This is a genomic window from Azospirillum sp. INR13 (genome assembly GCF_015390205.1).
Lineage (GTDB): Bacteria > Pseudomonadota > Alphaproteobacteria > Azospirillales > Azospirillaceae > Azospirillum.
This window is the reverse complement of sequence record NZ_VUOI01000009.1, coordinates 1-57,111: the sequence shown is the minus strand read 5'-3', so window position 1 is coordinate 57,111 and position 57,111 is coordinate 1. Positions and strand designations below refer to the sequence as shown.

The following is a 57,111-nucleotide window of genomic DNA, read 5'->3' as shown; positions in this document are numbered from 1 at the left end:
TTCCGCCTGGGAACAGGGAATGGTCGGGTTCTTGGCGGGGACCGGGGCGTTGCGGCGGAAATGATCCGCCAGATCGTCGGTCAGCGTCTGGCCGGCGGCCTTGGCGCCGCGCTTGGCCGCCCCGCCGAAGTCGCCCTCCAGCACCGCCTCCCCGCTCTCCTTCAGGCCGGCCTTGACGGAGTCGGCCGCCATCCGGCCGCCGGTGCGCAGGGTCTGGTAGGTCGCCTTGGCCTTCGCCGTGGCGCCTTCGGCCATGTCGGCCAGCGTGGACAGGATCGCCATGGCGTCAGTCCCGCTGCGACAGGGCGGCGATCATGGCGTCGACCCACTCGGTCAGCCATTCCGCCTTCCGGTCGGCGGTCATCGCCGGGTCGGCCAGCACCTCGCGCGCTGCCGGGCTGTCCTCGTCGAAGCGGTCGCCGGCCAGCGCCGCGGTGACGATGTAGCAGGCCGCCTGCCAGCGCGTGGTCAGGCCATGGCCCTCCGCCCGCGCCAGCTGGTCGCGCCCGAACGCGAGGAACCTGTCGGCCGGCACCGGATCGGCATCCGGGAACCGGTCGGCGAGGTAGCGATGCACCGCCCGGATCAGATCCTCTTCCCCCAGCCGGTCCATCTGGGCCTGCGACAGAACGAACACGGTGCACCCCGATCGATTGCGTTATCGGGGTATGATAGAGGTGCAATCATTGACAGAGAAGCGGCAACGCCGGGTTTCCATGGCTGAGTTGGCCCGGGAGAGTACAACTCCGCCGTCAGGTCCTGGAACCGGGACACGCGGTCGATTACCATGGCTCCGGCTTTGCCCGAATCGGAGATAGGGGACGTGAGAATGGGGACGGTCGGAGTCTTGCGGCCGGCATTTGCCGGATTGGCGCTGTTGCTGGCGCTGCCGATGGCGCTTGGCGGCGTGGCGGCGGCCACCGAACCGACCTCCGCCCCCACCACGACGGAGGACTTCATCCGAGCCCTGCGGCCTGACGCGCCTGCGGCAGACGGGAAGCCCGACGGGAAGCCCAGGACCCGAGGCCTTGCGCTCAGCACCGGCAGTGCCGCGGAACCGGCGGCACCCCCGCCGGCACCGGCACCCGCCCCCGCCGCTGCCCCCGCCGCTGCCGCGAAGCCGAAGGCCGCACCCAGGATCAGCTTCCAGGTGGAGTTCGCCTTCAACTCGGCGGAGCTGACGCCGAAGGCCGCCGGCATCCTCGACGAGCTGGGCCGCGCCCTGACCTCCCCGGATCTCGCCGCCTACCGCTTCCAGCTGACCGGCCACACCGATGGCGTCGGCAATCCCGACTACAACCTCGCCTTGTCGAAGCGGCGGGCCGCCTCGGTGCGCGATTACCTGACCCGGAGCTTCGGCGTGTCGTCCAACCGGCTGGTGGCGATCGGCCGCGGGTCCCAGCAGCTGCTCGACCCCGCCAACCCGGCCAGCGACGCCAACCGCCGGGTGGAAATCGTCAATCTCGGCTCCTGACCACGGGGCGCCCGACAGCGGGGTGACGGCGGCTCAGCGCCAGCCGCCGTCCCGCGTCAGCCCGGCCAGGATGTCGCGCAGGATGGCATGCGCCGCGCGGGCGGCGACCGGCATCGGCCGGCCGGCGGCATGGGCCAGGAGGATGCTGCGGTCGATCTGCGGATCGACGATGGGCAGTCCGGTCAGGCGATCCGCCACCGCGCCATAGCGCGCCACCCGCTCCGACAGCACGGTGTAGCCGCAGCCTTCCGCCACCAGCGCCTTGATCTGTTCCAGCGCGTCGATCTCCATGGCGACGGTGACGCGGGCGCGGGCCAGCAACGCTGCGTGCTCCACCTCCTCGCGCACGCCGTGCGGGCGGCCGGGCAGGATCAGCGGCAGGGCCAGCGCCTCGGCGAAGGGGATCGACTTGCGTCCGCGCAGCAGCGGGTCGTCCGCCGGCCCGACCAGATGCAGGCTTTCCCGCGCCACCAGTTCGGTTTCCAGCCCGCCCATCTCCGCGGCGCCGAACACCAGAGCCAGATCGAGCTGCCCCGACAGCACCCATTCCAGCATGTGGCCGGACAGCCCCTCCACCACCCGCAGCCGGATCTGCGGATGGGCGCGGCGCACCGCCAGCGCCAGCGGCACGGTCAGCACCGGCCCCAGCGAGGTCGGAATGCCGACCGTCGCCGGACCGGCCGGCACCGCCTCCACCGCGCGCACCTCGTCGCGCAGCCCGTCCATCGAGTCGATCAGCGCCGCCGCCCGTTGCGCCAGCCGCCGCCCGCTTTCCGTCGGCACCACGCCGCGCGCCGTGCGCAGGACCAGCTGGCAGCCGAAATCCTCCTCCATCCGCTTCAGATGCAGGCTGAGCGCCGGCTGCGCCACCCGCAGCGCCTCCGCCGCGCGGGAGATCGAGCCATGCTCGACGATGCCGAGGAAATAGCGAAGCTGCCGTATGTCCATACTGCCGGAATCCTTGCCGCCCATATCGCGGGGCTATGAAGAGGACGGCGAGGATCGCGTGTCAATATGGGAGGAATCAGTGCTTTCGGAAATTGGATGATTGATTCAGAAAATCTCTCAGTTCATTGAACTGAGAGGCGCCCCCGGAGGTTGACAACGCTGCCTCCTCCGCGGCCAAAGCAGCTAGTTCTATAAACTTGGCCAAGTCGTATAGATCGCTGCGGGCGGCGTCGCTCCCTAAAGAATCAAGGCATGCTTTTATAGCTAGTGCAAGATCTGCTCTATCGCTGTTCATACCCCTGAAGGGTCGAGACGACTCGATTTTTGCGCTGTCGTTGAGCGCTGCCTGCTGTTCTGAATACTTCTTCCTTCTGTAATCGTCCAGTTCCTCGCAGAATTCTTTCGGTTGTTTATTTTTGGCCTTGGCAAGGGAATGGAACAAATCGACCATACGCCATTTGAAATCCCCGGCATCCTGTGTGTTGGGGATAACGGCTTCATAAACCTGTTCGTTGACTTGTAGGCGATACAATCTTGCCAGAGATCCATATGGACCTGCATCCACCCAACCATTGCCTTTGAGATAGGTGACGATGTCGTCTGGAGTCAGCGACTCCGCCGTATCGAGCATCTTTGCAGTTATCATGTCGGTAGACATTCAAGAACCTCCCCGACCGGCAAAGTCGGCCCGCTCCAGCAGATCAAGGATAGCATGATGATCGAACAGGCTGTCCGGCGAAATACGAACGGCGACGCTCTTTGTTCCGACGTCCGGAGCACCTCGCATATCGACCCAATAAGCGGTACCGCGCATGACGGCGGCATCGGAGTCCACTTCGAGCCAATCATCAGGATCGTCCGGCAGATCCATCACAACCAGCAAAACCGGGCAACTCGCCGGCCGGCGTATGAGATCATAGGTGCGACGGTCCAACGGAAAGGACAAGGCACGTCCACTGTCGATTCTTGCAAGGCGGACCGTCGCCTTCAGTTGGATCAGGATCCTTGCAGTGAGAGACCCTTCAACCGGCGATATCCACAGGTCCACGCCATTGCGATCCACTTCTGGGGTGAAAACCTGACAGCCGGCACGCGCCGCAACCATGGCTACGAATGCGTGTGAAAGCCGCTCTTTGATGTCGCATGTTTTGGTTGTGACAACCGGCATGGCATAGGTTTCGAATGGATGGCGTCTATGAAAGTTCGCGCTTTCATACCAGTTGCCAATCAGGTTTTGGTGCAATTTTCGTCAGAGTGGTGCCGCAACTACCCCCCTCTTGATCGCCGCAAATCCGTTAACCATTTACCCATCAGGCACCGGGCGGTCGCGCATTTTGCGGACCGCGGAGGCGCCGTTCCGCGCCGGATGACTGGGCGGAAGACCTTGGAAACGGAGTGCCGGATGGACTTCGGTCAATTCACCGATCGTGCGCGTGGCGTCATTCAGGCCGCGCAGATCGCCGCCCTCGCCGAGCGGCATCAACAGCTTCTCCCCGAACATCTGCTGAAGGCCCTGATCGACGACGCCAGTGGCGTGGCGGCGCGTCTGGTGCGCGATACCGGCGGCGATCCCGACCTGCTGAAGTCCGCGACCGAGGACCAGCTGTCCCGCGCTCCGGTCCAGCCCGGCGCCAACGAAGGCCCGCAGCCGCTCTACATGTCGCCGGCGCTGGCCGCCGTGCTGCAGGGCGCCGTCGCCTCGGCGCGCAGCGGCGGCGACCGCTTCGTCACCGCCGAACGGCTGCTGGAGAGCCTCGCCCGCCAGAGCGGCCCGCTGCGCGCGCTGTTCCGCCGCGCCGGCGTCGATGCCGACGCTTTGGCCGCAGCCGCCGATGCCCAGCGCAAGGACCATCCCGCCGACGCGGAGACCGAAACCACCTCCGGCGAGGCGCTGGCCCGCTACACCCGCGACCTGACGGAAGAGGCGCGGCAGGGCCGGCTCGACCCGGTCATCGGCCGTGACGACGAGATCCGCCGCACCATCCAGGTCCTGGCCCGCCGCACCAAGAACAACCCTGTCCTGATCGGCGAGCCCGGCGTCGGCAAGACCGCCGTGGTCGAAGGTCTGGCCCAGCGCCTGGCCTCCGGCGACGTGCCGGAAGGGCTGAAGGACCGGCGCGTCCTGGCGCTCGACCTCACTGCCCTGCTGGCCGGCGCCAAGTTCCGCGGCGAGTTCGAGGAACGACTGAAGTCGGTTCTGAGCGAGGTGCAGGAGGCCAACGGCCGCATCATCCTGTTCATCGACGAACTGCACACCCTGATCGGCGCCGGCCGCACCGATGGGGCGATGGACGCCGCCAACATGCTGAAGCCCGCGCTGGCCAGAGGCGAGCTGCGCTGCGTCGGCGCCACCACGCCGGACGAGTACCGCAAGTACATCGAGAAGGACGCGGCGCTGGCCCGCCGCTTCCAGCCGGTGACGGTGGACGAGCCGACGGTGGACGATGCGGTGTCGATCCTGCGCGGCATCAAGGGCAAGTACGAGGTGCACCACGGCGTGCGCATCGCCGATGCGGCGGTGGTCGCGGCGGTCAGCCTGTCGGCGCGCTACATCGGCGACCGCCGGCTGCCCGACAAGGCCATCGACCTCGTGGACGAGGCGGCGAGCCGCCTGCGCATGGCCATCGACAGCAAGCCGGAGGCGCTTGACGCCGTCGACCGCCGGGTGGCCCAGTTGAAGATCGAGCGCGAAGCGCTGAAGGCAGAGCCGGACGCCGCGTCGCAGGAACGGCTGCACGTCCTCGAAGGCGAACTGGTCGAGGCGGAAGCCCGCCAGTCCTCGATGGAAGAGGAATGGCGCGCCTCGCAGTCCCGCCGCACCGAGGGCCGCCGCCTGAAGGAGGAGCTTGACCAGGCCCGCACCAGGTTGGAGCGCGCCCAGCGCGACGGCGACTGGGCCAAGGCCGGCGAGCTGGCCTATGGCGTGGTGCCCGACCTGGAGAAACGTTTGGCCGAGGCCGAATCGCGCGCCAGCACGGAGCGTGACGAGGTGACGGCCAAGGACATCGGCGCCGTCGTCACCCGCTGGACCGGCATTCCGGTCGAACGGATGCTGGAGGGCGAACGCCAGCGGCTGAAGGGCATGGAGGACAAGCTGGCCGAGCGCGTCGTCGGCCAGAAGGAGGCCGTGCGAGCGGTGTCCAAGGCGGTGCGGCGTGCCCGTGCCGGGCTGAAGGACCCCAGCCGCCCGACCGGCTCCTTCCTGTTCCTGGGCCCCACCGGCGTCGGCAAGACCGAGTTGGCCAAGGCGCTGGCCGCCTTCCTGTTCGACGACGAGACGGCGATCACCCGGCTCGACATGTCGGAGTACATGGAAAAGCACGCGGTCAGCCGCATGATCGGCTCGCCGCCGGGCTATGTCGGCTATGACGACGGCGGTTCGTTGGCCGAACGCATCCGGCGCCGGCCCTATCAGGTCGTGCTGTTGGACGAGGTGGAGAAGGCGCATCCCGACGTGCTGAACGTCCTGCTGCAGGCGCTCGACGACGGACGGCTGACCGATGGGCAAGGCCGCACCGCCGATTTCCGCCACGCCATCCTCATCATGACCTCCAACCTGGGGGCCGAGGCGCTGAGCGCCTTGGGCGACCACGAGGATATGGCCGGCGCGACGGTCGAGGTGATGGACGCGGTCCGCAAGGCCTTCCGGCCGGAGTTCCTCAACCGGTTGGACGATGTCCTGATCTTCCGCCGGCTGGGCCGGGACCAGATGTCGCGCATCGTCGACATCCAGCTCGCCCGCGTCAACGAGCGGCTGGCAGAGCGCGGCGTCACGCTGGCGGCGGACGCGGCGGCGAAGCGGCGGCTGGGCGATCTCGGCTGGGATCCGGCCTTCGGCGCCCGTCCGCTGAAGCGGGCCATCCGGGGCCTTGTCGAGGACCCCATCGCCGAGCGTCTGCTCGACGAGGAGGTAGAGGGCAAGACCACCATGACCCTGTCGGTGGTCGACGGCCGGCTGGCGCTGGACGGCGTGGTGGTCGAGGAGGACCGCGCGCACGGCTTCAAGGCGCCAGAGCGTCCGCCGCTCGGCTTTGCCCTGCCGCCGGTGGCGAGCGCCGCCACGGCGCGGGAGGCGTCGGTCCACTGACCAGCCTCCCGCAGTAACGGAGAAGGCCCCGGATGCGTCGCAACCGGGGCCTTTTTCATGGCCGGGTGACGGTCGGACGGATCAGACCAGCACGGCGCCCTTGACCTTGCCCACGCGCCTGAAATGCTGATTGTTGCTGAGATGATGGTGGAGGAAGGAGGGGTTGTAGTAACGCGCCTCCATACCGAAGACTGCCTGCATGTTCTGCAGCGGGAAGCTGCCCTGGACCGCGATGTTCGACTGCTCCATCGCCACCAGATAGCAATAAACCACATGGCCGGAGCAGAAGAAGGCCTCCCGCCCGCCGGCCATCAGCTGGTCGAGCAGGGTGTTGATGCGGTCGGTGGACTGCACGCCACCCCCGCGGCCGAGCGACTTGACGGCGCCGCCGATGGTGTAGGGCATCTGGGTGGTGCCCCCTTGGGCGAAGCCGCCGCCGACGATGCCCTGCCGCATCATGATCGCAGTCTGCGCCGCCCCTTCGCCGATGCCGGGGGTGGTGCAGCGGAAGACGTCATAGCTGTAGTTGGCGTTCTTGGTCAGCAGGTTGTTTTCCTGCAGCCCGTCACCGTCCATCTCGATGATGGTCGTGGGGGAACTCGCGATGCCGGCATGGATGAAGTCCGACTTTCCCCGGCTGAACAGCTGGCCGATCTTGATGGCGATACCGGTGGCGCCCAGGCCGTGCCGATGCTTGATCATGATGTCGCCGGCCTTCACGGCCCCGATCACCGCGTTGGAACGCGCTCGTGTCATGCCCTGTCTCCCTGTGACGAACCGTGCGCCGACATCCGCGGTCGCTTGCGGCCCTGTTCCGCAAACCCACTATACGAAATAACGAGGTGTCGGCGAAAGAAGTACCACCACTCGAACAATCCGCTTTTCATCGAACAGCGGGGATGGATGCCCGAACTATTATCGACCTTGATTACCTGATCTCCTGAAGGCGCTGTTTTCGTGAAATTTCTTCAGCCTTTAATGGCATTTGAGCCAGACGATCAACCGTGGCAGAGCGGTTCCTCCCTGCCCGGGCAGCCGGATGGCTCCTGCACGACGACCGTCCGGCGTGACCATGCGCCCCGATTCGACACCCCGGCAGCATGCGGGGTGCCATCGGGCCTGCGGGTCTGCTAAATCTCCGCCGCCGCCCCCAGCACGGGCGGCGCCGCAACAGCCTGGGGGGCAGACATGGCCGCGACGATCCCACCCTATCTGTCGACTTTCTCGCTCACCGGACAGGTGGCGCTCGTCACCGGGTCGGGCCGCGGCCTGGGGCTGGAGATCGCGCGGGCGCTGGCCGGGTCGGGTGCGCATGTGCTGCTGAACGGCCGCGACGCCGCGACGCTGGAGGCGCGTGTCGAGGAGATACGGACTGCCGGCGGGACCGCTTCGGCCCTGGCCTTCGACGTGTCGGATCGGGCGGCGGTGCGCGATGCCTTCGCCCGGATCGACCGCGACCATGGGCGGCTCGACGTGCTGGTCCAGAATGTCGGGCAGCGCAACCGCAAGCCGCTGGCCGAGTTGACCGATGACGAGATCATGGCTCTTCTCGACGTCGATCTGGCCTCCAGCCTCATCCTGGCAAGGGAGGCAGCGCGCCTGATGCTGCCGCGGGGCCGGGGCCGTCTGATCGCCATCACCTCGGTCGCCGGGCAGATCTCGCGGGCCAACGACAGCGTCTATGCCTCGGCGAAAGCCGGGCTGAACGGCATGGTGCGGGCATTGGCCGCCGAATACGGTCCGCATGGCCTGACCAGCAACGCCATCGCGCCGGGCTTTTTCGCAACCGAAACGAATGCGGCCATCGCCGCCGATCCCGAGCGCGGGGCCTATTTCGCCAACCGCACGCCGTTGCGCCGCTGGGGCCGGCCGGAGGAGATCGCCGGGGCGGCGGTATTCCTGGCGTCGGCCGCGGCGTCCTATGTCAACGGCCATGTCTTGGTCGTGGACGGCGGCGCCACCATCTTGATGTGAGCCGCCGGCCGATTGCCCCCGCCATGCTGACCATTCCGATCTCCTGCGGCGACCCCGCCGCCCTGTTCCGCCCCTGGGCCACCCAGCCCTGGGCCATGCTGCTCGACAGCGCGGCGCCCCATCCGCAGAACGGGCGCCATTCGTATATCGTTGCGGAACCGTTCCAAACGGTCGAATCCATCGGCGGACGGACGCTGGTCGATGGGGCGCCGGTGTCCGGCAGTCCCTTCGACGCACTGGAACGGGCGCTGGCAGCATATCCCCTGCCCTCCATCGGCCCGGTTCCCTTCACCGGCGGGGCGGTGGGCTTCGTCGGTTACGAGGCCGGAACGGCTTTGGAAGGGCTGCGCTCCCGCCATGGCAATCCGGGCGGACAGCCGGACATGGCCTTCGGCCTCTACGATGTGGTCGCCGCCTTCGACCGCAAGACGCAGAGCGCCTGGGCCATCGCCGCCCGGCCGGAGGCGGAGGAGCGCGCCCGCCGCATGGCCGCGCGGCTGTCCGTTCCGGCACCGGAACAATCGGCCGGACCGGCCCCGCTGCGCTGGCGGTCGGAGCTGTCGCGTCCCGACTATCTCGACCGGGTCGGCCGGGTGCTGGAGTACATCCGCGCCGGCGACATCTATCAGGCGAACTTCACCCAGCGTTTCCTGGCCGACGTGGACGGGACGCTTGACGCCTATGCGCTGTACGAGCGTCTGCGCCGTCTCAGCCCGGCACCCTTCGCCGCCTTCCTGAACTGCGGCCCCGGCTGCGGCTGGCGGGTGCCTCGCCCGAGCGCTTCATCCGGCTGTGCGCCGACCGGACCATCGAGACGCGGCCGATCAAGGGCACCCGCCCGCGCCATGCCGATCCGGCGACCGACGCGGCGGCCGCGGCAGAGCTGTCGGCCAGCATCAAGGACCGGGCGGAAAACCTGATGATCACCGATCTGCTGCGCAACGATCTGGCGCGCGTGTCGGAGGTCGGCAGCGTCAGGGTGCCGGTGCTGTTCGGGCTTGAGAGCTTCGCCAGCGTCCATCATCTGGTATCGGTCGTCACCTCCCGGCTGCTGCCGGGGCTGGGTCCGGTCGATCTGCTGCGCGCCGCCTGCCCCGGCGGATCGATCACCGGCGCGCCGAAGATCCGCGCCATGCAGATCATCGACGAGCTGGAGGTCGCCCGCCGCGGCGCCTATTGCGGCTCGGTCGCCTGGATCGGCTTCGACGGCGCCATGGACAGCAACATCGTCATCCGCACCCTGTCGGTGACGCAGGACCACGTCATCGCCCAGGCCGGAGGCGGCATCGTCGCCGATTCCGATCCGGCGGCGGAACATGAGGAGATGCTGGTCAAGGCCCGCGCCCAGCTGCGCGCGGCAGGAGACCCGGCAGTGGAGGGAATGGCATGACCATCTGGCTGAACGGGCGGCTGATGCCGGCTGCGGAGGCGCGGATCGACCCGGCCGACCGCGGCTTCACCCTGGGCGACGGGCTGTTCGAGACGATCCGCGTCAAGGGCGGCGCACCGCGCCACCTGTCCCGCCATCTCGGCCGGCTGTCCGCCGGGACCGCTCTGCTGCGCCTGCCGCTGCCATATGAGGCCGCAGCCCTATCGAAGGCGATGGAGGCGCTGATCGAGGCGACCGGCACCGCTGACGGCGTGCTGCGCCTGACCCTGTCGCGCGGCACCGGCGCCCGCGGGGTGCTGCCGCCGCCGGACGCCCGCCCGACCGTGATGATGACGGTCGCCCCCGCCGTCCATATGACGGCGCCGGTCGCCGCCGTGATCGCCCGCAGCACCCGCCGCAACGAACACTCGCCACTGTCGCGGCTGAAGTCGCTGAACTACCTGGAGTCCATCCTGGCCCGGCAGGAGGCGGCGGAGCGCAGCGCAGACGAGGCGCTGCTGCTGAACGGCGCCGGCCGTCTGGCCGAATCCAGCATCGCCAACCTCTTCCTGTCGGTCGGCGGCCGGCTGCTGACCCCGCCGGTCGCCGACGGTGCCCTTCCCGGCATCCGCCGCGCCCTTATCCTGGAGCGCCACGGCGCGGTGGAGTCGCCGCTCATCCCCGACGATTTCGCCCGCGCCGACGAGGCGATCCTGACCAACAGCCTGGGCCTGCGCCCGCTGCTGTCGGTGGACGGCACGCCGGTCGGCAACGGCTCCGCCGGTCCGGTCCTCGCCCGGCTGCTGGCCGACCCGGACCTCTAAGCAAGCAAGGGACTGTCATGATCGAAACGGTGAGCTATCCCGAACTGACCGCCATCGGCTTGATGGTCGAGGCGACGCGGGAGGATCTGCCGGCGGCGGTATCGGCGGCTTGGGAGCGCCTGTTCACCGCCGACAGCGGCGCGACCTCCTTCGCGGCGGTGTCGCTGCCGGAGGAGAACGGGATGCAGCGCGAACTGGTGGGATTCCTTGCCGCCACGGCCACGGAGATCCCGCCGGGCATGGTCCGCGTCGATCTCGATGCCGGCCGCTATCTGCGGCTCATCCATGACGGCCCGGTCTCCGCCATCCCGGACGGCTTCGCCCGGCTGCACGCCCACGCCGCGGCGAACGGCATGAAGGTGAGCGGCATCGCGCTCGATTTCGGCCATCGCCCCGGCATGCCCGACGGGCGCCACGAACTGCATCTGGCGCTGACACCGCAACTGCCGGCGCTGGGATGACGTAGGATCCCCTCTCCCCCCGGGGAGAGGGTTAGGGTGAGGGGGACGCGCGGCGGGACTTTCGCAAAATTCCTGAAATGCATCCCCCTCACCCCGCCCCTCTCCCCAGGGGGGAGAAGGGGAAGCACCTCACCAACACCCTCCCCGCTTACTTCAAAAACGGCAGGTTCAGCCCCTGCTCCTTGGCGCAGTCGATGGCGATGTCATAGCCGGCGTCGGCATGGCGCATCACGCCGGTGGCCGGATCGTTCCACAGCACGCGCTCCAGCCGCTTGGCCGCGGCGTCGCTGCCGTCGCAGACGATGACCATGCCCGAATGCTGCGAGAAGCCCATGCCGACGCCGCCGCCATGGTGCAGGCTGACCCAGGTCGCCCCGCTGGCGGTGTTCAGCAGCGCGTTCAGCAGCGGCCAGTCCGACACGGCATCGGTGCCGTCCTTCATCGCCTCGGTCTCGCGGTTCGGGCTGGCGACGGAACCGCTGTCGAGATGGTCGCGGCGATGACGATGGGGGCCTTCAACTCGCCCGACTTCACCATCTCGTTGAAGGCGAGGCCCAGGCGGTGGCGCTGCCCCAGCCCGACCCAGCAGATGCGCGCCGGCAGGCCTGGAACTGGATGCGCTTGGCCGCCATGTCGAGCCAGTTGTGCAGGTGCGGATCGTCGGGGATCAGCTCCTTCACCTTGGCGTCGGTCTTGCGGATGTCCTCCGGGTCGCCGGACAGGGCGGCCCAGCGGAAGGGGCCAACGCCGCGGCAGAACAGCGGGCGGATATAGGCGGGGACGAAGCCGGGGAAGTCGAAGGCGTTCTCCAGCCCCTCCTCCTTCGCCATCTGGCGGATGTTGTTGCCGTAATCGACGGTCGGGATGCCCATGGCGTGGAAGGCCAGCATCGCCTCGACCTGCACCCGCATCGACTTGCGCGCGGCGGCGGCCACCGCGGCCGGCTGGCTCTCGCGGGCGCTCTCCCATTCCTCCAGCGTCCAGCCCTGCGGCAGATAGCCGTTCACCGGATCATGGGCGGAGGTCTGGTCGGTGACGATGTGCGGCCGGGCCTTGATGTCGGTGCCGGCGCGGCGAGCCAGTTCCGGGAACACGTCTGCCGCGTTGCCGAGCAGGCCGACCGAGATCGCCTCGCCCTTCGCACACGCCTCGTCGATCCAGGCCAGCGCCTCGTCGAGGTCGGCGGTGTGGCGGTCGAGATAGCCGGTGCGGATGCGCATCTCGATGCTGCTGGGGCGGCATTCGACCGCCAGCATGCAGGCCCCGGCCATGGTCGCGGCCAGCGGCTGCGCCCCGCCCATTCCGCCGAGGCCGCCGGTCAGTATCCACTTGCCCTTCAGGTCGCCGTTGTAGTGCTGGCGCCCGGCCTCGACGAAGGTCTCGTAGGTGCCCTGCACGATGCCCTGGCTGCCGATGTAGATCCAGCTGCCGGCGGTCATCTGGCCGTACATCGCCAGACCCTTGCGGTCCAGCTCGTTGAAATGCTCCCAGGTCGCCCAGCGCGGCACGAGGTTGGAGTTGGCGATCAGCACGCGCGGCGCGTCGGCATGGGTGCGGAAGACGCCGACCGGCTTGCCCGACTGGACCAGCAGGGTCTCGTCGTCGTTCAGCGTCTTCAGCGCCGAGACGATGCGGTCGAAGCTCTCCCAGTCGCGGGCGGCGCGGCCGATACCGCCATAGACGACCAGCTCCTGCGGCCGTTCGGCGACGTCGGGGTCGAGGTTGTTCATCAGCATGCGCATCGGCGCCTCGGCGAGCCAGCTCTTGCAGCTCAGTTCGGGGCCGTGCGGGGCACGGATGACGCGCTGGTTGTCGAGGCGGGATGACATCTGGTGATGGCTCCTGGTGGCAGGGAGGTGCGTTTCTAGGGTCGGTTCTTGCTAATGGGGCGGCAGTTGGAAGCGCGCGCCCAGCCGGTAGCGGCTGCCGGGATGGACCAGCATCGCCACCGTCACCACCCGTCCGCCAACCCAGGTGCGGCGGGTCACGCGCAGGCAGGGTTCGGTGACGGGGATGTCCAGCAGCCGGGCGATCTCCGGCGTCGGCGACACCGCTTCGATGACATGCTCGACCTGCGGCGAGGATTCCAGCCGGATCAGGTATTCGCCCGGAGTCTGGCGGGTGAAGTCCTGGTCGAGATAGTCGGGGGCCACCGCCGGGTTGACCCAGCGTTCCTCCAGCTGGACCGGCACGTCGCTCTCGCTGTGGATGACGACGGAATGGAACAGCTTCGCGCCCACCGGCAGGTTGAAGCGGCGGGCCAGCCCGGCATCGGCGGTAACCGCGAGCAATTGCTCCACCCGGCAGGAATGGACGTTGCCGCGCTCGGCGATCTCGTCGGCGATGCTGCGCAGCTCCACCACGTCGGTGCTGGGCGGCCGTTCGGCGACGAAGGTGCCCAGCCCCTGCACGCGGGTCAGCAGCCCCTCGTCGGTCAGGTCGCGCAGCGCGCGGTGGACCGTCATGCGGCTGACCGAGAATTCCTCCAGCAGCTTGTGCTCCGAGGGGATCTGGAAGCCTTCCGGCCAGTCGCCGGAGCTGATCCGGCGGCGGATGGCCTCCTTGATCTGGGCATAGCGCGGCTGGGCGGTGGAGATGACGTCGCTCATGCGGCCTCCACACGCGGCTTGCGGACCACCCCGCCATTGACCACCGCCATGCAGGGGTTGAGGCCGATGGCGTAGGCCAGCTCCGCCGGATGCTCGATGCGCCAGACCGCCAGATCGGCGCGCTTGCCCGGCGCGATCACGCCGCGGTCGTCCAGCCCCAGCGCCTTCGCCGCATGGCGGGTGATGCCGGCCAGCGCCTCCGCCGGGGTCAGGCGGAAGAAGGTGCAGCCCATCGACAGCATCAGCAGCAGCGAGGTGACCGGCGAGGTGCCGGGATTGTTGTCGGTGGACAGCGCCATCGGCACGCCATGGCGGCGCAGCAGGTCGATGGGCGGCAGCCTGGTCTCGCGCAAGGCATAGAAGGCGCCGGGCAGCAGAACCGCCACCGTGCCGGCCTTGGCCATGGCGACGACGCCCTCCTCGTCCAGATGCTCGATATGGTCGGCCGACAGCCCGCCGAACTCCGCCACCAGCCGGGCGCCGCCGAGGTTGCTCAGCTGTTCGGCATGCAGCTTGACCGGCAGGCCGAGCCGCTTCGCCGCCTCGAACACCCGGCGGGTCTGGGCAACCGAGAAGCCGATGCCCTCGCAGAAGGCATCCACCGCGTCGGCCAGCCCGGCTTCGGCGATGGCCGGCAGCGTCTCGGCGCAGATGCGGTCGATGTAACCGTCCGGGTCGGTCTTGAACTCCGGCGGCAGGGCATGGGCGCCGAGATAGGTGGTGCGGACCTCCACCGGCCGGACCTGGGCCAGCCGGCGGGCGACGCAGAGCATGCGCGTCTCGGTTTCGGTGTCGAGCCCGTAGCCGGACTTGACCTCCACCGTCGTGACGCCTTCGGCCAGCAGGCTGTCCAGCCGCGGCAGGGTGGCGGCCAGAAGCTGGTCCTCGCTGGCGGCGCGGGTGGCGGTGACGGTGGACAGGATGCCGCCGCCGGCCCGCGCGATCTCCTCATAGGTCGCGCCGTTCAGCCGCATCTCGAACTCGCGGGCGCGGTTGCCGCCATAAGCGAGATGGGTGTGACAGTCGATCAGTCCGGGGGTCATCCAGCCGCCCTGCCCCGAATGGACCTGGCTCGCCAGCGCGTCGGGCGCATCGGTCAGGTCGGCGCGGCGTCCGACGAAGGCGATGCGGCCATCCTTGATGCCGACCGCCGCATCGGCGATGGCGCCGTAGCCGTCCCCGTCGCTCATCGTCGCGACGGACAGGTCGATCCACAGGGAATCCCACGGCGCGCTGGTCGGCATCGGTTCGGCTCCTTCCTACAAGTTCGTGCAGCAACCCTCTTGGCAGCAGGTTGCCTATACTTGTATAGTGTTGTCTATAATAGCGAGGGCGCCCTCATGAGCAACCTGTTTTTTGCCTCGGCGCTGCTGCCGGACGGCTGGGCGGAGAATGTGCTGGTCACGACGGACGAGCGCGGCCGGATCGTCTCGGCCACGCCCAATGCCGCCTGCCCGGCCGATGCGGAGCGCTTCGCCGGGGCGGCGGTCGCCGGCATCGCCAACCTGCATTCCCACGCCCACCAGCGCGCCATCGCCGGCATGGGCGAGTCCTCCGGCGAGGGCTCCGACAGTTTCTGGAGCTGGCGCGAGGTGATGTACCGCGCGCTCGACCGCATGGGGCCGGAGGATTTCGAGGCGGTCGCCGCCCAGCTTTATGTGGAGACGCTGAAGGCCGGCTTCACCGCCGTCGCCGAATTCCATTACCTGCACCATGACCGCGACGGGCGCGCCTACGCCGACCCGGCGGAGATGAGCCACCGCGCCGTCGCCGCCGCGCGGACCGCCGGGCTGCCGATCACGCTGCTGCCGGTGCTCTACAACGCTTCGGGCTTCGGCGGCACGCCGCCGACCGCCGGACAGCGCCGCTTCATCCATGACGGGGCAGGGTTCGCCCGGCTGACCGCGGCCCTGCGCGATGCCTATGGCAAGGTCGACGACGTGCGCCTCGGCATCGCCCCGCATTCGCTGCGCGCAGTGCCGGACGGGTTGCTGACGGAGACCGTCGCCGCCCACCCGCAAGGCCCGATCCACATCCACATCGCCGAGCAGCGCCGGGAAGTCGAGGACTGCCTCGCCCATCATGGCCGCCGCCCGGTCGAGCATCTGCTGGAAACCCAGCCGGTCGACGCCCGATGGTGCCTGATCCACGCCACCCACATGACGGACGCGGAGGTGACGGGCGTCGCCGCCAGCGCTGCCGTCGCCGGCCTCTGCCCGACAACCGAGGCCAATCTCGGCGACGGCTTCTTCGCCACCGACTCCTACATGAGCCAGGGCGGGCGCTGGGGCATCGGCTCCGACAGCCACATCTCCGTCAGCCCGGTGGAGGAGCTGCGCTGGCTGGAATACGGCGCGCGGCTGACCAGCGGCCGGCGCACCGTGCTGGCCGGCGGCCCCCGCCGCTCCACCGCGCGCCGGCTGGTGGAGGACGCCCAGGCCGGCGGCGCGCAGGCGACAGGCTTCCAGGCCGGGCGCATCGCCGCCGGTCTCCGCGCCGATCTCGTCGTGCTCGACACCGACCACCCGCTGCTGGCGGCACGCACCGGCGACGCGCTGCTGGATGGCTGGATCTTCGCCGGCAACGCCCCCCTCGTGCGCGACGTGGTGATCGCCGGACGCGCAATCGTCCGCGACCGCCGCCACCCGCAGGAGGAGGAGATCGCCGACCGCTTCAAAAAGACACTTGGGAGACTTCTGGGATGAGCGAGACCATCACCCTGGTTCCGGGCGCGCTGTCGCTCGACACGCTGCGCAGCGTCTACCGCGGCCGTCCGGCCCTGACGCTCGACCCGGCGGCCTATCCGCGGATGGAGCGCTCCCGCGCCCTGATCGACAAGATCGCCGGCGGCGACGAGGCGGTCTATGGCGTCAACACCGGCTTCGGCAAGCTGGCCCACACCCACATCGCCGCCTCGGATCTGGAAACGCTCCAGCGCAACCTGATCCTGTCGCACGCCACCGGCGTCGGCGCCCCGCTGGCCGATGGTGTCGTGCGGCTGATCCTGGTCATCAAGGCGGTCAGCCTCGCGGTCGGCGCCTCGGGCGTCCGTCCGGCGCTGGTCGATGCGCTGCTGAAGCTCTACGAGGCCGACGTGCTGCCGGTGGTGCCGGGCAAGGGCTCCGTCGGCGCTTCGGGCGATCTGGCGCCGCTGGCCCATCTGTGCGGCGTGCTGCTCGGCATCGGCCATGTCCGGGTGAAGGGCGAGACGCTGCCGGCGGAAGAGGGGCTGCGCATCGCCGGTCTGCCGGTCTTCGACCTGAAGGCCAAGGAAGGGCTGGCGCTGATCAACGGCACACAGGTGTCGACCGGCCTCGCGCTCGCCGGGCTGTTCGAGATCGAACGCACCTTCAAGGCGGCGCTGGTCGCCGGCTCCCTGTCGGTCGAGGCCGTCATGGGCAGCCACCGTCCCTTCGACGCCCGCATCAGCGCGCTGCGCGGCCAGCCCGGCCAGATCGCCGTCGCCGCCGCCTTCCGCGAGGTGCTGGCCGGCAGCGAGTTGAACGCCAGCCACCAGGGCCCCGATTGCCACCGGGTGCAGGATCCCTACAGCCTGCGCTGCCAGCCGCAGGTGATGGGCGCGGTGCTGGACCAGATGCGGCAGGCGGCGCGCACGCTGGTGATCGAGGCGAACGGCGTCACCGACAACCCGCTGGTTCTGGTCGACACCGACGAGGTGCTGTCCGGCGGCAACTTCCATGCGGAGCCGGTGGCGATGGCCGCCGACCAGCTCGCCATCGCCGCGTCGGAGATCGGCGCGCTGGCCGAGCGCCGCATCGCCATGCTGATCGACACCACCATCAGCGGCCTGCCGCCCTTCCTGGTCGCCGAGCCCGGCCTGAATTCCGGCTTCATGATCGCCCATGTCACCGCCGCGGCCCTGGCGTCGGAGAACAAGTCCCTCGCCCACCCCGCCAGCGTCGACAGCCTGCCGACCTCCGCCAACCAGGAGGACCATGTCAGCATGGCGACCTTCGCGGCGCGGCGGCTGGGCGACATATCCTGCAATGTCGCCGACATCGTCGGCATAGAGCTTTTGGCCGCGATTCAGGGCCTGGAGTTCCATCGCCCGCTGAAGACCACCGACCGGCTGGAGCAGGCCATCGCCGCCATCCGCGCCGAGGTGCCGCGTTACGAGGTCGACCGCTATTTCGCCCCGGATCTGGCGGCCATCGGCACCCTGGTGCGCAACGGCGCGCTCGACCATCTGATGCCGGTATCCCTGGAGACCGCACAATGACCGACACCATCTTCGATCTGGTTCAAGGCGACGGCCCGCTGGTCGTCAGCATGCCCCATTGCGGCACCGCCCTCTCCCCCGGTCTGGCCGACCGCCTGACGGACGAGGCGCTGACCCTGCGCGACACCGACTGGCACATCCCGCGCCTGTACGGATTCGCGACCGGCCTGGGCGCAACGATGCTAAGCGCCCGCTATTCCCGTTACGTGGTCGATCTCAACCGCTCCTCCACTGGGGAGAGCCTCTATCCCGGACAGGCGACCACCGGCCTGTGCCCGGAGGTGATGTTCGACGGCACGCCGCTCTACCGCGACGGACAGGCACCCGACGCGGCGGAGGTGGCGCAGCGGGTGGAGACCCACTGGCGCCCCTACCACGATGCGCTGGCGGCGGAGCTGGCGCGGGTGAAGGCGCGCCACGGCTTCGCCCTGCTGTACGACGCCCATTCGATCCGCAGCCATGTGCCGCGCCTGTTCGACGGACGGCTGCCCGACCTGAACCTCGGCACCGCCCGCGGCGCCAGCATCGACCCGCAGTTGGCCGCCCGCGTCGTCGCGGCGATGGAGAGTGCCGCAGCGGCGGAAGGGATGACCTGCGTCACCAACGGCCGCTTCGTCGGAGGCCATATCACCCGCGCCTACGGTCAGCCGGCGAACGGCGTCCACGCCATCCAGATGGAACTGGCGCAGGACCGCTACATGGACGAGGAGGCGCCGCCCTTCGCCTACCGTCCCGACCGGGCGGAGCGGCTGCAGCGGGTGCTGACGGCGCTGCTCGACGCCTTCAACAGCTGGCGGCCGGTGCAAGGCTGATAGGAAGCGGGGGCACGGAACCGCCCCCGCACGCCCCGCGTTCTCCTGCGGCACCAATATTGCGGCGCGGAATGCAGGGGACCGGTGTTGAGCGACATCATCGAACAGAGCGGCATCGAGAATCCGGGTGGCGGCATCGGCTATGGCGGGCGCGCCGCCCCCACTATCCTTCAGCCCGCCTTGACCGCGGTCGATACTCTGGATGCGCAGGTCCACGACATCGTCACCTGCGATCCCGGCCCGGTCAGTCAGGCCCTGGCAACCGCGGGCCATTACGCCATAAAACGCCATGTGCTGATCCCCGGCTTCGCCATCGCCGGCATCGTCGGGCTGCTGACCGGACAGGCCGACCTGCGCCGCGTCGGCAGCGTCGGTGTTGCCGGGCTTGTGGCGACCGCCACTGCCAGCCGCTCGATCAAGCGTTACGTCAAGCGCCGCCGTCCCGACGAATGCGCTCCGCGGCGTAAGCCCGGCTGGCGGATCAGCGCGCGCTCGCTGCCGTCGGGCCATGCCGCGAGCGCCTTCGCCGCGGCGACCGCCCTGGCCGCGGTCAGCCGGTCGCCGGCACAAAGCCTGGTGATCTACGGAACCGCGGCGGCCCTCGCCGGTGGACGGGTGGTCCGGCACCGCCATTGGGTGTCGGACGTAATGGCCGGCGCTCTGCTGGGCACCGCCATCACGCTGCTGGCGCGGCGGCTCCTGCCGCGCTGACCCGCTATTTCTTCGGCAGCGGCAGGGACGGCTGTTCGGACTTGGAAGGGTCGGACAGGCGCTTGGCGCGCTTGTTGCGCACCTCCGCCGCCTCGCCGGCCTTCAGCGGCACGAAGCCGTCCGGACGCATGGCGTTGCCGACGATCTGCTTCAGCAGGTCGATGTTGGTGATCTGCACCCGGCGGCCGCGGCGGACCTGATCCAGGAACTTCTGCGACGGCGTCAGCACATAGTCGATGGCGTCGATGCGCTTGCCGACCTTGGTGTATTCCTTGTCGGCGACGTCGAGGATCCCCTCGTCCACCAGCGCGTCGACGGCCGACGTCACCACGCGCAGCGTGTCGCGGCGGCGCGACCACTCGTTCATGCCGCTGTTCTTGATGATCTCGTCGGCGCTGATCGACACCGGTTTCGCATCGTCGTCGGCGGTGTCGTACTCGATGGACAGGCGATTGTAGAGCCAGCGCGACACCGGCGACTTCAGCTTCATCAGCCAGGCGTAGGAGACCGGCTTGAACTCCAGGTCGCGGATGGCGGCGGAGACCAGCGGGTTGAATTCCAGATAGGTCTCCTCGACCCCGCCATCCTCATCGACCAGATCGGGACGGGAGCGGATGGCCAGCACCGGGAATGCGGTGGATTCCAGCAAATTCTGCCCGCGGCTCTTCTTCCCCGGCTCCGCACTGCCGCCGGTGGAGATGATGATGCGCGACCGCGCCAGGATGGTCAGGGATTCGCGGATGTCCTGGATCGACAGGGTATGGTTGACCGCCCGCAGTTCCCGCTGGATCTCGTACAGGCTGAAACGCATCTGCACCTTGTCGCGGTTCTCGCCGGTCAACGACAGGCGCGAGCGGTCCATGGCGAGGCGGCGCACCACCTGCTCCACCACCTGCTCGCGCTCCGAGGGGAAGATCTCGACTTCCACCAGATCCGGGCCGCTGCCGGGGGCGCGGTCTTCCTTCTTCGCGGTGCTCAGACGGTCGATACGGGCGGGTTGGACGGTCAGGCGATAGTTGCGGCCGCGGAACGCGAACTCGCGCCGTACCGACTTGATGAAACTGTCCTTGGTGACCAGCTCGCCCTTGTCCTTCGCCACCTTTTCCTTGTCGTTGTCGCGGGAGACGAACACGAACCGGGGCGCCAGATCGTAGAGCGCGATCAGATGCGATTGCGAACGGTCTTCCAGCTCGAACAGGATGAGCTGCGCGGCGCTGGTCGGGGCCATCTTGGTCATGAAAGTCTCCGAAGGTCGGGAGTAACCATGGCGCGCGGAGCCCCCCGGCGCAACAGAACCGAAGGAAATTACCGCCTCCGGGATGGAGCAACAGCCCGCACACATGGCGCGACAGCCCGCGGTGCTGGAGCAACGGCCCGCGACCATGGAGCCATAGCCCGCGATTGCCGCCTTTGTCCCGGCTTCCCTGGGCGCAGAACCGCGACTCCCTGAAGAATCGGAGAGAATCGGCCGCGGCACGGCAGGGGAGAACCGCGGGCTACCGCTCCATGACCGGCGAACACACCCTCGGCGCGGCCTCCGAACCACCCCAATCGCTGCCGAACATCCGGGCGGGCGGGGAAACGCGGGCTATGGCTCCAGGCACAGCCGGGAAGAAGCCGGAAATCGCCCCGAAGACAGACGGGATCCGGCCCGGCAATCGCGGGCAAGGGCTCCATATCCGCGGCCTGAAGCGCCAGGATTCCGATTCGGCGGGACATCGCGGGCTATGGCTTCATGGTCGCGGGCAGGGGCTTCAAGGTCGCGGGCAATCGCTGACCATCCGCGGGCTGCTGCTCTATGGAGTGCGAGCCCGCGATTCGACTCTGCCGCGGACCGCTTCGAATCCTCCCTGCCAAATCACGACATCCACCCGCCACCGCAGCCTGTCCGGCCGCCGGCACGGAGGAGTATCGCCACAGATGACCGACCATAGCGCAAACCCCAACCGCTGGGGCCGGATTCCGGCCTGGTGGCTGGATCACCCCGATCTCGATGCCGATGGCCTCGCCGTGCTGGCAGCCCTCAGCACCTATGCCGACGACATGGGCGTCTGCTGGCCCTCGCAAGCGACGCTGGCGGGAAAGCTGAAACGCAGCCGGCCGACCGTCAACCGCATCCTGGGTCGCCTGGAGGCGCTCGGGCTTGTGGCCATCGAACACCGCCGGTCGGCCAGCGGCGGCCGTCTCAGCTGCCGCTACTGGCTGGCGCTCACCGTCACGGGCGGCGCCGGGGAGGGTGCAGGGGTGGACAGCCCCGCTGACTCGCCAACGGACTCCCCCTGTCCAGCAGCGAGTCACGAACAGCCTGAACCTGAACAGATTCCGGACACGCTCCACCGGCGGGCGGGCGAACGGCAGGCAATCGGTGGGGAGCCGGCCGCTGCGCAACCTGCTGCCGGACAGGTTGGCGAAGACTGGACTCCATCCGCGGCCGATCGCCAATGGGCAGCGACGCGCTTTCCCGCCGTCGATCTCGACCGCCATGCCGAACGCTTCGTCCAGCAGTGCCGTGCCCATGGCTACCGCTACCGCGACGTGGCCGCCGCGTGGCGTTCCTGGTTGCTGCAGGACATGGCGCGTATGGCGCAACAGCCCGCGGAACCCTCCCGCACTCCGACCGGCCAATCCAAAGCCAACCGTCCTGCCACACGTCCGGCCGCGGACGCCGAACAGCGCCTGTCGGCCTGGGCCAGCGTCGCCGCCCGGCTGAACGGCCAGCCCGGAGCCACCACCACCACCGCCGCCAACCCCTGGGGAGTGGGCGCATGAGCAACCTTCACCCGTTCCCGGCCTCGCCGGCACCGTCACCCGGCCTGCCGCTTCCCTTCGACCCGGCCATGGCGCCGGCCCTGCGCAGCCGGATGCTGCGCGAGGCTCTGCCCGACCCCTTGCGGCAACTGCTCGACCGCGGGCAGATCGGCCGCCACAGCCGTTTCACCGAAGACGGCTTCGCCGACGTGGTGGAGGATTGGACGCCACCGGCCGGAGTGACGCCACGTCACGCCGCTCTTGCCCGGCGAGCCCTTGGGGAGATCGACGACGGCATCCTCGCGCCTGCGTCGGCCAACCATCTGCTGGGCAGGGTGCTGGCACTGCTGAGCCATTTCCCGGCGAAGGCGACGACGCCGGAGGTGGAGCAATTGCTCGCGATGGACTGGGCGGACGATTTGGGAGAGTTCCCGGCCTGGGCGATCGATCAGGCGGCCAAGGTCTGGCGCCGCACCCGCAAATGGCGGCCCAGCATCGCCGAAATCCGCGCCCTGTGCGAGGAGGCCTGTGCCGCCGAACGCGCCTTGGCCGAGCGTCTGCGGGCCATCGCCATCGCCGGTGAGCGAAGCGCCGAAGCCGGCGGCGATGCGAAAAATGCGGCAATGCGTCCCGTGCTGGCCTCGGCCATCCGCCGCCTGCGATGACAATCGGAGTTCAGTCTTATCTGATGCCCGTCTGTGGCAGTTGTGACACCCTGCACCGGCGGTGCGGACCTAAGACATGTCTTAGATTTGCGTCACGTCCGCGCTTTGCTAAAAGGGGTCCACAGCCGATGGCGAAAAGGGACATGAGATGACCAACGACACGGGGCACGGACCGGTGAAGCGCTTGCTGGTCAATGGCCCGAAGGGCGGGATCGGCAAGACGACGCTCAGCCGCAACATCGCGGTGGCGGCGGCGCTCGACGGCTGCACGGTCGCGACGCTCGATCTCGACCCCCAGCGCAGCCTGACCAAATGGTTCGCCAAGCGTCCGGACGGCATGGCGTCCATCACCCATTTCGAAGCGGGCATGACGCCGGGCGACATCCGCGCCGCCCTGGACGGTATCGGCGGCTACGACCTGCTGGTGATCGACACCCCGCCGTCGATCGAGGACCATCCGGAAGAGTTCAAGCTGCTGGCCCTGTCCTCCGACCTGATCGTGGTGCCGACCGGGCAGAGCGACGACGACCTGGACTCCGTCCGGCCCTGGATGCGCTTCGTCCGCCGATACGGCAAGAACGCGGCCTTCGTGATGAACCGCGTCAAGCCGCGCACCCGCGGCTTCACCGAGGCTCAGCGCAAGCTGCTGGGCGACGGCCGGATCTGTCCGGTCGAGGTGCCGGATTACGAGGACATCCAGTTCACCGCCAGCCGCGGGATCGGACTTTTGGAGCTGAAGGGCGGCAAGGGGGCCGAGCATGTGGCCGGCGTCTGGGCCTTCGTCCGTCATGAACTGGAGCTGGCGCAATGAGCGGGTTCAAGCAGGTTTCCAAGGCCCAGGCCCGGCGCCACATCGCGGTGGACGAGCGGATCGAGCGCATGGCGGAGGCGACCGTCGACCTCGTCCGTCGCGAGGAGTTCGTGCAGGAGATCTCGACCCTGTGGCGCAGCGCCCAGGAGAAGTTCCTGCTGATCGGCCGCTATCTGGTCCAGGCCCGCATGCGCCTGCCCCATGGCGAGTTCCAGGCGATGGTCGAGAACGAGTTGCCCTTCGGCTATCAGGTTGCCTACCAGCTGCGCATGGTGGCGGAGGCGGTGGACAGTGGACGCCTTCCCGGCTCCAAGCTGCCGCCCAGCTACGCCACGGTCTACCAGCTCGCCACCCTGACCAGCGAGCAGCTCCAGTTGGCGGACCAGCGCAACCTGATCCGTCCCGACGTCACCCGGCCGGAGATCGTCCGCTTCAAGCGCGACCTGCGGAGCAAAACCATCGATCACGTCAGCCGGCGCGAAGCGCTGGAGGCCGAACGCCAGCGGCTGCGCGAACGGCTGATCGCGGTGGAGGCCGAACTGGCGTCGCTGGACGACCAGGAGGACTGACGCAACGTCGTTCCGGCCGGCTGCTTCCTCTGCCCCGCCAGGCCGGAACGCTGTATTCTCCCCGCATCTTGAGTCCTGGACGACCGACTTGCGGGAGACGGCATGCCGAGCATCGATCTGAACTGCGACATGGGCGAGGGCTATGGCGCCTGGTCCATGGGTGACGACCGCGCGATGCTCGACATCGTGACATCGGCCAACATCGCCTGCGGCTTCCATGCCGGCGACCCCTCCATCATGGCCGACACCGCCCGGCTGGCCGGTGAGAAGGGCGTGCGCATCGGCGCCCATCCCGGCTTCGAGGACCGCTCCGGCTTCGGCCGCCGCGTCATTCGCGGCATCACCGCCACCGAGGTGGAGCGTTTGGTCGCGTATCAGGTCGGTGCGCTCCGGGCCTGCGCCGCCCTGTCGGGCCAGCGTGTGACCCATGTGAAGCCACACGGCGCCCTTTACAACATGGCGGCGGTGGAACCGGATCTGGCCGGCGCCATCGCCCGTGCCGTCAAGGCGGTGGACCCCACCCTGCTGTTCGTCGTTCCGCCATTGAGCGCCATGGATCGCGCCGGTCAGGACATGGGCCTGCGTATCGCCCGCGAGGCTTTTGCCGACCGCACCTATGAGGATGACGGCACGTTGACGCCGCGGACAGTTCCGGGATCGGTGATCCACGACCCGGATCTGGCCGCAGCGCGTGTGGTTCGGATGGTGCTGGATGGCGCCGTGGAAAGCCGCCACGGCACGCGCCTGCCGATCGTCGCCGATACCATCTGCGTCCACGGCGACACCCCCACCGCCGTCGCCATGGCCGCCGCAGTCCGCCGTGCCTTGGAAGATGCCGGCGTTGTGGTGAAGGCTGTAGTTTGAAGCTGGGGCTTGGCTGATCCCCGGGCCTCTCTCCCCATCCTGACTATCCCTCGGACCTCGCGCATTCCGCGAACCCCCGTATATTTCTGCGCCGCAGCAAACGAAGTCCCGGTCACAGTTTTGTCAGAATTTTAGACGAACATCTCTCAAACTGGAAAGGATACACAGGGCCGCATCGACGAAATGGACAGTCGACCCCCGGCCAACCAGCACAGGTCTTGCCCATGCAACGACGAATTTCCATGCCAATTCTGGCGGCAGTGGCGATTTTTTCGGCCGGCGAGGCCTCTGCTGAGATTCTCTATCAAAAGGGTAGTGTTGCAGATCGGCGTCATTTCTTGCAGGTCGATGTCTCCTGGGGCGAGCTGGAGATCGGACAGGCCGATGGCGCCCGCAACCGCCTGGTGGGGACCGCGGCGATGCCGGCCACCGCGGGTGCCGGAAGCCGCACGGCCAAGCTGACCTACTACACCCCGCCGCTGCGCGGGTTCGAGCTTGGCGCCAGCTACACCCCGCTGCCGCGCGGCAACGCCGACATGCCCGACCCGCGCGAGGCGCTGCATCTGGTGGAGGCGGCGGTGCGCAAGACCCTGCAACTCGGTGGGATCAACGCCCGGCTGACCGCCGGCACCAGCCGGGCGCGGGTGCGCAGAGACAGCCGCCGCCTGCCGCGCCAGTCCTGGATCGTCGGGAGCCAGTTCACCTGGCAGAGCGTCACCCTGGACGGCGACCTGCGCCGGCAGGAGGAGGCGGACGGCGCGTCCTTCCGCAGCCTGAATGCCGGGTTGGCCTATGGCCGGGGCGACATGACGCTGTCCTTCCGGGTGCGCCGGTCGGCACCTGACGGCGCGGCAGCCAACGAGCAGTATCTGGCCGACTTGACCTATCGCATCACGCCGCGCTGGCAGGTGATCGCCGACACCAACTTCGATACCGGTCCGGAAACGATGGGCGCGGTGGTCAGGCTGGGCGCCCGGCTGCAGTTCTGATCGCTCAGGGTGCCAGCAGGCCCGCCAGCCGCTCGGCCGCCGCGTCCACCTCCACCGCCTTCGTTCCGCGGCCCAGTCCGAAGCGCAGGCTGGCATGGGCATCGGCGGGGGACAGGCCCAGCGCCAGCAGGACATGCGACGGCTCCCCCGCTCCGCTGTGGCAGGCGGAGCCGGTGGCGACCGCCAGATCCGGCAGATCCAGCAACCGGTCGGCGGCATCGATGCCGGGAACGGTCACGTTCAGGCAGCCGGCCAGCCCCTCTCCGCCCTCTGCGGCCCCGTTCCGGCGGATGTCCGGCAAGCGTTCGCGCAGCTGCCGCCACAGCCGGTCGCGCAACTCCGCGATCCGGCGGGCGTCCTCTTCCCGCCGTTCCCGCGCCAGCCGGCAGGCGACACCCAGCCCGACGCAGAGCGGCGTCGGCAGGGTTCCGGCTCGCCTGCCGCGCTGTTGCCCGCCGCCGGGGGACGGAGGTGCCGGCCGGAAAGTCTGGCGGACGACCAGCGCCCCGATCCCCATCGGACCATACAGCTTGTGTCCCGACAGGCTCAGCCCGTGCAGTCCCAGCGCCGCCATGTCGAACATGCGCGTGCTCAGCGCCTGCACCGCATCGCTGTGCATCAGCGCGCCATGGCGGGCGGCGACCGCCGACAGCTCCGCCAGCGGCTGGACCGTCCCCACCTCGTTGTTCGCGGCCATCACCGACACCAGCGCCGCTCCGGGCAGATCCGCCAATGCATGGTCCAGCCCGGCGGGATCGACCCGCCCGGTCCCGTCCACCGGCAGCACGACGACCGGATGGCCGCGCCGCCGCAGCTCTGGCAGGCAGCCGAGCACGCTGGCATGTTCCACCGCCGAGACGACGCAGCCGCCTCCCGGCGGCACTCCGCCCAGCAGGGCCAGCGCATTCGCCTCGGTGGCGCCGGAGGTGAAGACCACCTCGCCCGGCTGCGCGCCGACCAGGGCGGCGACCTCTGCCCGCGCCTGCTCGATGGCGTCGGCGGCCCGCCAGCCGGCGGCATGGGCGGCGTGCGGGTTGCCGGCGGCCTCCGGCTTCATCCAGGGCAGCATCGCCTCCAGCACCAGCGGGTCGAGCGGCGTCGAGGCCAGATGGTCGAGATAGATCATGGCGCAGTATCGCGCCATCCGCCGCGGAAGGGGAGGGCTCCCGTTACCGTGCCGGCTGCTCCGGCTGCTCCGGCCGCTCCGCCGACTGGGCCGTTCCGCTGCCGCTGACGCGCCAGATGGCGTTGCCGACATCGTCTGCGACCAGCAGCGCGCCCTTGCCGTCCAGAATGACGCCGACGGGACGGCCCTGGGCCTTGCCGTCCTTGTCGAGGAAGCCGGTCAGCACGTCCACCGGCTCGCCCGCCGGCTTGCCGTCGCGGAAGGGCACGAAGATCACCTTGTAGCCGCTGGGCGGCTCGCGGTTCCACGAGCCGTGCTGGCCGATGAACACGCCCTGCTGCAGCGATTGCGGCAGTTCGCCCTCCCGCGAGAAGGCAAGCCCCAGCGACGCGGTGTGCGGACCCAGCGCATAGTCGGGCGGGATCGCCTTGGCGACCAGATCGGGACGCTGCGGCTCCACCCGCCGATCGACATGCTGGCCGTAATAGCTGTAGGGCCAGCCGTAGAAGCCGCCGTCCTTCACCGAGGCCATGTAATCGGGGACAAGGTCGCTGCCGATCTCGTCGCGCTCGTTGACGGCGGTCCACAGGGCGCCGCCGGTCGGCTCCCAATCCAACCCGTTGGGGTTGCGCAGGCCGGAGGCGAAGATGCGGTGCGACCGCGTCTTCAGGTCGATTTCCCAGATGGCGGCGCGGCCTTCCTCCGCCTCCATCCCATTCTCGGCCACGTTGCTGTTTGAACCTGTGGTTGCATACAGCTTGGTGCCGTCGCGGCTGGCGATGATGTTCTTGGTCCAGTGATGGTTCAGCGGCCCGCCCGGCAGATCGACGATCTTCTCCGGCTGGGCCGTAATCCGGGTGTCGCCCTCCTTGTAGGGCACCTTCACCACCGCGTCGGTGTTGGCGATGTAGAGGTCGCTCCCGACCAAGGCCATGCCGAAGGGGGAGTTCAGCCCCTCCAGGAAAGGTTCGCGGACATCGGCCTTGCCGTCGCCGTCGCTGTCGCGCAGCAGGGTGATGCGGTTGGCGCTGGGCGTCTTGGCGCCTGCCTTGTCCATCACCAGCCCCATGACCCATCCCTTGATGCCCTTGCCGTCCTCCGGCTTGGGCGGGGCGTTGGTCTCCGCCACCAGCACGTCGCCGTTGGGCAGCGCCAGCATCCAGCGCGGATGGTCCAGCCCGGTGGCGAAGGCGGTGAGGCTCAACCCCTGCGCCGGCGTCGGCTGCGCCCCCTGCGGCCAGCCTATGGCGTCGGCGATGTTCACTGTCGGGATCAGCGTGGATTTCGGTTCCGGCAGGGTCGGGTTGGGGCCGGTGCCGGCCGACACCGGCAAGGTCGCATGTTCGCCGCAGCCGGCAAGCGACAGGACCGCGACCGTCGCGGAAAGCATGAGGGCAAGCCGAGAGGAGCTGTGCATGCGCCGGATTCCCGCACTTATGGGCATGGAGGGGGTACCCACGCTCAACGTCCGGGCGGGCGGGATGGTTCCGGCTTGGCTGTCAGCCCCGGTTCGCCAGACCTCGCAATTCCGTGGCCAGGGCGGCGGCCAGTTTTCCGCCGTCGCACAGCGGCCCGCCGGCCATGCGGGGGCGCAGGCTGCGGCGCAGCTCCGCCAGCCGCTGCGGGTCGGCGGCCAGGGCGACGGCGCGCTCCACGTAATCGGCCGGGTCGGCGGCGATGCAGCCCTCCACCCCCGCCACGGTCAGGAAGGCCAGAGAATGGCGGCTGGAAAAGGTCTCCCCCGGCAGGGTGACGACCGGCACGCCCATCCACAGCGTCTCCAGCGTCGTGGTGCTGCCGGAAAAGGGGAAGGGGTCGAGCGCCACGTCCACCGAGGCGCACCAGCGCATGTGGTCCAGGCTGCTGCTGGCGCCGACCATCGTCACCCGGTCGGGCTCGATGCCGGCGGCGGCCAGCCGGTCGCGCCACAGCGCCGCGGTGGCGGGGCAGGACAGCGCCTTGGTCTTCATCAGCAGGCGGGCGTCCGGCATCCGCTCCAGGATCGCCGCCCAGGCCGCCAGCACCCCGTCGTTCAGCTTGGTCAGGATGTTGAAGCTGCCGAAGGTGACCGGCCCGCCCGACAGGCTGGGCGGCGGCGTCAGCGGCAGAACATCCTCACCCCCCGGCGGGTCGTAGGCGATGAAGGCATCGGGCATGCGCAGCACCCGCTCCGCATAGAAGCTCTCCATGCCATCGGGCACATGGTGGCGGTCGGCGACCAGCGCATCCATCGCCGCCAGCCCGGTCGTCGCCATGTAACCGGACCATGCCACCTGCAGCGGCGCCGGCTTGCGCGCGAAGACGCCCGGCCGGCCGCGGGCATTGTGTCCGGCAAGGTCGATCAGCACGTCGGGCCGGTCGTGGCGGATCCGGGACGCCACCTCGGCGTCGGTCAGGCCGGCCACCGGGGTCCAGCGCGCCGCCGCCTTGCGGAAGCGCTCCGTCACGTCGTCCGCTTCCGTCTGGTTGGCATAGAGCAGCAGGCGGACGTCATGCTCCGGCAGCGCCTCCACCGTGCGGACGGCGAACAGGCCGGCGGGGTGGCGGCGGAAGTCGCCGGACAGGATGGCGACGGTCAGCGGTCCCTTTCCCGCAGCAGCCCCCGCCACAGCCCCTGAGGCCCCGCGGCCGGGCTTGACCCAGCGTCCCCGGTGTGGCGTACCGTGGACCGCATCCCAGGCCCGGTGCGCCTCCAGCACCGCCGCCGCCGTCACGCCCGGCCGGAACAGCCGGAGATAGGCGAGGTTGGAGCGCACGTCGGCCAGACCGGGATCGAGCGCCAGCGCCCGCCGGTTCCCGGCCTCCGCCGCGTCGAGCAGCCCCTGGCCCTGCCGCACCAGCGCCAGATTGGCATGCGCCTCCGCCAGCGCCGGGTCCCAGGCCAGCGCTGCGGCATAGGCGTCCGCCGCCGCGCCCAGCCGGTCGGCATGCTGGCGCACCTCCCCCAGCCGCAGCAGGGCAGCGGGCAAATCCGGCCGGGCGGCCACGGCATGGCGGGCCGCCCGGTCCGCCCCTTCGCGGTCGCCCAGCGCCAGCCGTGCCGCCGCGAGGTTGGCGAGCGCCGCCGCGTGATCGGGGCGCAGCGCCAGCGCGCGGGCCAGCGCCGCCGCGGCCTCCTGCGGTTGGCCCAGCGACAGCAGCAGCCCGCCGCGGTTGGCATGCGCCTCGACGAAGCCGGACTCGTCGGCGATCGCGGCGCGGTAGGCGGCGTCGGCATCCGCCCGGCGGCCCAGCGCCGCCAGCACGTTGCCCAGGTTGAAACGGGCGCGGGCATAACCGGGACGCCGCACCGCCGCCTGCCGGAAGGCGGTCGCCGCCTCCTCCAGCCGTCCCAGAGCCTCCAGCGCGTTGCCCAGGTTGTAGAGCGCCTGGGCGAAGTCCGGGCGCAGGCGGATCGCCTGCCGGTGGGCGGCCACCGCCTCGTCCAGCCGGCCGAGCGCCTTCAGCGCGCTGCCGAGATTGTCGTGATAATCGGCGACCCGGTGGTTGTGCTGGATGGCGCTGCGGATCAGCGGGACCGCCCGGTCCGGCTGGCCCGACTGCAGATGGACCACGCCCAGCAGATGGGAGGCGTCGGCATGGCCGGGCATGGCGTCCAGCACGGCATGGTACATCGCCGCCGCCTCTGCCAGCCGGCCGGCCTGATGATGCGCCACCGCGGCAGCCATCGCTTCCTGGATCGTCGCCATGCCGACCGTCATACCGGTTGCCGGTAACCCGCGCCAGCGGTTTCCATCCTATGCATCCTGGCGACCAATGCCCTCTCCCGCCCCGGGAGAGGGAGTGAAACGGAGTTGCTCCGGTACGCGCGGCTTTCAACACTTGACCCGGCGGGCTGGGGCGGTCAGCTTGCCGGCCGTATACAGCCCCGGCCGCTGCCCGTGAATCGACGCCCATGAACCGACTGCAACGGTACCTGTTCCGCAACCTGCTGATCGCCACCCTCTATTCGACGGCGGGCCTGACGCTGACCATCTGGCTCAGCCAGTCGCTGCGCCTGATCGAGATCGTGGTCAGCGCCGGCGCGCCGATGGGCATGTTCCTGTGGCTGCTGCTGCTGACGGTGCCGACCTTCCTCGGCATCGTCCTGCCGCTGGCGCTGGTCGGCGCCATCCTGTTCACCTACAACAAGATGGCGACCGACAGCGAGCTGGTGGTGATGCGCGCGGCCGGCGTCGGCCCGCTGTCGCTGTCGCAGCCGGCGCTCGTGCTGGCGGTCGGAGTGACGGCCGTCGTCCTCACCCTGAACGTCTGGATCACCCCCGCCGCCCACCGCGAGCTGGTGCGGATGGAATACACCGTGCGTAGCGACTATTCGCAGCTGTTCCTGCGCGAAGGCGTGTTCAACGAGGTCGGCGACCATTTCAGCGTCTTCCTGCGCGACCGCGACGCCGACGGCAACCTGCACAAGGTGCTGATCCACGACGGGCGCCAGCCGGACAAGCCGGTCACGATCATGGGCGACCGCGCGGTGATGCAGACCGGGCCGGAGGGCACGCGCTTCGTCGTCTATGACGGCAACCGGCAGGAGCTGGACCGCAAGACCAGCCGGCTGTCGCAGCTGTTCTTCGACCGCTACGCCGTGGACCTGAAGGCGGTGGCGCCGCAGGCGGCGGAACGCTGGCCCGACGCCCGCGAACGCAGCACGGCGGAACTGATGGCGGGCGACGTGCCGGCGCAGGACGACCGCATGCGCCGCGGCCTGATCGCGGAGCTGCACCACCGCTTCTCCTCGCCGCTGCTGGCCCTGACCTATGCCCTGGTGGCGCTGTCGGCACTGCTGTCGGGCGAGTTCAACCGGCGCGGCCAGTCCTCCCGCGTGACCATCGCCGTGCTGCTGGTGATGGGATTGCAGGCGGGGGCGCTGGGCCTGACCAGCCTCGCCGGCAAGGCGACCGTCTTCGTGCCGCTGATGTACGCCATGCCGCTGGTCATGCTGCTGCCGGCGCTGTGGGTGATGTCGCGCGGGCTGATGCTGCGGCCGGGGCGCCGGCATTCCGCCGGGGACGCCCCCCGGGATGCTGGCGGGGATGCTGCCGGCCGCGCATCATGAGCCGCATCCTCTTCATCACCTCCAACCGACTGGGCGACGCCGTGCTGTCCACCGGGTTGCTCGACCACTTGACGCACGCCTATCCGGACGCGCGGCTGACCATTGCCTGCGGGCCGCTGCCGGCGCCGCTGTTCCGCTCCGTGCCGGGGCTGGAGCGGCTGATTCCGCTGGCGAAACGCTCCTACGCCCGGCATTGGCTGCGGCTGTGGCTGGACTGCGTCGGCACCCGTTGGGACCTCGTCGTCGATCTGCGCAACTCGGCGGTCGGGCGGCTGGTGCCGGCCCGCCGTCGGGTCTTCCACGCCAAGCCGCCCCGCCCGATGCACAAGGTGGAGGAGAACGCAGCCCTGCTCGGCCTGTCGCCGCCGCCGGCCCCGCGCCTGTGGATCGACGATGCTGCGCGGCGGCAGGCCGATGCCCTGATCCCCGCCGGGACCGGGCCGTTCCTGGCGATCGGGCCGACCGCCAATTGGCTGGGCAAGGAATGGCCGGCCGACCGCTTCGCCCGGCTGGCCCTGCGGCTGACGGGCCAGGGGATGGGGCAGGGGGGCGTGCTGCAGGGCGCGCGGGTGGCCGTGCTCGCCGCCGGGCCGGAGCGCGAGCGGGCGCGGCCCGTGCTCGACGCGCTGGGCGACCGCGCCATCGACCTGACCGGCCGCACCGACCCGATGGCGGCGGCGGCCTGCCTGGAGCGGGCGGCGCTCTATGTCGGCAACGACAGCGGGCTGATGCACATCGCGGCGGCGGCCGGCGTGCCGACGGTGGGACTCTTCGGTCCCGGTTATCCCGCCATCTACGGCCCGTGGGGGCCGCGCGGGCGGGTGGTGGTCAGCGAGGTTCCCCAGGCCGATCTGCTGGCCCGCGTCGCCGCCGATCCCAATGCCCGCGGCCTGATGGACGGCATCGCCGAGGACCGGGTGGCGGAGGTTGCCGCCACGCTCCTGGCGGAAACGCATAGGACTTGTGACCAGTTTGCGGCAACGCCCGCCGGAGCGGCCGAAGTACCCCCGTTGCGTTGACAAAGCCGGCCGGATAACCGACACTTCGACGACTATGCAAAGGGGCAGCTGCGCCCCACCGGATGGGTTTTCCCCCGAGGGTTTGGAATGAAGCCGACTCCCACCTACGCCAACAAGCCGACCTCGGACAATCCGCGCGACGTCGAGGCTTGGGCCCTGGCGGAAGCGGCGCGCCGCATCATCGCCGCGAGCCATGCCAAGGACGAAAAGGCCTACCGCGAGGCTCTTCAACTGAATCAGCGCCTGTGGACCATCTTCCAGGCGGCGATCACCGAAGAGGATTGCGGCCATCCGCCGGAGGTCCGGACGAACATCGCGGCCTTGTCGCTGCTGGTCGACCGCGAAACCACCAACCGCCTGATCGACCTGGACTTCGGCAAGATCGACACGCTGGTCAACATCAACCGCAACGTCGCCAGCGGCCTGACCGCCCAGGGCCAGTTCATCGCCGCCCAGCAGGCGACCCAGCCGCATCCGGGCACGCCTCAGGCCGCCGCTCCGCAGGCTCCGGCTCCGGCTCCGGGCCCGCCGCCCGCCGGCATGCGTCCCGCCGTGCCGCCGCGCCCGGTGGCCACGCCCGACGCCGCCCCGGTCAACCGCGAGTCCCTGCGCATCTCGATCTGATCGGCATCCGATCGACTAGGAAAAGGCCGGCGCTCCGATGGGGCGCCGGCCTTTTTGTTGTCGTTCTGTCCGCGTTCATGAAAGTTCAGAACTCTCCTCGGCCGTCATCCCCGCGGAGGCGGGGATCCAGGCTTTTCCTTAGTAACCGCAATGGGTTAGCTGGATTCCCGCCTTCGCGGGAATGACGGCCAAAAAACTGGAGGCCGGGGAAATCGTCGCCAGATGCTGGCCTCACTCCGCCGGAACCTCGCGTTCCAGCTCTTCCAGCCAGATGCGGGCGTTGCCATCGGACGGCGCGCGCCAGTCGCCCCGGGGGGAGAGGGAGCCGCCGGCCGTCACCTTCGGCCCGTTCGGCATGGCCGAGCGCTTGAACTGGCTGAAGCCGAAGAAGCGGCGCAGGAACACGCGCAGCCAGTCGCGGATCTCGGCCGGGCTGTAGGCGCGGCGCTTCTCCAGCGGATAGCCTTCCGGCCAGTCGCCCTTTTCGACCTCGGCCCAGGCGTGGCGGGCCAGGAAGGCGATCTTCGACGGGCGGAAGCCGTAGCGCAGCACGTAGAACAGGTTGAAGTCCTGCAGGTCGTACGGCCCGACCACGGATTCGGAGCTCTGCAGCGCCTTGTCCGACCCGGCCGGCACCAACTCCGGCGAGATTTCCGTCTTCAGGATGGCGTCGAGCGTCTCCGACACCTCCTGCTGGAACTGGCCGGTGCGGCCGACCCAGCGGATCAGGTGCTGGATCAGCGTCTTCGGCACGCCGGCATTGACGTTGTAGTGGGACATCTGGTCGCCGACGCCGTAGGTGCACCAGCCCAGCGCCAGCTCCGACAGGTCGCCGGTGCCCAGCACGATGCCGTTGTGGTGGTTGGCGAGCCGGAACAGGTAATCGGTGCGCAGGCCGGCCTGCACATTCTCGAAGGTCACGTCATACACCGCCTCGCCGCGGGCGAAGGGGTGGTCCATGTCCTTGAGCATCTGGTTGGCGGCCGGCCGGATGTCCAGCTCCTGCGCCGTCACCCCCAGGGCCGTCATCAGCCGCCAGGCGTTGGACTTGGTGCCCTCGCTGGTGCCGAAGCCGGGCATGGTGTAGGCGAGGATGCCGCTGCGGGGCAGCTCCAGCCGGTCCATGGCGCGGGCGGCGACGATCAGGGCGTGGGTGCTGTCCAGCCCGCCCGACACGCCGATCACCAGCTTGCCGATGCCCGTGGCGCGCAGCCGCTGCACCAGCCCGGCGACCTGGATGTTGTAGGCCTCGTAGCAGTCCTGCTCCAGCCGTTCGGTGCTGGCCGGGACGAAGGGCAGGCGCGGCACCACGCGCAGCAGCCCGACATCCTCCTCCGGCGCGTCCAGCCGGAAGGCGACGGTGCGGAATCCGCCGCTGGCAGCCCCGTGCAGGCGCCGGTTGTCGTCGAAGGTGCCCTGGCGCAGCCGTTCCTGCCGCAGCAGGTCGAGATCGACGTCGGCCACCGCCATCTGGGCGCCGTCGGGGAAGCGGTCGGTCTCCGCCAGCTTCTCGCCGTTCTCGAAGATCGAGGTCTGGCCGTCCCAGGCGAGGTCGGTGGTCGATTCCCCCGTCCCGGCCGACGAATAGAGATAGGCGGCCAAACAGCGCGCCGACTGCGATTTCGCCAGAAGCCGCCGGGTGTCGGACTTTCCGATGGTGATGTTGCTGGCCGACAGGTTGGCCAGCACGGTGGCGCCGGCAAGCGAGGCCATGGTGCTGGGCGGTGCCGGAACCCACAGGTCCTCGCAGATCTCGGCATGCACGACCAGCCCCGGCTGATCCTCCGCCGAGAACAGCAGGTCGGGGCCGAAAGGGGCGGTCAGGTCGCCGATGCGGATCGTCCCGCCATCGGTGCCGGTGCCCGAGGCGAACTGCCGCCGTTCGTAGAATTCCCGGTAGTTCGGCAGATGCTGCTTCGGCACGACGCCCAGCAGCTCGCCGCGGTGGATCGCCACCGCCGTGTTGTAGAGCCGCCCGTCATACAGCAGCGGCGCGCCGACCAGCAGCAGCGGCATCAGCCCGGCCGAGGCCTGCACCAGATCCAGGATCGCCTGTTCCACCGCGTCGATCAGCGGGTCCTGCATCAGCAGATCGTCGATGGCGTAGCCGGACAGCGCCAGTTCCGGGAACAGCGCCACCGCCACCGACTTGTCGTGGCAGGCGCGCGCCGCCTCCAGGACCGCTGCGGCGTTGGCCGCCGGGTCCGCCGGGGTGCAGCGTGTCGTGCAGGCGGCCACCCGCGCGAAGCCGTGCCGATAGATCGAGGTGAAGCTCATGACCCGTCCCTGCTGCCATGCCTGTCCCTGACGCACCACGATACGGCGCCGGGCCATGAAACATAGCAGGAATTTCCCCCGCGTCAGGTCCCCGAGTCAGTCCTGACGGAACCCGGTGAAGCGCGTGAAGGCTTCCGCCGGCTCGCGTTCCGTCGGGAAATTGTTTTCCGGTGCCGACCAGTCGGCGTGGCCAAGCGCCATGCCGCTGGCGATGATCTCGGTGTCGGGCAGGCCGAGATGGCGGGCGGTGATGGCGTGGCGGTAGCAGAAGGCCGCCTGCGGGCAGGTCTCCAGCCCGAAACCGCGGGCGACGATCATCACGTTCTGCATGAACATGCCGAGGTCGAGCCAGGCGCCCTTGCCCATGTCGCGGTCGATGGCGAAGAACAGCCCGACCGGCGCCCCGAAGAACAGCCAGTTGCGGCCATGCTGCCGCGCCATCCGCTCGCGGTCGCCCTTGCCGATGCCGATCGAGCCGTAGAGCGCCCAGCCCACCGCCCGCCGCCGGCCCAGATAGGGCTCCCGCCAGTTTTCCGGGTAATAGGGATATTCCGGCACCTCCGGCTCGCCCGCCTCATGGGCGGCCAGCAGCTCGGCCGACAGGGCGGCACGCGCCTCCCCGGCGATGGCATGGACCTTCCAGGGCTGGATGTTGGAGCCGCTCGGCGCCCGCGCGGCAAGGTCGAGGATGCGCAGCACCGTCTCCTGCTCCACCGGCTTGGCCAAGAAGGCGCGGACGCTGCGCCGGCCGGCGACGGCGTCCAGTACGGAGAGGGCAGGGGCGTCGCTCATCCCGCCACCTCCACCGCGATCTCCACTGCCGGCTCGTGCCGGACCGGGAAGTTGACCGAGCGGGCGATGAAGCATTTCTCCGCCGCCTCGTGATGCAGGGCCAGAGCCTTCGCGGCATCCGAACCCGGCGCCAGCGTCACCCTTGGCCGCAGCACGACGCTGCCGAACTGCCCGCCGCCGTCCGGCCCCTCCTCCATCACCCCTTCGGCCTCGTCGGCATAGGCGGTGACGACGACCCCGGCGCTGGCGCAGAGATGCAGGTACCAGAGCTGGTGGCAGGCCGACAGCGAGGCGACCAGCAGGTCCTCCGGGTTCCAGCGCGCCGGGTCGCCGCGGAAGGCCGGGTCGGAAGAGCCGGGGATCGCCGGCTTGGTCCCGGCGTCGATCCTGTGGTCGCGGCTGTAGGCCTTGTAGCCCGAGGTGCCGGTGCCGAGATTGCCGGTCCACTCCACCCGCACGGCATAGCGGTGTTCCCTGTGCGCCATCCTTCCCTCTCCTTCGCGATTTACCGCATCACCACCATCAGAAGCGCCGGCAGCGCCACGAAGGCCATGGCGGTGGAGCCCAGCACCATGCCCGCCACATCCTCCGGCGAATTGCCGTAGCGCAGAGCCCACAGATAGTTGAAGACCGCGACGGGCATGGAGCTTTGCACCAGCACCACGCCGCGCGCCGCCCCGGTCAGCCCCATCGCCCACACCACCAGCAGCCCCATGGCGAAACCGGCGGCCAGCCGGAAGGCCGACATCGACAGCGCCCGCATCGCTCCCGACAGCCGCAGCTTCGACAGCGCCACCCCCAGCGAGAACAGCATCAGCGGCACCGCGCAATTGCCCAGCAGGGTCGTCGTGTTGCCGATCCAGGCGGGCAGGGGCAGCCCGGTCAACTGGATCGCCACGGCGAGCGCCACCGCGTAGATCGTCGGCGTGCGCGCCATCTGCCACAGGTCGAAGCGTCCCGCCGCCAGCGCCGGCCCCAGCGTGAACTGCCCCACCGACATCACCGCGTAGAACAGCACGGCAAGGCTGAGCCCGGCCTCGCCGAAGGCGAAGAGGCAGAGCGGCAGCCCGAGATTTCCCGCATTGGGAAAGGCCATCGCCGGCACATAGACCCGCAGCGGCAGACGCGCCGCCAGCAGCACCGGCACCGCCGCCAGCGCGGTCAGCACCATGCAGGCGGTTGCCGCCGCCGCCATCTCCGCCATCACGTCGGCCGACAGGTGCAGCCGGGTCAGCGCCGAGAACACCAGGCAGGGCGACGACACGTTGATCGCGAAGGTGGTGATGAAGGCGCTGTCATAGGGAAGCTGCGCGCGCGTCCAGCCGTAACCCAGCGCCGCCACCACGAACACGGGGGCCAGCACGGCGAAGGCATCGGACAGAAGGGCGAGGGTGGGCATGCAACCGCTGGCTACGTGAATGGTCCGCCACGATGACGGCATTCCCCTTCCGCGTCATCCCCCCAGGCCCGAGCTTCGGCGCAAAGCTGCCGCGCGCCGGGGGCAATCGCCCAGGACTCGCCCAGGACTCCCTCTCCCACCCCTGGAGAGGGAGTCTGCCGCCACCCACCCGATTCGCTTCCCCGCCCGACGCAACGATGCGTGTCCACGGCGCCATACGCCTGTAGCCCGAATGCAACGCCATGGAATCGATCGCATTTTCGCAATGTTTATCACGAGACAGTAACGATTTGTAACGAAGCTTGAGGCATAAGGGGGCACCCACTATGGTGGGGTGGCCTCATTCCGCGGATCTGCATGACACCTTCCCCGGGCGCCAAGACCGTTGTTCGACCCCTGAACAATAAGGCGCAGCAAACCAAAAGACAGCCGAACCAGAACAGCCGCCGGTTTTCGCTGCGTTCCGTTCTGCTTTGGATTCTTTTGTTGCTGTCGGCGGGTTTGTTTCTTGCGCTCGCGGCGCTGCCCGTCGGAAGATTTGCCAGCGCCGCGATTTCGGTCGGCGTCGTGGCGGCGGCCTTCGTGCTGGGGCGCTTCGCCCGGCGCTTCTGGCATGCCCGCACGCTGACCGTGCTGCTGCTGGCCTTCGTCACCTTCCGCTATTTCTTCTGGCGGCTGACCGGCACGCTGCCGCCGGTTGACGATCTGGTGAACTTCGTTCCCGGCGTCACCCTGTTCGCGGCCGAAGCGCTGTCCTTCGTGCTGTTCCTGACCTCGCTGTTCGTCATCATCGATCCCATCGCCCGCGAACCGTCGGAGCCGACGGGCGATCCCGCCTTCTGGCCCAGCGTCGACGTCTACATCCCCTCCTACAACGAGGAGCCGGAACTGCTGGAGACGACGCTGGCCGCCGCGGTCTGCATCGACTACCCGCGCGACAAGCTGCACGTCTATCTGCTGGACGACGGCGGCACCGACCAGAAGCTGGCCCACAGCAACCCGGAGCAGGCCGCCGCCGCTTCGGCCCGGCGCGAGACGCTGACGGCGCTGTGCGAACGGCTGCAGGTCACCTACATGACCCGGCCGCGCAACGAGCATGCCAAGGCCGGCAACATCAACCACGCCTTCCAGAGGACGTCGGGCGACCTCGTGCTGATCCTGGATGCCGACCATGTGCCGACGGTGGGCATCCTCAGGGCGACGGTGGGGTTCTTCCAGCAGGACGCCGGCCTGTTCCTGGTCCAGACGCCGCATTTCTTCGTCAATCCCGACCCGGTCGAATACAACCTCGGCACCTTCGAACGGATGCCGAGCGAGAACGAGATGTTCTACTACTCGATCCAGCCGGGGCTGGACCGCTGGAACGGCTCCTTCTTCTGCGGATCCGCCGCCATCCTGCGCCGCGCGGCGCTGGAGGAGGTCGGCGGCTTCAGCGGCGACACGGTGACGGAGGATTGCGAGACCGCGCTGGAGCTGCACTCGCGCGGCTGGCGCAGCGTCTACCTGCCGCGTCCGCTGATCGCCGGGCTGCAGCCGGAAACCTTCGACAGCTTCATCGCCCAGCGCTCGCGCTGGACCCAGGGCATGATCCAGCTGTTCCTGCTGAAGAACCCGCTGTTCAAGCGCGGCCTGACCGTCGCGCAGCGGCTCTGCTACACCAGCACCATGCTGTATTGGTTCTTCTGGTTCTGGCGGCCGATCTTCCTGCTGTCGCCGCTGTGCTACGCCCTGTTCGGGCTGGAGATCTACCGCATCAACCTGCCGGACTTCGCCTGCTTCGTCATTCCGCACGTCTTCGCCGCCGCCTTCCTGTCGCAGTTCCTGCATGGGCGGATGCGCTGGCCGCTGTTCTCGGAGCTCTACGAGTATCTGCAGTCCTTCCACGTCTCCCGCGCGGCGCTGGCGACGATGATCCGGCCGCGCGACCCGGTGTTCAAGGTCACCGCCAAGGGCCAGTCGGTGGACGAGGACGGCTTCTCCCCGCTGGCCACGCCCTTCATCGTCACCACCCTGCTGCTGGCCGCCGGGCTGGCCGCCTGCGCATGGCGCTATTCCATCTTCCCGGAACACCGGGCCGCCATCGTCCCGGTGGCGGTGTGGTGCTCCCTGAGCCTGCTGCTGGCGCTGGGCGGCCTCGCCGTCGTCTACGAGCGCAAGCGGGTCCGCCGCCAGGAACGCTTCACCGTCGACCGTCCGGCCGTGCTGACTCTCGCGGATGGGACCGGCATCGACCTGACCGTCGCCGACGTGTCGGCGGGCGGCGTCGGCCTGCTGGTCGATCCGAAATGGCGGGAGGAGATTTCCCGGCCCGACCAGACTCCGGTCCTCGCCATCACCGCGACGGAGACGGAGGCGGCGACCACCACCGGCGTGCGCATCTTCCGCATCGAGATGCGCAACGGCGAACTGGCGGTCGGCGCCGGTTTCGCCCCGCGCGACCGCCAGGACATCGTGGAGATGGCCCGTTTCGTCTTCGGCAACAGCGTCGGCTGGGACGTCTTCCTCGACCGCAAGCGCGTGGCCGCCCCGACCTTCTTCGGCGGGCTTCTGTTCTTCGCCACGCGGGTGGTGCCGCGGCTGGGCCATGTCCTGCTGGCATTGCCGCGCGCCTTGCGGCGCATCCTGAGCTTCCAGGCTCCGTAACGGCCATGGCGGTAAAGCGACATCATACCGGCGCCGGCCGGTCCGGCTGGATCCTGCTGGCTCTGCTGTCCCTGTGGATCGGCTTTGCCGCGCCCGTGCTGGCGGCCGACAAGCGGGTGATCCCCCTGTCGAACCTGCGCGACGGCCAGCCGGAAGTCACCCTGCATGGCGAGACGGAGACGGTGGCCCTGCGCGCCGTCCTGCCGCCGGTGGTGGGCCTGACCTCCGTCGTGCTGGCGCTGACCTACGAGAACGGCATCGACATCCTGCCCGAAAAGGGGTCGATGTCGGTCTACATCAACGGGTCGCCGGTGGCCGACCTGCCGCTGTCGGCCTTCCGCGGGCCGGTCAACGCCTCGATCACCCTGCCGGCCAGCCTGATGCGGCCGGGCGAGAACCAGATCGTCTTCCAGACCAACGCGCAGCACCGCGCCATCTGCACGGTCCGCGGCACCTACGACCTGTGGGCGCGGGTGAACCTTGCCGCCTCGTCGCTGACGCTGGTGTCGGACGGCGGCGTTCCCCAGCCCGACCTCGCCATGATGCGGCAACTGCTGGTCGCCGCCGACAGGGCGCGCGAACCGCTGGCGATCCTCCATCCCGGCAGCGAGGTCGACGCCGACCATCTCGGCTGGGGCGCCATGGTGGCGCAGTCCTACGGCCTGCTGCTGGGCGACCAGACCCCGCAGGTGACGGCGGTGCCGGCCCAGCCGCCCTCCAGGCCCGCCGGTTCCGGCGCGTCCGGCCCGCCGTCGCTGGAAAGTCTTCCCCTGCCGGGCGGCAAGAACGTGCTGATCGGCACCCGCGACCGCATCGCCCCGCTGCTGGGCGAGGCGCGGGCCGCAGCCATCACCGGCCCATTCCTGGCGATCTATCCGCTCCCCGCTCCCGGCGGCGGGGCCTTCGTCGCCGTCGCGTCCGGCCGCACGCAGCAGGAGGTGGATCAGGCGGTGATGCGGCTGGCCGACATCTCCCGGCCGCTGCCGACCCAGACCGCCATGATCGTCACCGATGCGGCCCCGCCGGCACCGCTGCCGCACCCGCCGGTGCAGGCGGAGGGGCGCTACCGCCTGTCGGAGCTGGGCTTCCAGACCGTCCAGCACAGCGGCTACCGCTATGCCGGCCGCTTCACCCTGACGCTGCCCACCGGCTTCGCCCCGGTCAGCGACCGCTCCATCCTGTTCCACGTCAACGGCGCGTTCGAGGGCAACCTCGGTCCCGGCGCCGTGCTGAACGTCCGGGTGAACGGCAAGTCGGCGGGCGCCATCGAGGTCGACAAGCGGTCCAGCGGCGTGATCGACAACGGCGAGATGCCGCTGCCGATGGCGATGTTCCGCCCCGGCCCCAACGTGATCGAGGTCGAGGCGGAACTGCCGCCGGCCGGCGGCACCGACTGCGTCTTCGCGGTGCGGCGCCCGTCCTTCACCCTGCTCGACAGCTCCAGCATCGAAATCCCCGGCTTCGCCCGCCTCGTCACGCTGCCCAGCCTGGGCGGCTTCGCCAACACCGCCTATCCCTATGGCGGGCTTGCCGGCGGGGAGCCGGCGGCTCCCTTCGACCTCGTGGTCGTCGGGCGCGAGCCCGCCTGGTTCGGCGCGGCCTGGAGCGTGACCGCCCGGCTGGCACAGCGGGCGGGCGACCTGATGGCGGTGGTGCCCTACACCGGCTGGGACGGTGCGCCGGACGACAACGCGCTGATCGTCGGCCCGGTCGCGGCCCTGCCGCAGGCCGTCTTCGCCTCGGCCCCCCTTCCCGCCGACCGTCTCGCCGGCCTGCTGGAGGCCGGGGCACTGATCGCCCAGGCCAGCGCGCGGGGAGAGCCGATGGCGGCGGCCGACCGCCGCGCCCTGGTCGACCGGCTGCGGCTGGGCTGGTCGGGCAGCGCCGCCCGTCCGGGCGTGGCGCGGCCCGGTGCCGTGCCCTCGCCGCTGGGCTTCGCCGGCACGGCTCAGGCCGCCGATAGCGGCGCCAACAACCGCTGGCAGCGGATGGCCGGCGAGGCCAAGGACGCCTCGTCCGCCTCCGGCAGCTGGGTTCCCGACTGGGCGCGGCGCGTCATGGCCGCCGCGGCCCGCTACGTCAACCATTGGACGGTGGAGAATGCGCCGGTCGATGTCGTCGCCCTGACCGAGAATGCCGACCAGCTGCCGGAGGCGGCGCTTCTGCAATACCGGGCGCCCGGCACCGATCCGCTGACCTGGACCCTGCTGACCGCGTCGGACCCGCGGTCCATCGACCGCGCCATGCGCAGCCTGGGGGAGGCCGGGCTGTGGGACAGGCTGCGCGGCGGCGGGGCGTTGTGGAGCAGTGCGGCGCCGGCCGTCACCACGCTGGAGGCGTCGCACCCCTACCAGATCATTCTCAATCCCTTTGACATCGGCAACCTGATCCTGATCCTGGCGCGCAACCTGTCGCAGCGGATCGAGCTTCTGTTCGCCCTGCTGCTGGGGACGGCGGTGGTGCTGACGATCAGCATGCGTCTTCTGCTGAAGCATGGACATCGGGAACGGAGCGGGCCATGACCCCATCGCGGCGTGACGTGCTGATCGGGACTGCATCCCTGGGATTGGCGGCTGGTCTGTCGGCGGCATTTCCGGCCGGCGCCTTCGCCGCCCCCTTCGACGCGGCGTCATGGCGGCGCTATGCCGACCGCTTCCTGCAGCCGGACGGGCGGATCGTCGACACCGGCAACAAGGGCGTCAGCCATTCCGAAGGGCAGGGCTACGGCATGCTGCTGGCCGTGGCCGGGGGCGACCGCGCCGCCTTCGACCGGATGTGGGGCTGGACCCAGCGCACGCTGATGGTGCGCGGCGACGGGCTGGTGGCGTGGCGCTGGACGCCGGACGGCGGCGTCACCGACCGCAACAACGCGTCGGACGGCGACATGCTGATCGCCTGGGCGCTGCTGCGCGCCACCGAGCTGTGGAAGACCGAGGCCTACCGCACCGCCGCCGCCGCCATCGTCAAGGCGCTGGACTCCGGGCTGCTGGTGGAGCATGCCGGGCTGACCGTCCTGCTGCCGGGACGCGACGGCTTCCGCAAGGGCGACACGCTGGTCCTCAACCCCAGCTACTGGATCTTCCCGGCCATCCGCGCCTTCGCGGCCCTGCCCGGCGGAGAGCGCTGGGGCAAGGTGACCGATTCCGGTCTGGTCCTGCTGTCGAAGGCGCGCTTCGGCGGGTTCCAGCTGCCGCCGGACTGGATGGCGCTGGACGCCGCCGGCACGGTCACCGTCGCCGACGGATTCAAGAAGCAGTACGGCTACGACGCCGTGCGCGTGCCGCTCTATCTGGCCTGGGACGGCTACCGCGATCCCTATTATTTCCGCCCCTACGCCGATCTGGTGGCGAAGTTCGGCGGATCGACGGTCCCCGCCACCGTCTCGCTGCCGGGCGGCACCACCACGCAGGTGGCGGCCTCCGTCGGGATGCTCGCGGTCTACCGGCTGGCCTGCCGACTTGCCGGCGCCGGGGCGGGAACCGGCGATGTGGTGACGGTGCCGCCGCTGGCTGCCGACGAGGATTACTACTCCACCACCCTGTTCCATCTCTCCGCGCTGGCGGCCCAGAGCCTGGAGATCGACCCGTGACCCGTCCCGTCCTTCTTCCGACCCTTCTTCTTGCCGGGATCGCCGCGCTCGGCGGCGGGAGCGATGCCTGGGCGCAGTCGCATGGCGGCGGCCGCGCGCTCGCCCCCGGCGTGAAGGTGGAGGTGGCGCCGGCTCCCGGCAGCGGCTTCGCCCCCGCCGCCGGCAAGGTGGACGAGACGGCGCTGCGCTATTACGCCCGCATCGGCGACGGCGAAAGGCTGGAGGCGGAGATCGCCCGCCTGCGCGCCCTCGACCCGACCTGGGAGCCGCCCAAGGACCTGTTCGCGCCGCAGCCGACCACACCCGGCGTCGACGAGACCCCGTTCTGGAACCTCGTATCGGCCGGCAAGGTGGCCGAAGCGCGCGCCGCCATCGCCGAGCAGCGGCGCAAGTCGCCGTCCTGGCAGCCGTCGGACAAGCTCCTGCAGGAACTCGACCTCGCCGAAAGCGCCGGGCGCATCCGCTCGGCCAGCGACACCAAGCGCTGGCAGGAGGTGGTCGACGCCGCCGCCGCCAACCCGGAGGCGGTGGCCTGCAACCGGCTGGACAACGCCTGGCGCCTCGCCGAGGCCTATGCCGAGCTGAAGCAGACCGACCGCGCCTTCGACACCTACAGGACCATCGTCACCAGCTGTCCCAAGGCCAAGGAGCGGCGCGACACCATCTTCAAGGCGTCGCGCCATCTCAGCCCCGACCGGCTGCGCGAGCTGACGGCGCTCGGCGCCACCGCCAATCCGGCGACGGGCGAGGATTACTCCACCGTCCGCACCGCCGAGGCGGAACTGGAGACCGGCCGCCTGCTGGAAAGGCTGGGCAACGCCAAGGCCGGCGCCCTGTCGGCCGCCGACCTGTCGCGCGTCCAGGGCATCGTGCGCGACAAGCAGGACGCCGACGCTGCCATCGCGCTCGGCTGGTACTTCCAGAAGCAGAAGAACTTCGCGGAGGCGCAGAGCTGGTTCTCCCAGGCCAATGGCTGGGCGCCGTCCGACCGGGCGGCCGAAGGTCTGGTGCTGGCCTACAACGGGCTGGGCGAGAAGGCGCAGGCCCGCGCCGCCGCCGCCCCGTGGAAGGGCAAGTCGAACCGCATCGATCAGGCGCTGAAGGCGGTGGATCCGCCGCGCGGATCCGCCGGCGGCGGGCGCGGCGGCCCGCTGGGGCCGAGCGAGCTGGACCGGGCGCTGGCCCGCCAGGACTATGCCGCCTGCATCGCCGTCATCCGCGCCTCCATCGCCAGGAGCGGCCCGACAGCCGCCCTGCTGCAGCAGCGCGGCTGGTGCCTGCTGGAGCTGAAGCGCCCATCGGAGGCCGAGGCCGCCTTCGCCGAGGCGCAGGTGCTGGCCGCGCGCGAGCCGGCCAAGGGCGGCGCCTCAGCCGGTGCCGCGTCCCCGCGCACCCCATCGGCCGGCGGCCTGCCGCAGACGGCGACGGCGGCGCAGGAGAACGTCTATGGGCAGGCCATCGCCCGTCTGGCGACCGGCGACGTCGCCGGCCTGACCCGCGACCTGCCGCGCGCCAACATGACGGCGGCGCAGAAGGCGGAAATCCGCGCCTCGCTGATGGCAACGGAGGCGAACCGGGCGCTGGAGGACAAGCGCTACAACGACGTGCTGCGCCTGCTCGACGCGCGCAGGGAGCTGGAGCCGGAACCGCGCAATCTCGGCATCCTGCGCGGCTGGGCGCTCTACAACCTGATGCGCTACGACGAGGCCTATGACCAGTTCAAGGCCATCGACGACCGGCTGAGCACCGAGGAATCGCGCGAAGGCGTCACCATCACCTGGAAGACGATTTACCATGACTGGTAAGGGAGCCCCGATGCCCGAGACTCCGCCCGAGACTTCGATGTCACGCACCCTCCTGCTGGCGGCGCTGGCCGCCGCCACCCTGCTGACCTCGGGCTGCGCCGGCTGGGTGCGCGACAACCTGACCCAGGCACCGGCCCCCTGGCGCCGCATCCAGCCGGCGGCGCTGCCGGTGACGCTGCCGGACAGCCGCGACTTTCCCATCGTCGCCGCCCGCATGCGCGACACCGGCACCGTCTACAAGAGCTACATCGTGGCGCTGGGCAACCCCACGGTGCTGCCGGGCGAGAACCGGCTGACGGTGGACGTGCAGACCCTGCCCGACAGCCTGTTCGGCGCCCTGGTCCAGCCGCCGCGCGTCTTCCCGGTCCCGCTCTACACCATGGAGACGCTGACCGAGACGACGAAGCGCGAGTTCCCGGACATGCGGGTCAAGGTCGCCGACGGCGCCCGACGCAACCGCTACGGCGACTACGACTACGTCACTGCCCAGGACGGCGAGAACAGCTGCGTTCTGGCGTGGCAGCTGATCACCGACCACAAGCGCACGCTGCCGGAGCGGATCGAAGCCATCCGGCTGGACTATCGGGTCTGCGGCGTCGGCTCCAACATCCGCGCCCTGCTGGCGCCGTTCGAGGCGATGACGCTGACCCTGCCGGAAACCGTGCTGGAGGCCCACGATTTGAGCGGCGGCCTGTAGGAGAGGGTCAGGCCGCCCGTGCTTGGTCCCGCCGCAGCCGCTCCTCCAGCGCCCGCCAGCGCGGTTCAATCGCCTCCCACGCGCGCTGCTTGACCGGCCCGAAGCCGCGGATCTCCTGCGGCAGCGCGGCCAACTCCACCGCGGTGGAAAGCCGCTCCGCCGACAGCCGTTCCACGATCTCCGCCACCGTCGCCTCATAGCGGGCGACCAACGCGCGCTCCATTTTCCGCTCCGCCGTGTAGCCGAACGGGTCGAGCGCCGTGCCGCGCAGCCGCTTGCAAGCCGCCAGCCCGCGGAACACCGGCAGGATCCAGGCGCCGAGCGCCATCTTGTGCGGTTCGCCATGGCCGTTGGTGTCGCGCGACAGCAGGGGAGGGGCGAGGTGGAAGACCGGCTTCCAGTCCCCCTCGAACCGCTCCTTCAGGCTCTTGGCGAAGGACGGATCGCTGTGCAGCCGGGCCACCTCATACTCGTCCTTGTAGGCCATCAGCTTGAAGGCACTGCGCGCCACCGCTTCGGCGAGCGCGGTCGACCCCGGAGCCACGCGGGCCTCCGCCTGCCGTGCCCGCTCCACCAGCGCGCGGTAGCGCCCGGCATAGGCGCGGTCCTGATAGTCGGCCAGGAACGCCGCCCGCCGCTCCACGATGCCGGCGAGGTCGGTTGCCGGCGCCTCCTCTTCCGCTCCCAGACCCGCCAGAACCACCGGCCGGTGCGCGGCGAGGCGGCCGAAGGCGAAGGCGCGCAGGTTGGCGGCGACGCCGGTGCCGTTCAGCTCGATGGCGCGGGTCAGCGCCTCCAGTCCGACCGGCAGCAGCCCCTTCTGGAAGGCGACGCCCATCAGGAAGACGTTGGCGAGGATGCTGTCGCCGAACAGCGCGGTGACCACCCGGTTGGCGTCCACCACCTCGACCTGCTCGGCCCCCGCCGCCCGGCGCAGGCTCCGCAGCAGCGCCCCCGCATCCGGCAGCTTGGCGCCGTCGCGGGTGAAGGCCCCGGTCGGCGCCACATGGGCGTTGGCCACCACCCGCGTCCGCCCCAGCCGCACCGTCTTCAGCGCGTCGGGCGAGGCCGCGACCACCGTGTCGCAGGCCAGCACCAGCTGCGCCCGCTTCGGGTCGATCCGCGCCTGATGGAGCAGCGCCGCATCCCCCGCCACCCGCAGATAGCTGTAGACGGCGCCGCCCTTCTGCGCGAAGCCCATGAAGTCCAGCACCGAGGACGCCTTGCCCTCCAGATGCGCGGCCATCGCCAGCACCGCGCCGATGGTGACGACCCCGGTCCCGCCGACCCCGACGATCAGGATCTCCGCCGGTTCCTCATCAACGCCATACCGCGGCAGCGGCAGCGGCAGCGCCGCCAGATCGTCGGCGAAGCGCGCGGCGACCCGGTCCGGGTCCGGCTTGCGCAAACTGCCGCCCACCACCGAAACGAAGCTGGGGCAGAAGCCGTCGGCGCAGGAATAATCCTTGTTGCAGCTGGACTGGTCGATCTGCCGCTTCACTCCGAATTCGGTCTGTTTCGGCTGCACCGACAGGCAGTTCGACTTCTTCCCGCAATCGCCGCAGCCTTCGCAGACCAGATCGTTGATCACCATCCGCCGCGCCGGGTCGGCCATGGTGCCGCGCTTGCGCCGCCGCCGCTTCTCCGCGGCGCAGGTCTGCTCATAGACGATTGCCGTGACGCCGGAAATCTCGCGCATCTCGCGCTGCACGGCGTCGAGTTCTTCGCGGTGATGCACCGTGGTGAAGGGCGCCAGCCCCGACCGGCTGTCGTACTTCTCCGGCGCGTCGCTGACCACGGCGATGCGGGTGATGCCCTCCGCCGCCAGCTGACGGGTGACGGCGTCGACGGAGATCGGACCGTCCACCGGCTGGCCGCCGGTCATGGCGACGGCGTCGTTGAACAGGATCTTGTAGGTGATGTTGATCTTGGCGGCCACCGCCTGCCGGATCGCCAGCAGGCCGGAATGGAAATAGGTGCCCTCGCCCAGATTCTGGAAGATGTGCGGCCGCTTGCTGAACGGCGCCTGCCCGATCCAGCTGACGCCCTCGCCGCCCATCTGGCTCAGCCCCACCGTGTCACGGTCCATCCAGGACGCCATGAAGTGGCAGCCGATGCCGGCCATCGCCTTGCTGCCGTCGGGCACCTTGGTCGAGCTGTTGTGCGGACAGCCGGAGCAGAAATAGGGCGTCCGCGCCAGAGCAGGATTGATTGCAGGGGCGGCGGGAGCCTCCCCCGGCAGCAGCTCCGCCAGCCGCGCGGAAAAATCCCTCTCCGGAAAGCGGTGGCGGATGCGCTCCACCAGCGCCTTGGCGACGATCCACGGCCGCAGTTCCCCGGTGGCGGGCAGCAGCGGGGCGCCGAACTCGTCGGTCTTGCCGACCACGGCGCGCGGCCGCTCCCCGGCCGGCAGGTGGAACAGCAGGTCCTTCAGCTGCCCCTCGACGACCGGCGCCTTCTCCTCCACCACCAGCACCTCGTCGGCGCCGCGGGCGACGGCGAGCGCGAAGTCCGGCTCCAGCGGCCAGGACAGCCCGATCTTGTGGACCGACAGCCCGATCCGCTCCGCCTCCGCCGGCACGATGCCGAGCAGCCGCAGCGCCTCCATCAAATCGAGATGCGCCTTGCCGGTGGTGACGATGCGCAGCCAGCCGCCCCGGCCGGAGTTGCCGCCCAGCACCGTCCGGTCGATGCGGTTGACGCGGGCGAAGGCCTTCACCGCCGCGACCTTGGCGGCCAGCCGTTCCTCGATGGCGAGGCTGGGCAGGTCGGGCCAGCGGTAATGCAGCCCCCCCGGCGGCGGATCGAACTCCACCGGCAGAAAGCCGCCCTCCAGCGCCGGAATCCGCACGGTGCCCGAGCTTTCCACCGATTCCGAGATCGCCTTGAACCCGACCCAGGCGCCGGAGAAGCGCGACAGGGCATAGCCGTACAGCCCGAACTCCAGATAGTCGCGGATGCCCGCCGGGTTCAGCACCGGCATCGACCATGCGATCATGGCGAGGTCGCTCTGGTGCGGCATGCTGGACGACACGCAGCCATGGTCGTCGCCGGCCACCGCCAGCACCCCGCCGCGCGGCGAGCTGCCATAGGCGTTGGCATGTTTCAGCACGTCGCCGGAGCGGTCCACCCCCGGCCCCTTGCCGTACCACATGCCGAACACGCCATCGACGGTGCCCTCGCCCGAGGATTCGACCTGCTGGGTCCCCATGACGGCGGTGGCGCCCAGATCCTCGTTGACGCCGGGGACGAAGCGGATGGCATGGGAGTCCAGATGCGCGCGAGCCTGCCACAGCGCCTGATCCAGCCCGCCCAGCGGCGACCCGCGATAGCCGCTGACGAAGCCCGCCGTGTTCAGCCCGGCCCGCCGGTCGCTCTCCGCCTGGAGCAGCAGCAGCCGGACCAGCGCCTGCGTCCCCGACAGATAGACCTGCCCTTCGGCGCGGCTGTAGCGGTCGTCCAGGCGATAGCTGCGGTCGATCCGCTCAGGGGTTTGGCCGGGATCGCGCTCCGCCCGCAGGCCCGTCGGCATGCCGTCCATGTCTCGTTCCCTCGATTATCCTTCGTTGGAACGAGTGTGCGCCCTTTGCAGGCAAATGATTTTGCGGGTTGGGCGCGGAACGGGGGCGTTCGGAAAATCCTGTTGCTGATTGTTGGGGTGTAGAGCGAAACTTTTGCGTTGTGTAAGCGGAGGAGGGACGAAGCAGGGAGGTAAGGAGAGAGACTTGTCAGGTGGGCAAATGCACTCCCTGTTCACGACAGCGAGGCCGCCGATGTCCAGCCGGCGGCCTTTGCCGTTTCCGGGGCATGGGTCGACCATTTTCGTCACTATCAGGTAGGATGATAACGCACTGCCACGCGAATGTTCATGTTGCATTCCTATATTTCCGACAATTTTCGCACTTTCGTGTAATGACCCCTGCCTGTTCTACCTTCCCGTTGTTTACCTAATACCTATCGCGCTCTCCTCAACAACGCGAAGGGATGAATCCGACACCTCCTCCCGGGCACCTGCCCCAGGGAGGAGAACGTCATCACGGCTGCGGCTTGGTCAAATTGGGATGGCGCCTGGCACCCGCGTCTCGGCCGATGATCAAGCGCTCGACTTACAGAGCAATGCCTTCCAGGCAGTGCGCAAGGGTGGCCAGCATGAGATGCTGGCCGAGAACCTTCGGGCCATGCTGGCCGACCGCCGGCCGAGGTTTACAAGGCGTTAGGCATCAGTCTATCGACGTTCTACAAGTACGCACCGAACCGAGCCGAGTCAGCGGACGTGGGTATGCTGCATACCAAGAAGGAGGCGCAACAATGAGCAAGAAACCGACTTTGAAGTTGGTCCAGGGATCGGCAGGCTTGCAGCCCTACCGTTCTGTATCTGAGGCCAACACGCCCAAATGCCCGCCGAAGGTCGCTGAGCATGGTCAGAGCCTGCTTGATCGGATGCTCAACGAAGGGGTCATCGAGGGCGACTCGCTGTCGGTTTTGCCGGCGCTGCCGCGTGAGAGCGTCGATCTGTTCTTCACCTCACCACCCTATGCCGATGCGCGGGCTTACAGCCGCATCCACCCTGACCGTTACGTCGAGTGGTTCTTGCCCTTCGCGCGGGCAATGTTCGATGCGGCCAAGCCGAGCGGTAGCCTCATCATCAACATCAAGAACCGGGTCGCGAACCAGGGTCCGCTCAAGGGGCAGCGTCACCCCTACGTCTACCAGCTCGTGCTTGCCCTCCAAAAACATGGGCTGGCGGTGGGTCGAAACCTACATTTGGGCCAAGCCCAACGCGGTGCCGGGCAAGTTCGGCCCGAGGACGAAAGACAGCTTCGAGTACGTCTACCACTTCGCACGCGGGAACAAGCCGTTCTTCGACTTGAACGCGATCCGCGTGCCCTACAAGGCCGACACATCCGAGATCGAGCGCCGAAAAAAAGACACGCTCGGCCGGCGCAGCACCGAAGCCGGCTTTGGTCGCGACCGTACGAAGACCTACCTCCTGGGTGGTGCCGACCCTGGCAACGTCGTGGCTGTGGCTCAGACCTACAACCAGTACAGGGGCGTGGCGCACACGGCCGCCATGCCCGAGGGCTTGGCCGAGTTCTTCATCAAGGTTGCATGTCCGGTTGATGGCGTCGTGGTCGATCCATTCGCAGGCGGTGCGACGACGGTTGTTGTCGGCCGCAGGCTCGGCCGTCAGGCCGGCGGCGTCGAGCTGCACGAGGAGTTCGTGAAGGAGGGTCTGCGCCGCATTGCGGCTGGTTTGGCCGAGGATACCCCCGGCCGCCTGGTCAATACGATGGGGGTATGAGCCGGTGACAGTCGAAGCAACCATTGACGCCATCCTCTCGGCCGGCACGTTCACCCAGCGAATCCAGCAAATCCGCCTGGTGCCCCAGCGTCACGGCACCGAGGATCACGGCACGATCTATGCGGCCGTGGCGCGCGAGTTGTACATGCCGCACCTTGCCCCGGATTTCGCCTACATCCATGAATCGACCTTCTACGAGACTGAACACTTCTTTGCGGCCTACGACGTAGCGGCCAGGCTGACAGAAGGCTTCACGCAAGTCAGCGAGGCAGAGCTTCAAGCCGTTCTCTTGCAGTGTCCGCGTACGCTGTTGGTTTTCCGCACTCTGCTGGGCCTGACGAAAGAAGAATTCGCGCATTCGACTCTGCTCGCTGGTGGTGCCGACGAGATGCCGGCGCTGTCGGCCTCTCAAATCGATACGCTCGAACGCAGCGCGATTGACTACCAGCGGCCAAACACGACCGCAGTGCTCGCCAAGGCCACAGCTCAGGCGCAGGTCGCGGCCAAGACGATCACGATGGCGATGGACGGCGATTTATTTGGCGACGCTCCGCCCGGCCTCAAGAGCAAGCAGCTCAAGCCCGACACGGCGACTGGATGGGCCAGCGTACGCAACTTCGCGGCCAACGGTGTGCCGTTGCGAGTCTTCCTGCATCAGCGCCACTACGGCGGCGCGTTCCGCCAAGTGCTAGATGCCACCTCGACGAAGCGAGGTGACCTGATCGAGGACGCGGTAGAAGCGTTGTTTACGGCGCGCGGCATTTCATTCGTTCGGACGGGTAGCCACAACCAGGCCGACATTGCGCGACGGTTCGAGGTGCATGTGACGCCGGCACCCGACTTTGTGATCTTCGATCCGGCCGACGACAGCCTGAAAGCGATGCTCGAATGCAAGGGCACGAACAACGGCGGTACGGCTCGAGACAAGGCCCTGCGGTTCGCCCGTCTCAAGGCTGAATCCGTGCGCCTGGGCGGCGTGCCACTCCTTGCAGTGCTCGGCGGCATCGGCTGGGCTCGCATCAATGACGCCCTCGGCCCGGTCGTGCGCGACACCGATGGGCGGGTATTCACGCTCTCAACCTTGAACTCGATGCTGGAGGTCGCTCCGTTCCCCGGCTTGGCCACTCTGCCCTGACGACAGCGCCGCGCAGATCTTCCACGCCTCGGCATCCTCTCTGCCGGGGCGTCGCCCAGCATGATGATGGGTGGCAAGGGTGACATTGCTGTCACCTATTCGCGACACAAAGGCCGCTGGCTCCCACCAGCGGCCTCTATCGTTTCCGGGGCATAGGCAGACCCATTGCGCAAAAGAACCCTGAACCAGAAAAAATTCCTATATCCTCCCCCGCTGGTCCCATCCACCCGCGGAGCCCCGCCATGCCCCTCGACAGCCGCACCCTCCCCAAAGACCATTTCCCCTGCTGGGCGGAGGAGCCGCCGTGCCGGCGGGCGGGGGCGCTGGTTCCCGGATCGCAGTTCCACGAGGAACAATGGATCATGTGTAGGGAGGTGATCATTTTGGCACGGTTAGGGAAGGGGGGAAAATGCGTCTAAGGCATTGATCTGTATCGGCGTTCCGGCCATCTCGCTTGGAACGCCGATTTGGCACAAACTGGGTAGGAATGATCTAATTCGGCAGCGATTTGACACAAATCGCACTCCTTTCGGAGTGATCGGTTAGCTTTTTGGAATATTCGAGGCGGGATGCTGGCCACTTACTGACCAAGCCAGCGCGACTACCCACCCGAGGAATGTCCATCCCAGGAACAGGTTAATAACAAAAACGCCGGCAGCGCTGGAGTGGTTCCGAGCGGCGGCAATCCATGTTGGAATTAGATATAGAACTAAGGCTATTCCGAACCCGAGAATTGCTCCAATGAGATCCATTTTCTTCACCCGATATTCACAATTTGTTTAGCCTTCAGCCCTGATGCCGGAGTTGGCAAAGCAATTTGCAATCCGATATCGCCTCACTCGCGAATTGCGATGCATGTTGTCGTCGGCATCAAACTGAACACTCGTCTTTAACGAGATAGACTCCGTCTTTTCATCGTGCTTCCGTCTCTCTGCCTCCATCTTGTCATAGCAGCACGCGATAAAGCTGAAGGTTTCAGCAACTAAAATACTTCGATCCGCAGTAACCACCTCTGGCACGCTCCATGCTAAATTGCCCGATGTCGCCCATGGCGAACGGGGCAATGGTCGTCGAGCCAGTATCGACGATCAGGCAGCCGGGGGCCGACATCCCCCGGCGCGCCGCCCTGTGCATACTTGGATATGCAACCTGAGGGCGCATACAAAAGTAAGGGACGAAATCCTAACGAGGAATTAACAGAAACTTAAGCGGAAAGATTAGTTCGATTTTCTGACGCTGCTGGATATCAGGTTCAGCAGATCGGCGACATCAGACGACATGCTGTCAGGATCAAACTCTCTCTCCACATCGGTTGGCGTGCCTCCGGAAGCGCGGATCATGTGGCGTCGGTGGTGAATGCTGTAAAGTGCGCTGACCACCCGAGCCTTTTCCTTGGCCGTTAATTGCTTTCCTAGGCGCTGCAACGCTAGTTCCAGCCCTTCAATGGTTCCTTCTAAAATCGGACGCAGTAAAGGCAGCGGCTGTTCGGTGTTCGAGTCTGTAGGTAATGCACAATGCTTGACGCCCTCTGGCCGCATTGGGCCGTCGCCTGTTGCTAGCCATTCCAGCTGAACGCCCGCGGTTTTGGCTATGGCAATTATAGGTTTGAGTTTCGGCGTCGTCTTTCCACTCAGATAGTTTTCTAGGCTGCGCCGTGGGATGCCTGTTCGGCGAGATAGCTCATCCCCACTACCAACCATTTCAACGCATTGGCGGAGACGGGCCGTAAGCCCGATGTCGATTTCGTCCTTATCCGCTTCGGAGTTCATGCTGGAAACTCCGAACAGCACGATGCCCGAAGTCCGAAATTTCTGAGTTTGGAATGCGGCATTAAAATCAACGACATAGCCAAAACTAGCGTCATGCGACGTTGTGGCGAACTCCGAAATCGCAAATTTGGCGTGATCAACGCCGAAAATGGCTTTGTTTCATCGCTGATATATGGCATAAATCGGTTCATGGAACTTTACCCGTCAAGCTCAGACATCCCAAAGAAAGCCCGCATCCGCGGGCCATGGATCGTGTTCCGACTGCGTGTTGTCGGCTCCAGCGTGGCGGCTCTCGCCGCCGAACTGGGGGTGACGAAGGCAGCGGTCAGTGACGCCATCGTGAACGGATCGTCCGAGCGCCTGGAAAGGGCGGTTGCCGAGAAGCTCCACCTGCCTGTCCAGAAACTCTTCGCCGAGCGCTACGACGCCGCCGGCTGCCGCCTGCGTGCCAAGCGCAAACGTACCACGCCCTCAACCCCTCGCAATGTCAAAGCTCAGGAGGCTGCATAGGCATGAACAGTCTGCCTGGAAACCCCGCTTAGAGCATCCAGCCCAACCCTCCATCACGAATTCTTTCCCACAGCCGCGCAACGTCATGGGCTGGGCCTTCCCCTGGCACCAGCTGTCGAAGCCGGCGACGATCACCGTGCGGGGCTTCTGGGATGGGGATTGTACCCTGGAGGTGCCGGAGGCCGCGGTGGTGGACAAGGAGGTCTACCCGGTCATCTACCCGTGGGGCACCGTGCCGCGCGAACACCCGTCCGCTCGCGACGGCAAGATCACCGACGAGGAGATCGCGCGGTCGACGGTTCCGGTCCTGCATGTCTACCGGACGGAGGTGGTCTGTCAGGGGTGGGAGGTGCGGATCAGCGACCCGGCGTCGCCGGCTCGTCGGCTCCGGCTGCCCCGCATGTTCCTGGCTGGCGGCTACCGGCCGACCCGCAACTTCGACTGGGGGCGGCGGTCGGTCTGCGCGACGCCTCCATCCGCTCTACTGGCGTCAGCGGTGTGGACTTCTACGACGAGCGCGAACGGCGCCATGCCGCGCAGCTGGCCTTCCCGGATGTCGCCTACAACGAGGCATGGGCCTGGATGCACGACATGCGGAGGCGCTGGGCACCAGCAAACAGTTCTTCTTCAGCTACGACCCGGACGATCTGCCCAACCTCCACCGTCACAGCTTTCCCTGCACGATGGACGAACTGGACGATCTGACGGCGATCCGGGCCGGGTTCATGAGCACGGCATACAAGCTCCGGGGAGTGGTGGGATGACGATTGTCACGTTTGGTCCGTACAGTTTTGACACTGACGCCCTGCGCGGCCGTGGATTTTTGACGCCTTACGTCATCAACGGTGTCACCTATGAGCTTGAGACCGCCATGCGCGTGGCTGCGAGCTTGGACATTGCGGCCAAGGCCGCTGAGGCGGCAGAAGCCTCCCTGGCGACGGCCGCCGACCGGCAGGCCACAGCGGCGGATCGCGTCGTCACTGCCGCGGATCGGCAGGCAGCCCAGCAGGCAGCCCAGCAGGCAGCCGCCAGCGCCGAGACCTGGGATCCGACGAACTACATCAAGAGGGACGGAAGCACAGACATCAACGGGCCGCTGAAAAGCGCTGTCGCGAACAACTCTGCTTTTCGCTCCAGCTGGATTGAGGTCGGGGCCACCCAAGGTGGTCTGGGTTATGTAAGCTCCAACCTCTATAACGACGGGAATACTTGGAGA

General features: G+C 68.7%; 49 protein-coding genes and 1 pseudogene (1 of these 50 only partly in view). 30 read left to right on the top strand and 20 right to left on the bottom strand.

Going from position 1 to position 57,111, the window contains the following annotated elements; genetic code table 11:
* Both F1643_RS09745 and F1643_RS09740 read right to left on the bottom strand, forming a co-directional pair.
* On the bottom strand, nt 1-282 hold the start of the coding sequence (locus tag F1643_RS09745) for a hypothetical protein (RefSeq protein ID WP_194912839.1). Its footprint begins 450 nt before the window's first position; only the first 282 of its 732 coding nucleotides appear in the window; it begins with the start codon at nt 280-282; the stop codon falls past the left edge of the window.
* A gap of 4 nt (nt 283-286) precedes the next feature.
* On the bottom strand, nt 287-637 hold the full coding sequence (locus F1643_RS09740) for a hypothetical protein (protein ID WP_149226801.1): 351 nt from the start codon (nt 635-637) through the stop codon (nt 287-289).
* Nucleotides 638-829: 192 nt separating this feature from the next.
* Here F1643_RS09740 and F1643_RS09735 point away from each other — a divergent pair, with 192 nt between their 5' ends.
* Nucleotides 830-1,474 (top strand): OmpA family protein, encoded by a 645-nt coding sequence (locus F1643_RS09735; RefSeq protein ID WP_255542599.1) that lies wholly within the window; start codon nt 830-832, stop codon nt 1,472-1,474.
* 33 nt (nt 1,475-1,507) lie between these two features.
* Here F1643_RS09735 and F1643_RS09730 read toward each other — a convergent pair whose 3' ends face one another.
* From F1643_RS09730 to F1643_RS09720, 3 genes are all read right to left on the bottom strand, one after another.
* Nucleotides 1,508-2,422, bottom strand: coding sequence for a LysR substrate-binding domain-containing protein (locus F1643_RS09730; RefSeq protein WP_194912835.1), 915 nt, complete (start codon nt 2,420-2,422; stop codon nt 1,508-1,510).
* A gap of 76 nt (nt 2,423-2,498) precedes the next feature.
* Nucleotides 2,499-3,080 carry a hypothetical protein gene (locus F1643_RS09725; protein WP_194912949.1) on the bottom strand — a complete coding sequence of 194 codons (582 nt, stop codon included), beginning with the start codon at nt 3,078-3,080 and terminating at the stop codon, nt 2,499-2,501.
* Entirely contained in the window at nt 3,081-3,665 is a 585-nt protein-coding gene (locus F1643_RS09720) for a DUF4365 domain-containing protein (RefSeq protein ID WP_255542598.1), read from the bottom strand.
* A gap of 159 nt (nt 3,666-3,824) precedes the next feature.
* Here F1643_RS09720 and clpB point away from each other — a divergent pair, with 159 nt between their 5' ends.
* Nucleotides 3,825-6,509 carry an ATP-dependent chaperone ClpB gene (clpB, locus tag F1643_RS09715; protein ID WP_194912833.1) on the top strand — a complete coding sequence of 895 codons (2,685 nt, stop codon included), beginning with the start codon at nt 3,825-3,827 and terminating at the stop codon, nt 6,507-6,509.
* Between the two features lie 81 nt (nt 6,510-6,590).
* Here clpB and F1643_RS09710 read toward each other — a convergent pair whose 3' ends face one another.
* On the bottom strand, nt 6,591-7,265 hold the full coding sequence (locus F1643_RS09710; RefSeq protein ID WP_149225763.1) for a hypothetical protein: 675 nt from the start codon (nt 7,263-7,265) through the stop codon (nt 6,591-6,593).
* A 432-nt stretch (nt 7,266-7,697) separates the two neighbouring features.
* On the opposite strand from F1643_RS09710, the gene F1643_RS09705 reads away from it, so the two are divergent.
* From F1643_RS09705 to F1643_RS09690, 5 genes are read left to right on the top strand one after another with little or no spacing between them, the layout of a single operon-like run.
* Entirely contained in the window at nt 7,698-8,483 is a 786-nt protein-coding gene (locus tag F1643_RS09705; protein ID WP_194912831.1) for an SDR family oxidoreductase, read from the top strand.
* Nucleotides 8,484-8,506: 23 nt separating this feature from the next.
* Entirely contained in the window at nt 8,507-9,403 is an 897-nt protein-coding gene (locus F1643_RS22790) for a chorismate-binding protein (protein WP_370540553.1), read from the top strand.
* Nucleotides 9,292-9,873 (top strand): anthranilate synthase component I family protein, encoded by a 582-nt coding sequence (locus F1643_RS22785; RefSeq protein WP_370540555.1) that lies wholly within the window; start codon nt 9,292-9,294, stop codon nt 9,871-9,873. The genes F1643_RS22790 and F1643_RS22785 overlap by 112 nt, the downstream gene beginning before the upstream one ends.
* Nucleotides 9,870-10,676, top strand: coding sequence for an aminotransferase class IV (locus tag F1643_RS09695; protein WP_194912828.1), 807 nt, complete (start codon nt 9,870-9,872; stop codon nt 10,674-10,676). The genes F1643_RS22785 and F1643_RS09695 overlap by 4 nt, the downstream gene beginning before the upstream one ends.
* 17 nt (nt 10,677-10,693) lie before the next feature.
* Nucleotides 10,694-11,137, top strand: coding sequence for a GyrI-like domain-containing protein (locus tag F1643_RS09690; RefSeq protein ID WP_194912827.1), 444 nt, complete (start codon nt 10,694-10,696; stop codon nt 11,135-11,137).
* Between the two features lie 148 nt (nt 11,138-11,285).
* On the opposite strand, the pseudogene hutU reads toward F1643_RS09690, so the two are convergent.
* From hutU to hutI, 3 genes and pseudogenes are all read right to left on the bottom strand, one after another.
* Nucleotides 11,286-12,879: pseudogene (hutU, locus tag F1643_RS09685) on the bottom strand (urocanate hydratase).
* A gap of 138 nt (nt 12,880-13,017) precedes the next feature.
* The gene (gene hutC / locus F1643_RS09680; RefSeq protein WP_194912826.1) at nt 13,018-13,746 is read right to left on the bottom strand and encodes a histidine utilization repressor; all 729 of its coding nucleotides are present in this window, start codon (nt 13,744-13,746) and stop codon (nt 13,018-13,020) included.
* Nucleotides 13,743-14,990, bottom strand: coding sequence for an imidazolonepropionase (hutI, locus tag F1643_RS09675; protein WP_194912825.1), 1,248 nt, complete (start codon nt 14,988-14,990; stop codon nt 13,743-13,745). Before hutI ends, hutC begins: the two co-directional genes overlap by 4 nt.
* Before the next feature lie 96 nt (nt 14,991-15,086).
* On the opposite strand from hutI, the gene F1643_RS09670 reads away from it, so the two are divergent.
* The 4 genes from F1643_RS09670 (at nt 15,087) to F1643_RS09655 (ending at nt 19,509) form a co-directional block, all read left to right on the top strand.
* The gene (locus tag F1643_RS09670) at nt 15,087-16,451 is read left to right on the top strand and encodes a formimidoylglutamate deiminase (RefSeq protein WP_194912824.1); all 1,365 of its coding nucleotides are present in this window, start codon (nt 15,087-15,089) and stop codon (nt 16,449-16,451) included.
* Nucleotides 16,448-17,986, top strand: a complete 1,539-nt coding sequence (gene hutH, locus F1643_RS09665; RefSeq protein WP_194912822.1) for a histidine ammonia-lyase — start codon at nt 16,448-16,450, stop codon at nt 17,984-17,986. The genes F1643_RS09670 and hutH overlap by 4 nt, the downstream gene beginning before the upstream one ends.
* Entirely contained in the window at nt 17,983-18,798 is an 816-nt protein-coding gene (gene hutG / locus F1643_RS09660) for an N-formylglutamate deformylase (protein ID WP_194912820.1), read from the top strand. Before hutH ends, hutG begins: the two co-directional genes overlap by 4 nt.
* 87 nt (nt 18,799-18,885) lie before the next feature.
* Nucleotides 18,886-19,509 (top strand): phosphatase PAP2 family protein, encoded by a 624-nt coding sequence (locus tag F1643_RS09655; protein ID WP_255542596.1) that lies wholly within the window; start codon nt 18,886-18,888, stop codon nt 19,507-19,509.
* A gap of 4 nt (nt 19,510-19,513) precedes the next feature.
* Here F1643_RS09655 and F1643_RS09650 read toward each other — a convergent pair whose 3' ends face one another.
* Nucleotides 19,514-20,746: a plasmid replication protein gene (locus F1643_RS09650; protein ID WP_194912818.1), complete on the bottom strand. Its 1,233-nt coding sequence runs from the start codon at nt 20,744-20,746 to the stop codon at nt 19,514-19,516.
* A 683-nt stretch (nt 20,747-21,429) separates the two neighbouring features.
* Here F1643_RS09650 and F1643_RS09645 point away from each other — a divergent pair.
* The 6 genes from F1643_RS09645 (at nt 21,430) to F1643_RS09620 (ending at nt 26,155) form a co-directional block, all read left to right on the top strand.
* The gene (locus F1643_RS09645) at nt 21,430-22,278 is read left to right on the top strand and encodes a helix-turn-helix domain-containing protein (RefSeq protein WP_194912816.1); all 849 of its coding nucleotides are present in this window, start codon (nt 21,430-21,432) and stop codon (nt 22,276-22,278) included.
* A complete protein-coding gene (locus tag F1643_RS09640; RefSeq protein WP_194912814.1) occupies nt 22,275-22,922 on the top strand; it encodes a hypothetical protein in 648 nt (215 codons plus the stop codon). Before F1643_RS09645 ends, F1643_RS09640 begins: the two co-directional genes overlap by 4 nt.
* 148 nt (nt 22,923-23,070) lie before the next feature.
* Nucleotides 23,071-23,733 carry a ParA family protein gene (locus F1643_RS09635; RefSeq protein ID WP_194912812.1) on the top strand — a complete coding sequence of 221 codons (663 nt, stop codon included), beginning with the start codon at nt 23,071-23,073 and terminating at the stop codon, nt 23,731-23,733.
* Nucleotides 23,730-24,302: a hypothetical protein gene (locus tag F1643_RS09630; RefSeq protein ID WP_149225747.1), complete on the top strand. Its 573-nt coding sequence runs from the start codon at nt 23,730-23,732 to the stop codon at nt 24,300-24,302. The genes F1643_RS09635 and F1643_RS09630 overlap by 4 nt, the downstream gene beginning before the upstream one ends.
* A gap of 102 nt (nt 24,303-24,404) precedes the next feature.
* The gene (locus F1643_RS09625) at nt 24,405-25,166 is read left to right on the top strand and encodes a LamB/YcsF family protein (RefSeq protein WP_194912810.1); all 762 of its coding nucleotides are present in this window, start codon (nt 24,405-24,407) and stop codon (nt 25,164-25,166) included.
* 224 nt (nt 25,167-25,390) lie between these two features.
* Nucleotides 25,391-26,155 carry a porin gene (locus F1643_RS09620; RefSeq protein ID WP_370540552.1) on the top strand — a complete coding sequence of 255 codons (765 nt, stop codon included), beginning with the start codon at nt 25,391-25,393 and terminating at the stop codon, nt 26,153-26,155.
* A gap of 4 nt (nt 26,156-26,159) precedes the next feature.
* Here F1643_RS09620 and F1643_RS09615 read toward each other — a convergent pair whose 3' ends face one another.
* From F1643_RS09615 to F1643_RS09605, 3 genes are all read right to left on the bottom strand, one after another.
* On the bottom strand, nt 26,160-27,281 hold the full coding sequence (locus F1643_RS09615; RefSeq protein ID WP_194912808.1) for a cysteine desulfurase family protein: 1,122 nt from the start codon (nt 27,279-27,281) through the stop codon (nt 26,160-26,162).
* 43 nt (nt 27,282-27,324) lie between these two features.
* Nucleotides 27,325-28,671 carry a sorbosone dehydrogenase family protein gene (locus F1643_RS09610; RefSeq protein WP_194912807.1) on the bottom strand — a complete coding sequence of 449 codons (1,347 nt, stop codon included), beginning with the start codon at nt 28,669-28,671 and terminating at the stop codon, nt 27,325-27,327.
* Between the two features lie 109 nt (nt 28,672-28,780).
* The gene (locus tag F1643_RS09605; protein WP_255542594.1) at nt 28,781-30,970 is read right to left on the bottom strand and encodes a tetratricopeptide repeat protein; all 2,190 of its coding nucleotides are present in this window, start codon (nt 30,968-30,970) and stop codon (nt 28,781-28,783) included.
* Nucleotides 30,971-31,176: 206 nt separating this feature from the next.
* Between F1643_RS09605 and lptF the strand changes: the two genes are divergently transcribed.
* The 3 genes from lptF to F1643_RS09590 all read left to right on the top strand — a co-directional run bounded on the left by lptF (nt 31,177) and on the right by F1643_RS09590 (nt 33,977).
* A complete protein-coding gene (lptF, locus tag F1643_RS09600) occupies nt 31,177-32,334 on the top strand; it encodes an LPS export ABC transporter permease LptF (RefSeq protein ID WP_194912805.1) in 1,158 nt (385 codons plus the stop codon).
* Nucleotides 32,331-33,353 (top strand): glycosyltransferase family 9 protein, encoded by a 1,023-nt coding sequence (locus F1643_RS09595; protein WP_194912803.1) that lies wholly within the window; start codon nt 32,331-32,333, stop codon nt 33,351-33,353. Before lptF ends, F1643_RS09595 begins: the two co-directional genes overlap by 4 nt.
* A gap of 87 nt (nt 33,354-33,440) precedes the next feature.
* Nucleotides 33,441-33,977: a flagellar biosynthesis regulator FlaF gene (locus F1643_RS09590; RefSeq protein ID WP_194912801.1), complete on the top strand. Its 537-nt coding sequence runs from the start codon at nt 33,441-33,443 to the stop codon at nt 33,975-33,977.
* Between the two features lie 231 nt (nt 33,978-34,208).
* On the opposite strand, the gene F1643_RS09585 is transcribed toward F1643_RS09590, so the two are convergent.
* From F1643_RS09585 to F1643_RS09570, 4 genes are all read right to left on the bottom strand, one after another.
* Nucleotides 34,209-36,254, bottom strand: a complete 2,046-nt coding sequence (locus F1643_RS09585) for an NAD(+) synthase (RefSeq protein WP_194912799.1) — start codon at nt 36,252-36,254, stop codon at nt 34,209-34,211.
* Between the two features lie 96 nt (nt 36,255-36,350).
* Nucleotides 36,351-37,046, bottom strand: coding sequence for a nitroreductase (locus F1643_RS09580; protein WP_194912797.1), 696 nt, complete (start codon nt 37,044-37,046; stop codon nt 36,351-36,353).
* Nucleotides 37,043-37,531: an OsmC family protein gene (locus tag F1643_RS09575; protein WP_194912795.1), complete on the bottom strand. Its 489-nt coding sequence runs from the start codon at nt 37,529-37,531 to the stop codon at nt 37,043-37,045. The genes F1643_RS09580 and F1643_RS09575 overlap by 4 nt, the downstream gene beginning before the upstream one ends.
* Before the next feature lie 20 nt (nt 37,532-37,551).
* Nucleotides 37,552-38,445 (bottom strand): AEC family transporter, encoded by an 894-nt coding sequence (locus F1643_RS09570; RefSeq protein ID WP_194912794.1) that lies wholly within the window; start codon nt 38,443-38,445, stop codon nt 37,552-37,554.
* Nucleotides 38,446-38,802: 357 nt separating this feature from the next.
* Here F1643_RS09570 and bcsA point away from each other — a divergent pair, with 357 nt between their 5' ends.
* From bcsA to bcsN, 5 genes are read left to right on the top strand one after another with little or no spacing between them, the layout of a single operon-like run.
* Entirely contained in the window at nt 38,803-41,088 is a 2,286-nt protein-coding gene (gene bcsA / locus F1643_RS09565; protein ID WP_194912792.1) for a UDP-forming cellulose synthase catalytic subunit, read from the top strand.
* A gap of 5 nt (nt 41,089-41,093) precedes the next feature.
* Nucleotides 41,094-43,610: a cellulose biosynthesis cyclic di-GMP-binding regulatory protein BcsB gene (locus tag F1643_RS09560; protein WP_194912790.1), complete on the top strand. Its 2,517-nt coding sequence runs from the start codon at nt 41,094-41,096 to the stop codon at nt 43,608-43,610.
* Nucleotides 43,607-44,677 (top strand): glycosyl hydrolase family 8, encoded by a 1,071-nt coding sequence (locus F1643_RS09555; protein ID WP_194912789.1) that lies wholly within the window; start codon nt 43,607-43,609, stop codon nt 44,675-44,677. The genes F1643_RS09560 and F1643_RS09555 overlap by 4 nt, the downstream gene beginning before the upstream one ends.
* A complete protein-coding gene (locus tag F1643_RS09550; protein ID WP_194912788.1) occupies nt 44,674-46,482 on the top strand; it encodes a hypothetical protein in 1,809 nt (602 codons plus the stop codon). The genes F1643_RS09555 and F1643_RS09550 overlap by 4 nt, the downstream gene beginning before the upstream one ends.
* Nucleotides 46,483-46,519: 37 nt before the next feature.
* The gene (gene bcsN, locus F1643_RS09545; RefSeq protein ID WP_255542593.1) at nt 46,520-47,179 is read left to right on the top strand and encodes a cellulose biosynthesis protein BcsN; all 660 of its coding nucleotides are present in this window, start codon (nt 46,520-46,522) and stop codon (nt 47,177-47,179) included.
* A gap of 7 nt (nt 47,180-47,186) precedes the next feature.
* On the opposite strand, the gene F1643_RS09540 is transcribed toward bcsN, so the two are convergent.
* A complete protein-coding gene (locus F1643_RS09540; protein WP_194912786.1) occupies nt 47,187-50,720 on the bottom strand; it encodes an indolepyruvate ferredoxin oxidoreductase family protein in 3,534 nt (1,177 codons plus the stop codon).
* Between the two features lie 1,179 nt (nt 50,721-51,899).
* Here F1643_RS09540 and F1643_RS09535 point away from each other — a divergent pair.
* Nucleotides 51,900-52,481 (top strand): site-specific DNA-methyltransferase, encoded by a 582-nt coding sequence (locus F1643_RS09535; protein WP_206692422.1) that lies wholly within the window; start codon nt 51,900-51,902, stop codon nt 52,479-52,481.
* A gap of 4 nt (nt 52,482-52,485) precedes the next feature.
* Nucleotides 52,486-53,616, top strand: coding sequence for a hypothetical protein (locus F1643_RS09530; protein ID WP_194912785.1), 1,131 nt, complete (start codon nt 52,486-52,488; stop codon nt 53,614-53,616).
* 542 nt (nt 53,617-54,158) lie between these two features.
* On the opposite strand, the gene F1643_RS09525 is transcribed toward F1643_RS09530, so the two are convergent.
* Both F1643_RS09525 and F1643_RS09520 read right to left on the bottom strand, forming a co-directional pair.
* Nucleotides 54,159-54,368 (bottom strand): superinfection immunity protein, encoded by a 210-nt coding sequence (locus tag F1643_RS09525; protein ID WP_194912936.1) that lies wholly within the window; start codon nt 54,366-54,368, stop codon nt 54,159-54,161.
* Nucleotides 54,369-54,833: 465 nt separating this feature from the next.
* Complete coding sequence (locus tag F1643_RS09520) at nt 54,834-55,385, bottom strand: helix-turn-helix transcriptional regulator (RefSeq protein WP_194912784.1); 552 nt, start codon at nt 55,383-55,385, stop codon at nt 54,834-54,836.
* Between the two features lie 132 nt (nt 55,386-55,517).
* Between F1643_RS09520 and F1643_RS09515 the strand changes: the two genes are divergently transcribed.
* The 3 genes from F1643_RS09515 to F1643_RS09505 form a co-directional block, all read left to right on the top strand.
* Nucleotides 55,518-55,895 carry a helix-turn-helix domain-containing protein gene (locus F1643_RS09515; RefSeq protein WP_194912783.1) on the top strand — a complete coding sequence of 126 codons (378 nt, stop codon included), beginning with the start codon at nt 55,518-55,520 and terminating at the stop codon, nt 55,893-55,895.
* A 572-nt stretch (nt 55,896-56,467) separates the two neighbouring features.
* The gene (locus tag F1643_RS09510; RefSeq protein ID WP_194912782.1) at nt 56,468-56,659 is read left to right on the top strand and encodes a hypothetical protein; all 192 of its coding nucleotides are present in this window, start codon (nt 56,468-56,470) and stop codon (nt 56,657-56,659) included.
* Nucleotides 56,656-57,111: hypothetical protein (locus F1643_RS09505; RefSeq protein ID WP_194912781.1), on the top strand; the 456-nt coding region annotated here is incomplete at its 3' end. The genes F1643_RS09510 and F1643_RS09505, both read left to right, overlap by 4 nt.

Excerpts from the sequence above, each read along its gene's own strand:
- F1643_RS09620 (WP_370540552.1), top strand. The coding sequence starts at position 25,391 with ATGCAACGACGAATTTCCATGCCAATTCTGGCGGCAGTGGCGATTTTT.
- F1643_RS09640 (WP_194912814.1), top strand. The coding sequence starts at position 22,275 with ATGAGCAACCTTCACCCGTTCCCGGCCTCGCCGGCACCGTCACCCGGC.
- F1643_RS09605 (WP_255542594.1), bottom strand. The coding sequence starts at position 30,970 with ATGGCGACGATCCAGGAAGCGATGGCTGCCGCGGTGGCGCATCATCAG.
- F1643_RS09730 (WP_194912835.1), bottom strand. The coding sequence starts at position 2,422 with ATGGACATACGGCAGCTTCGCTATTTCCTCGGCATCGTCGAGCATGGC.
- F1643_RS22790 (WP_370540553.1), top strand. The coding sequence starts at position 8,507 with ATGCTGACCATTCCGATCTCCTGCGGCGACCCCGCCGCCCTGTTCCGC.
- F1643_RS09615 (WP_194912808.1), bottom strand. The coding sequence starts at position 27,281 with ATGATCTATCTCGACCATCTGGCCTCGACGCCGCTCGACCCGCTGGTG.
- bcsN (WP_255542593.1), top strand. The coding sequence starts at position 46,520 with ATGTCACGCACCCTCCTGCTGGCGGCGCTGGCCGCCGCCACCCTGCTG.
- F1643_RS09650 (WP_194912818.1), bottom strand. The coding sequence starts at position 20,746 with ATGACCAAGATGGCCCCGACCAGCGCCGCGCAGCTCATCCTGTTCGAG.
- hutI (WP_194912825.1), bottom strand. The coding sequence starts at position 14,990 with ATGCCGACCAGCGCGCCGTGGGATTCCCTGTGGATCGACCTGTCCGTC.
- hutG (WP_194912820.1), top strand. The coding sequence starts at position 17,983 with ATGACCGACACCATCTTCGATCTGGTTCAAGGCGACGGCCCGCTGGTC.
- hutC (WP_194912826.1), bottom strand. The coding sequence starts at position 13,746 with ATGAGCGACGTCATCTCCACCGCCCAGCCGCGCTATGCCCAGATCAAG.
- F1643_RS09595 (WP_194912803.1), top strand. The coding sequence starts at position 32,331 with ATGAGCCGCATCCTCTTCATCACCTCCAACCGACTGGGCGACGCCGTG.
- F1643_RS09585 (WP_194912799.1), bottom strand. The coding sequence starts at position 36,254 with ATGAGCTTCACCTCGATCTATCGGCACGGCTTCGCGCGGGTGGCCGCC.
- F1643_RS09575 (WP_194912795.1), bottom strand. The coding sequence starts at position 37,531 with ATGGCGCACAGGGAACACCGCTATGCCGTGCGGGTGGAGTGGACCGGC.
- lptF (WP_194912805.1), top strand. The coding sequence starts at position 31,177 with ATGAACCGACTGCAACGGTACCTGTTCCGCAACCTGCTGATCGCCACC.
- F1643_RS09630 (WP_149225747.1), top strand. The coding sequence starts at position 23,730 with ATGAGCGGGTTCAAGCAGGTTTCCAAGGCCCAGGCCCGGCGCCACATC.
- F1643_RS09510 (WP_194912782.1), top strand. The coding sequence starts at position 56,468 with ATGGGCCTGGATGCACGACATGCGGAGGCGCTGGGCACCAGCAAACAG.
- F1643_RS09695 (WP_194912828.1), top strand. The coding sequence starts at position 9,870 with ATGACCATCTGGCTGAACGGGCGGCTGATGCCGGCTGCGGAGGCGCGG.
- F1643_RS09710 (WP_149225763.1), bottom strand. The coding sequence starts at position 7,265 with ATGACACGAGCGCGTTCCAACGCGGTGATCGGGGCCGTGAAGGCCGGC.
- F1643_RS09645 (WP_194912816.1), top strand. The coding sequence starts at position 21,430 with ATGACCGACCATAGCGCAAACCCCAACCGCTGGGGCCGGATTCCGGCC.
- F1643_RS09635 (WP_194912812.1), top strand. The coding sequence starts at position 23,071 with ATGACCAACGACACGGGGCACGGACCGGTGAAGCGCTTGCTGGTCAAT.
- F1643_RS09610 (WP_194912807.1), bottom strand. The coding sequence starts at position 28,671 with ATGCTTTCCGCGACGGTCGCGGTCCTGTCGCTTGCCGGCTGCGGCGAA.
- F1643_RS09625 (WP_194912810.1), top strand. The coding sequence starts at position 24,405 with ATGCCGAGCATCGATCTGAACTGCGACATGGGCGAGGGCTATGGCGCC.
- F1643_RS09560 (WP_194912790.1), top strand. The coding sequence starts at position 41,094 with ATGGCGGTAAAGCGACATCATACCGGCGCCGGCCGGTCCGGCTGGATC.
- F1643_RS09705 (WP_194912831.1), top strand. The coding sequence starts at position 7,698 with ATGGCCGCGACGATCCCACCCTATCTGTCGACTTTCTCGCTCACCGGA.
- hutH (WP_194912822.1), top strand. The coding sequence starts at position 16,448 with ATGAGCGAGACCATCACCCTGGTTCCGGGCGCGCTGTCGCTCGACACG.
- F1643_RS09690 (WP_194912827.1), top strand. The coding sequence starts at position 10,694 with ATGATCGAAACGGTGAGCTATCCCGAACTGACCGCCATCGGCTTGATG.
- F1643_RS09520 (WP_194912784.1), bottom strand. The coding sequence starts at position 55,385 with ATGAACTCCGAAGCGGATAAGGACGAAATCGACATCGGGCTTACGGCC.
- F1643_RS09555 (WP_194912789.1), top strand. The coding sequence starts at position 43,607 with ATGACCCCATCGCGGCGTGACGTGCTGATCGGGACTGCATCCCTGGGA.
- F1643_RS09725 (WP_194912949.1), bottom strand. The coding sequence starts at position 3,080 with ATGTCTACCGACATGATAACTGCAAAGATGCTCGATACGGCGGAGTCG.
- clpB (WP_194912833.1), top strand. The coding sequence starts at position 3,825 with ATGGACTTCGGTCAATTCACCGATCGTGCGCGTGGCGTCATTCAGGCC.
- F1643_RS09735 (WP_255542599.1), top strand. The coding sequence starts at position 830 with ATGGGGACGGTCGGAGTCTTGCGGCCGGCATTTGCCGGATTGGCGCTG.
- bcsA (WP_194912792.1), top strand. The coding sequence starts at position 38,803 with ATGACACCTTCCCCGGGCGCCAAGACCGTTGTTCGACCCCTGAACAAT.
- F1643_RS09580 (WP_194912797.1), bottom strand. The coding sequence starts at position 37,046 with ATGAGCGACGCCCCTGCCCTCTCCGTACTGGACGCCGTCGCCGGCCGG.
- F1643_RS09670 (WP_194912824.1), top strand. The coding sequence starts at position 15,087 with ATGAGCAACCTGTTTTTTGCCTCGGCGCTGCTGCCGGACGGCTGGGCG.
- F1643_RS09590 (WP_194912801.1), top strand. The coding sequence starts at position 33,441 with ATGAAGCCGACTCCCACCTACGCCAACAAGCCGACCTCGGACAATCCG.
- F1643_RS09525 (WP_194912936.1), bottom strand. The coding sequence starts at position 54,368 with ATGGATCTCATTGGAGCAATTCTCGGGTTCGGAATAGCCTTAGTTCTA.
- F1643_RS09540 (WP_194912786.1), bottom strand. The coding sequence starts at position 50,720 with ATGGACGGCATGCCGACGGGCCTGCGGGCGGAGCGCGATCCCGGCCAA.
- F1643_RS09570 (WP_194912794.1), bottom strand. The coding sequence starts at position 38,445 with ATGCCCACCCTCGCCCTTCTGTCCGATGCCTTCGCCGTGCTGGCCCCC.